Source organism: Bradyrhizobium diazoefficiens (assembly GCF_016612535.1).
In the GTDB taxonomy this organism is placed as follows: Bacteria; Pseudomonadota; Alphaproteobacteria; order Rhizobiales; family Xanthobacteraceae; genus Bradyrhizobium; species Bradyrhizobium diazoefficiens_C.
The window spans coordinates 2200969-2258639 of record NZ_JAENXS010000002.1 but is presented as its reverse complement, the minus strand read 5'-3'; the positions used below and the strand labels follow the sequence as shown (position 1 = coordinate 2258639).

The following is a 57671-nucleotide window of genomic DNA, read 5'->3' as shown; positions in this document are numbered from 1 at the left end:
CGCAATCCCTTGAACTGATCCTTGCCGGAGTCGTCATTCTGCCAGAACACGGCGATTTTGGCGTTCGGAAAGTGCTCCAGGATATACCTTGCGTAGATGCGCCCTTCACTCTGATAGTTGGGCATCCAACCCATGGTCCAAGGAAATTTCGTCGGATCGCCAAATTTGGTGGCGCCGCTGCCCACGAAGAGTTGCGGTACTTTTTTTGCGTTCATGTATTTCTGTATCGCCGAATTTGATTGCGTGCCTATCGGCTGGAAGATCAGGAGGACTTCGTCGCTCTCGACGAGCTTACGCGCCTGCTCGATCGCTTTCGGCGGACTATAGCTGTCGTCATAGGAGATGAAATTGATCTTGCGTCTGTTGATGCCGCCCTCGGCGTTGATCTTTTTAAAGTACGCGGCCTCCGTTTTGGCGATCACGGAATAGGAAGAAACAGGCCCGCTGTAAGGGGCGAAATTGCCGATCTTGATCTCGGTATCGCTCGCTCCGGGATCATATTTCTTCTGGGCAACAGACTCCTTCATCCAAAATGCTGTAGCAAGTATCAGTAGCGCGCGAACTAAGATCCCCGACCTTGACGACATAATTCCTCCTCTCTTGCAGGTCGCCCGTTTTGGGCAATGGCCGACATTGCGCGCGAGAAAACAGGACAGCAAGGGATTGGCGTCGACGAGCGGCATACATCACATATGTGATATCTCGAATTCCGAAAGCGAAACGCACTGGCCAATAGTTCGAGAGGATTTTATCCCGCGCTGACAGCCAGGAGCGTCTTCGCATGAATGTAACCATCCTCGATGACTACCACGACACGGTACGTACGCTCGGCAGCTTCGCCAAGCTTGCGGATCACAAGGTGACGATCTGGAACGACCATGTTCAAGATGAAGATGTGCTCGCTAAGCGTCTCGCCGAGACCGAAATCCTGGTGTTGATCCGGGAGCGAACGAAGATACGCGCTCCCTTGCTCGATCGACTACCGAAACTGAAGCTCATCAGCCAGCGCAGCGTATGGCCGCATATCGACGTAGAAGCCTGCACTCGGCTTGGTGTTGTCGTCTCGTCCGACCGGCATTCGAGCACGCCGTCCTATGCCACGGCCGAGCTGACGTGGGCACTGGTGCTCGCTGCCATGCGCCAAATACCCCAGCAGGTCGCTGCGCTCAAAGCCGGGCAATGGCAGATCGGCATTGGCGCCTCGCTGCGAGGCAAGACTCTTGGCTTGTATGGTTGGGGTCGTATCGCGCACGAGGTCGCGGGTTACGGTCGAGCCTTCGGCATGAACGTGATGGTGTGGGCCCGCGAAGGCTCTCTCGAGCGTGCACGCGACGAGGGCTTCGGCGTAGCCGATAGCAAGGAAGCGTTTTTCGAGCAGAGCGACGTTCTCTCGCTCCATTTGCGGCTGGTCGACGCCACCCGCCACATCGTTACCGCAAGGGACCTCGCGCGCATGAAGCCAACGTCGCTCTTGGTCAATACCAGTCGTTCGCCGCTGGTTGCCCCCGGTGCGCTGGCTGAGGCGCTCCGGGCGGGACGGCCGGGACAGGCCGCGGTCGATGTATTCGATCAAGAACCGCTGATCGATCCGTCAGATCCATTCCTCTTGCTTCCCAATTTGCTGGCAACTCCGCATATCGGCTATGTGACGCGCGAGGAATATGAGGTTCAGTTCGCCGATATCTTCGATCAGATCACGGCTTACTCAATGGGAACGCCCACCAATGTCGCAAATCCAGATGTGCTTGGGCAGATGAGAACTTAGGAATAGAGTATGCCGATCGGATTCGATGGCTTCGGTCGAGTCCGTCAAGGCGCGTGGACCTGATCGACCGTCGAGGTCCGCGTGGCTATCGGACGCGATCGCGCAGAATACGAAAGTTACTGTCTATCGGTTTCCAACTCGGGCCTCATCCAAGGCGGCGCCGCAGGGCATCGATGACCTGTTGCCGCTTGGAATCCATCCGATCGAACGGGCCGCCGATGCCGATCGCGAGCAAGCTCTGTTTACCTGACGATCGGACCAGCATGCCAATCGTGTTGGCCCCCGGAGTTGTGCGCCCCTTGGTCTCGGAATAGCCACGCTGACGGATCGCCTCCATTTCCAGGATCAGAGCCGTCTCTCGAAAATGCGCAGGCACGTTTAACTCCTCAGCATTGTTGCGGCGCACGATCGCTCGGACCTGGTTGTTGGTCTTGCAGCTCAGTAGGATCTGTCCGAGTCCCGTGCGGGACATCGGGCGGATTTCACCAGCATAGACCATGAATTGAATGCGATAGTTCGCGGGCACGACGTGAAGGTATTGCAATCCTGCACCGGACTGCTGTCCGAGCATGACTGTCTCGCCGGTGTCGGCCTGGAGCTGCTCCATGATATCTGTAATTCGCTCGTCGCCGAAGCGGGCGCGTTGGATCCAGTCGCCGAGGAGCGCAACTCGATAGCTCGGCAGGAAGCTTCGGGTCTTTGAGTCGTACTCGACATAGTTGAGCGCGACGAGGCTCTTCAGAAGAACCGAGGTGCTCGACTGCGGAATCCCAAGTGCCGCGGATATCTCCGTCACGGAGGCGGCGGCTTTCGTGCGCCGGAAATATTCCAGCAATGCGAGCGTCCGCATCGCGGACTTGATTGGTTGAGTTTCAGCTTTGCGCGGCATCGGCACTCTTGTCCCTGATTTCGTCTCCTTAAATCACAGATGTGATGTTCGTCTTTCCCGGATGTCAACGGGTATGAAATTGATCCGTCGACGCTAAGGTCGAGTCGGAAGCTATGGTTGAACGTGCCAGCGCAACCGGCTTGGGGGTGGGGCATCGTCGCTCGCCATGGTGAAGTTGTTTCACGCGATGTCTGGAAAAAGTCCCGTTCTTCGTGGTGGCATCACAGATGACCGAAATCGCAAAGTGCACATGACAAAGAATAGTGCCCCGACTCCCGAATTGGACAATAGTAAGCCGCTTGAAGGTAGCGTCTTGCTTGAAGTCGGCAACGCGCAAGCGCCCATCTGCATTCGTTTGGCGACGTCGTTTGCCGGGAAGATCGCTTCGGAGCTTGGCGCAAAGGTTGTCAAGCTTGAACCGTTCAGTGGCGATCCGGTCCGACAACTTCCGCCCATCTTGCCGAGCGGTCCTAAGGCCGATCGCAGCGCTTTGTTCAAGTTTCTAAACGCTGGCAAGACGATGCTTTCAATGCCGAGCGATGCAGCGGAGGCGAGGAGGGCGTTGGAAACGCTTCTGGACGCGCGAGTCGATGGAGTCCTCTTCGAGGAAGACGATCAGTTGAGGACATTCCTTGCGGAATGTCCTCTTGCGCAGGTTGAAGTTGTCGGTTGGCCGGCAGGAATGGCGACGGGCGCAAGATTGTCGGAGTTTACTGCGCTGGCGCTCGGCGGTTTGCTGGACATGATCGGCGATCCTGATCGCAAGCCATTGCGCCTTGGAGGGCATCAGGCGTCATATTCGGCTGGGCTATCCGTGTTTACGGCGCTGATGGCACTGCTCGCAGAGCGCGACGCCGGTCGCCATCCGCCGCCGGCGCGCGTCTCCTTGATCGAAACGGTCATGTGGGTGAATTGGAAAGCGATCGCCGGGATCGACGACGTGGGGAAGCCGCCGAGCCGTCAAGGCGACCAGTCGGAATTTCAGGTCGTGCGCTGTCTTGACGGTTGGATTGCGGTCGTCTTCTCCGTCACTGAGTTCGAGAAATTGCGTAATCTTGTGAACAGCCCGGATTTGCACCAACAAAAGTTTGCCACACGCGAAGGGCGGCTGAAGCATATCCGCGAGCTATACCAGCGGCTAGAGCCGTGGTTTGCCACGCGGACGCGCGCTGAAGTCTATGATGAGGCGCAAAGACGTGGCGTACCCCTCGGGCCCGTCTGTAGTCCGGCCGATCTCGCAAACGACCCTCAGAACTTGGCGCGTGGATTTATTGTGCCGCTGCGCGATGCGTCGATCAAAGGCGCGCGAGTGCCTCGATTGCCAGTGCTTTGGAACAGTCACATTTGAACAAGAACCCCGAACCGTTGAGAAATGGTTGCACTGTGAGGCCTCTCGCAAACATTCGTGTCGTCGATTTTGGTCAACTGACTGCTGGTGCGAATACCTCGGCCATGCTGGCGGACCTCGGAGCGGAGGTTATCAAGATCGAGTCTGCCAGCTTCATGGACCTATTCCGCTCGATGGGGAGTAATCGGGGTAGGGGCCCGGGGTGGTGGAACCGATCACCTCAATTCCGTTTTACCAATCGCAACAAGCTTGGCGTTTCCCTCGACGCGAAGATCCCGGAAGGCCGACGGATCCTACAAGATCTGGTTGCGACAGCCGACGTCGTCGTGGAAAATTTTCGTCGTGGAGTTCTGGAGCGTTTGGGGCTCGACTATGCCTCCATGGCAGCACGGAATCCTCGCATTATCTTCGCGTCGATATCCAGTCAGGGCGAGACGGGCCCGTATAGGCTTCACACGTCTTTTGGATCGACTTTGGAGGCAATGGGTGGGGTCGCCGCGCTCACCGGCTATGACGGAGACAAGCCGGTCATCAGTGGGCCGCACGTGAACTATCCCGACCAAGTAGCGTCTCTCTTTGCCACGGGCATGATCATAGCTGCAATTCGTGTGGCGCGGCGTTCCGGCAAAGGTGCCCTACTCGATATTTCGCAGCGGGAGCTGACGAGTTTTCTGATCGGGGAGGAGATCCTTGCAGCTTCGGTTGACGTCGAGCGAGCCGAGTTGCCCAGGAGGGCTAACGCCGACGAGGCGATGGTCCTACAGGACTGTTTTCTCGCGTCGGATGGACGATGGATCGCGCTCACGATTGAAAACAGCATCGACGTTGAACGCTGCCGCGCCATCGTCGGCGGAGATGGAGATCTGGGTGGTCGCGTCGCAGTATGGTGCGCAGTCCATCCAGCATCTGAAATCGTGGATGTGCTGAGGGATGCTGGCCTGGCTGTTGCACCCGTACGCGACGGCGCCTCCCTGATTCGAGAGAGACAGTTTGCGGGGCAAACGCTCGTTTGGCGTGAGAGCGGCGAGATCGTGAAGGGGCGTCCGTACGGATTTGATGGTGCACAGTTGAAGATCAATCGCGACGCACCCGACCTCGGTCAGCATACGCGGGAAGTGCTGTGCGAAGTCCTTGGATTGGACGAGCCAGCGATACAGCGCCTCGCAGAGCTGGGCGTAACTCGCTCTGAGCCCATCGAACAATAAGCCAATCAGCACTGGAGGCTCTCTTGAACGCGGACGAATTGGTCAATCAGCTCGAAATTCCTCTCATCGTGGCGCCGATGTTTCTTGTATCGACGCCTGCGATGACGCTCGCCGCCTGCTCGGAAGGGGTCATGGGCAGTTTTCCGGCGCATACCGCGCGCACTTCCGAAATCTTTGAGAAATGGTTGATCGAGGCAATTGAGGGGTTGAAGCGCCTTCGCGGCGAGGTGAACGAGAATAAGATCGCTCCGTTCGCCGTCAACCTCGTGGTCCATCCTTCCAATGCCCGGATGGCCGACGATCTGGAGAAGTGCATCAAATATCGCGTGCCGGTCGTGCTGACTTCGAAAGGCGCTCCAACCGACGTCATCTCGCGCATCCATGACTATGGTGGTCTCGTGCTCCACGATGTCGCAAGTAAACGCCACGCTGAAAAGGCTCTTGAAGCGGGGGTTGATGGCGTTATCGCGGTTGCAGGCGGGGCTGGTGGACACACCGGAACGATCAACCCCTTTGCGCTGATGAATGAGTTGCGCCAGATCCATAGCGGGCCCATCGCCTTGGCGGGCGGAATGACCACCGGACGGGACGTCCTTGCGGCACAGGTTATGGGAGCGGATTTTGCCTATGTAGGAACCCGCTTCATCGCCACGATCGAATCGGCCGCACCGGAGGAGCACAAACGTATGATCGTTGCGTCGAATGCAACGGACGTCTTCTACAGTGCCTCCGTCGACGGGGCTCCTGCCAATTGGCTGACAAAGAGTCTGCTTGCGGCCGGTGTCGATCTGGACGTTTTGCGGACGACGCTGCCTGGCAAGATCGTGACGGCCGCCGAGACGCGGAAGCGTTGGAAAGATATCTGGACCGCTGGTCATGGCGTTGGGAACATCGAAGATGTTCCGCCGGTCGCAAAACTCTGCCGTCAACTGAAAGCAGAATATCGAGCGGCTTGTTCGCGTCCCGTTGCTGGCGACCTATCTCAAGCCGATAAGACCTCGGTTGCGCGTGCGAATGGGTGATTTGGCGGTCACTGCTTGGTCGGGCGCGGCCGTTCGCGAGCCGAGGAAGATGCTACGGCGTGGTAAAGTTGGAAGCAAAACAGTTCAGGTTGGATGTTCAAACGGCTCGGTCGAGCCACGCACCGCCTCCGTGGCATCGGGTTCCGACCGCGTTGTCGGAGGAGCTGAACAGGATTGCCGGATGATCAACGTGGAATCGAATTTGATAATGCGCGGAGAAGGGTCAATGCGATTGTCGAGTCGATCAAGCATAAGCTGGGCCGCCTCGGCGCCGATCGCGTGGTAGTCCACCTGTATCACCGTCACGGCTGGTTCGACCAATTCGGCCAATTCCGGATCGGTCCCGCCTATCAGGGAAATATCTTCCGGTATTCGAAGATTGCAGGTTTTTATGGCGCGAAGCGCACCTTGTAGCATCGCTACACCACCGACGATGATTGCGGTCGGCCGATCTTTGCTCGCGAGAAGGGCACTTGTTTCCGTAAAGGCATATTCCTTGGAGAAGTTGCGGGTGCGGATGAGAGCTTTGTCGATCTCGATCCCGTGTTCGACGTGGGCTTCGCGATAGCCAAGAATACGCTCACGGGCGGGCCGCACATTCGAGTCACCGGTGATCAGCGCGACGCGCCGGTGACCGAGTTCGAAAAGATAGGTCAAGGCGCGATGTACGCCCTCGCGGTGGGCGATCTGGATCGCGTCCTGGTGCTCGCTCGGCTCTCGATCGAGCATGATCATTGGAAGAGATAGATTCGTCCCGGCGTTTTCCAAGAGGCTATTGCTCGCCGAACCGGTGCTCAGAATGAGCCCATCAACGCGACCAATGAAGGCGTTCAAAATCTCTCGCTCTCGCTCGGGGCGGTCTTCCGAACCCGCCAACATCAGCACATAGCCGGCGTCTGACAGAATACTCTGTGCCATTTTTACGAAGCTGGCGAAGCCCGGTACGGAAAAATCGCGGATCAGGATGCCTATGGTGCGGGTCGATCTCAGCCGCATGCTCTGTGCGAGGGCGTTTGGTGTGTACCCCAACTTAGCAATGGCGTCGTCTACGCGCGCCTTAAGCACCGGTTTGACGGGTAGCTGATTGATGACCCGAGACGCCGTGCCCTGAGATACTCCGGCCACTTTGGCGACGTCCCGGATTGTCGGCTTGCCCGCGCCCACCTTCGTCCTGCTCAAACTGGCCTCCACCCGTCCGCCGATTCTAAGGACCTTATCACAATGTAACGATACAAAATTTTCCCGAAGTATGTTTCTGGCGGGGGATGATGGGGCTCAGGTTGGTTCGCAATCTTGCTAAGGGACAAGGTCGTGACTCCTTCGGAAGCGCGGTGATCGATAGATCAGATATATAATTGATAAATATCACAAAAGTTCATTCTTGTGCGGTCACTTAAAGCGAGAATCAGGCGGTCTTGCGGATCTTGCAAAAGCACATTGACAAGTTGATCGATCAAACTCATAACGTTACAAAACTGAGAAGGGCGATATTCGCTCAGGAAGAGAAATGGCTCTCCTCATCCGGCATCAAAGCGTCACTGGCCTAGAGCGGCCGCCGAACGCCAAGGCAATGCGACGCGCTGTGCGCGCGAAAATCGCGGCGGGCAGTTGCGTTGGCGATGTCTACGCCGGCTCTGGCAAGGCTCTAGAAGGAGCGGCTCAATGAACAGACAAGTTCGTCGCCAGGACGTCGACCAGAGTGTGACGCAAGCACTGGCGCATAGCGTTGCTGCTCTAAGATACGACGATCTGCCTGCAACCGTTATTACGATTGCCAAGCACTGCATCCTGGACTGGGTAGCCGTAGCGGTGCAGGGCGCCCGCGAGCCCTTGGTCGATATACTCGCCGATCATGTCGCTGCCGAGGGCGGTAGCGACTGCGCCACTTTGATCGGTCGCGCTCGCGGCGCCTCGCCACGTCAGGCGGCTCTCGTCAACGGTGCTGCGTCTCACGCACTCGACTACGACGATGTGAATGTCAGAATGATGGGCCATCCCACGGTCGCCGTTCTGCCCGCCGCTTTGGCGCTCGCGGAGAATAGGGGCGCCAGCGGGCGCGACCTGATTGCCGCATTCGTGGCCGGGTACGAAGCCGAATGTGAAATCGGCGAGATGGTTTCACCCAGCCACTATGCGCGTGGTTTTCATGCGACCGGTACCATCGGTACTTTCGGCGCCGCGGCCGCAGCTGCGCATCTCTGCCGTCTTGACGGTCGCGCTGTTGCGACAGCGCTGGGCATCGCCGGCACGCAAGCGGCTGGGCTAAAATCGATGTTCGGCACGATGTGCAAGCCCCTGCATGCGGCAAGGGCTGGTGAGAGCGGCTTGCTCGCCGCGGAGTTGGCGGCCCGCGGCTTTACCAGCCGCACTGACGTGCTGGAGTGTCCTAACGGTTTCGTTGCCACGCATTCTGACGGTATGCGATCGGTCCAACGGTTTTCGTCTGGACACGGCAATTATCGTATCGTCGACAATCTGTTTAAGTATCATGCGTGTTGCCACCAGACCCATGCAGCGATCGAGGCGTTGCGCGCTCTACAGACCGAGCATGCCTTTTCGCATTCCGACGTGGTCAAGGTCACTGTGCGTCAGGACGTTGGAGCGGATGCGATCTGCAATATTGCTCGACCCAGCACCGGTCTCGAAATCAAATTTTCCCTTCGCATGATTGCTGCTTTCACGTTGGCGGGTGTGGATACGGCGCTCAACGCGAATTTCAGTGATGCCAGCGCAGCGGATCCCGGATTGCAGGCGCTGCGCGACAAGGTCGAGGTGACGTTCGCGCAAGATTGGCCTTTGACGCGAAGCGAAGTGACTGTGCAGTTGGCTGACGGGCGGGTTCTTCACGGCAGTCACGATTCCGGTGTGCCCGAAACAGATCTCGCGCGGCAGCAGTCGAAGCTTCTCGCCAAATTCCGCTTGCTGGTCGGACCGATCTTCGGCCCTCGCCGGGCCGACGCTATTGCGGATCGGATTCTGTCGCTCGAGCAGCAGGCCGACCTGAAGCACTTCACTTCGCTACTGGTTCACGAGCAAATGTAAGGAACAAGAAGGATGGAAGGCGACTTTCGGAAGCGAGCTGTGGAACGTCAGCGGAGTCATTGGTGTGAGGACTTCGAGATCGGCCGCGAATTCACCCATCATTGGGGTCGCACGATAAACGAAGGCGACAATTCACTGTTCTCAACGCTAACCCTCCACTTCAATCCGCTCTACTACAATCGCGAGTTTGCATTCGCGCACGGCCATCCCCGCGAGCAAGTCAATCCGATGCTCGTCTTCAACACGGTGTTTGGCCTGTCGGTCGAGGACCTCAGCGAGAATGGCGCCGCATTTCTCGGCGTCGACGATCTGACCTACCACTTGCCGGTCTACCCCGGCGATACGTTGACCGCCACCTCGACGGTGCTCGCCAATCGACCATCGTCGAAAAATCGTCAACAGGCGATCTGCACTTGGCACACCAAAGGCGTCAATCAGCATAGCCGGCTGGTGATCGACTTCAAGCGCACCAATCTCATCTATAAGCGGCCGACTGCTTAGGATTGAAAAATGTCCTACATGACCGAAGAGCGGCGTCTGATCCAGGAAACCGCGCGCGAATTCGCGATGCGCGAGGTTCTTCCGATCGCCAATAAGCTCGATCCGCTTCAGGAAGACATACCGATGTCGCTGCGCGACAAGATGGCGGAGATGGGGTATTTCGGAATCGTCATGCCGGAGGAGCATGGCGGCCTGGGACTCGGTTGTTTCGAATACTGCCTGATCACCGAAGAGCTCGCGCGTGGCTGGATGAGCGTGGCCAGCATCATCGCTCGCGGAAACGGCATGATCGGCTGGACCGCCATGACCGACGAGCAGAAGAAGACGTATCTGCCGAAAATCGCACGCGGCGAGATGCTTGGCTCCTTCGCGATGTCGGAGCCTGATACCGGGTCGGATATCGCAAGCTTGAAGTGTCGTGCGCGAAAGGATGGCGATAGCTATCTGCTGACCGGAAACAAGTACTGGTGCACGTTCGCCGATGGTGCCGACTATCTGATGGTCATGGCGCGAACGTCCGAGATGGATCCTGCTCGTCGACATCTCGGCATCAGCATGTTCATCATTCCCAAGAAGCGAGGCGAATTGCCGCCCGGCGTGGGTGGGGCGCCCATTCCCAAGATCGGGTATTTCGGCTTCAAGACGTGGGAATTGGCCTTCGATAATTTTCGTGTGCCGAAAGAGAACCTTATCGGCGAGGAAGGCAAGGCATTCTACTACGCGACGAGTGGGCTTGAGCAGCCGCGCGCGCATACCGCGGCTCGTGCGATTGGCTTGGCCCGCGGAGGGCTCGAAGATGCCATCGCCTACGCCAAGGAGCGCGTGCAGTTCGGCAATCCGATATCGGAGTTCCAGGCGATTCGCTTCAAGATCGGAGAGATGGCCAGCCAGATCGAGGCTGCTCGTCAGCTCATGTACTACGTCTGTGTCGAGATCGACAGCGGGCGGCGTTGCGACAAAGAGGCGTCGATGGCCAAACTATTCGCAAGCGAGATGTCGGAACGTGTCACGAGCGAGGCGCTGCAAATCCACGGCGGCGCCGGCTACACCAAGCTGCATGCAGCGGAACGCTATTGGCGCGATGCCCGTTTGACGAAGATTTTTGAGGGAACCTCGGAGATCCAGTTGCGGATCATTTCGGACCATCTTCTTGGACGGAGCAAACGATGAAGACCGCCGAGCTCACAAGCAACAACAACTACTTCGAGGATTTCAAGGTTGGCGAAGTGCTGCGCCACCGCCGCGGCAAGACGATTGAGCCGACCGAGAACGTCGTGATTACGAACATGGTGATGAATACGGCGTCGGGGCATTTCGATGAACTCGTCATGCGCGACACCATGTTCAAGAAGCGCCTGCAGTTCGGCGGCGTAACCGCTTCGCTGATCATCGGCATGTCCAGCCAGGATACGTCGGAAAATGCACTTGCCGAGTTGGCCATGACCAACATCCGCTTCAAGGAACCGGTTTTTCACGGTGACACGCTCTATGCGTATACCGAAGTGCTCGAGAAGCTGGACAGCGAACGTGCGGACGCCGGCATCGTCGTCTTCCACCATTGGGGTGTCAATCAGGACGACAAGATCGTGTTCGAAGGTGACCGGCGGGTGCTGGTCAAGAAGCGGTCGCATTGGAGGCAGTAATGGTTTCCACTGCGTCCGAGGGAGCGCTTGCTGGTCTCAGGGTAATCGACATGACCCTGATGCTCGCCGGGCCATACGCGTCGATGTTGCTCGCAGATCAGGGCGCCGAGGTGATCAAGATAGAGCCGCTGGACGGCGACTACGTCCGTTCGGTCGGGCCCTATCGTCCCGACGACAAGCTTCATGCCTTCGGAGGCTATTTTCAAAGCGTCAATCGCAACAAGCTTTCGGTCGGTCTAGATCTGAAAAAGCCGGAGGCGCGTGACATCTTGATTGATCTGGTCAAGAGCTCGGACGTTCTCATAGAGAACTACCGTGCCGGCGTAATGGACCGGCTTGGGCTCTCCTACGAGGTGTTGCGGGAAGTCAACCCCAGGCTCGTCTATGGCGCGGTGCGCGGCTTCGGTGACCCGCGCACCGGACGCAGTCCCTATGTCAACTGGCCCGCGTACGACGTGATCTCGCAGGCGATGGGCGGCATCATGGGCATCACGGGTGCGAGCACAAGCCAACCGATTAAGGTAGGCCCGGGCGTTGGCGACATCGTACCGGCAATGATGTGCGCCGTCGGCGTGCTCGCGGCCGTCTATCGGGCGAAACAGACCGGCCGGGGACAATTTGTCGATGTTTCCATGGTGGACAGCGTTCTGGCCCTCTGTGAGCGGATTGTCTACCAACATTCTTATGAGAACGAAGTGCCGCAGCCCGAGGGGCAACGGCATCCCTTTCTGACGCCTTTCGGCATCATCCCTTGCAAGGATGGTCACCTGACGCTGGCTTGCCACACCGACGCTTTCTGGAGCCGCTTGTGCGAACTGATGGACAAGCCGGAGAAGGCATCTGATCCTCGCTTGGCCACCGAGGAGGCGCGGCGGCGGCATCAGGATCTCGTCTACGACACAATTTCAGAATTTACGTTGTCGCGCAGCAAGCACGAATTATCCGCGCTGTTCGGCGGGCACGTGCCGTTCGCGCCGGTTTATACGGTAGCCGACATCGTGCGGGATCCGCACTTTGCCGCGCGCGACATGATCGTCGCGCTTGAACATCCGGGTTGCGAGGGCGAGTTCGCGGTTGCTGGCGTGCCGATCAAGATGACCGAGACGCCGGGCGCAATCAGACGACGTGCTCCGATGTTGTCGGAGCACGCTGCCGAGGTTTTGGCCGGTATCGGCATTGGCGATGAGCGGCTGCGCGACCTGAGGTCGCGTGGCGTGGTGAGATAATTGTTACAGGAGAGGGTGATGCAGGAACGAAAGAAGAGGTTGCGCCGGGTGGAGTTGGCGGTGCCGGCGTCGAACGAGCGCATGATGGCGAAGGCGGCCGGAAGCAAGGCCGACATGGTCTTTCTCGATTTGGAGGATGCCGTTGCGCCGAAAGCCAAAGTGGAGGCGCGAGGGAAGGCTGTCGAAGCGCTCAAGAGCCTCGACTGGGGCGGGAAGACACGCTGCGTGCGCATCAACGATCTCGGCACCGAGTGGGCGTTCGAAGACATCATCACGGTGGTCGAGGGTGCGCACCAGCACCTCGACGTGATCATGATACCCAAGGTCATGCGTGGAAGCGACGTTCTGTTCGTGGATACGTTGCTAAATCAGCTCGAGAAGAAGCTCAGGATCAACAAGCGTATCGGTTTGGAGGTCCTGATCGAGGAAGTCGAGGCGATGATCAACGTGGAGGAGATCGCCCGATCCTCGCCGCGGCTTGAAGCGTTGATCTACGGGGTTGGCGATTTTTCGGCATCGCAAGGCATCGACCTCGGCGCCGTGTATGGGCCGAACGGCTATCCCGGGGACATCTGGCACTACGGCCGGCAAAAGATCACGATCGCCGCCCGCGCAGCAGGCATCGACGCAATCGACGGTCCCTTCGGCAACTTCAAGGATGACGCGACCTATAGCGAGGAGTGCCGACGTGCGAAGCTGATCGGCATGGTCGGCAAATGGGCGATCCATCCGGCGCAGATCGAGCATGCGCAACGGGTATTCTCGCCCTCGCAAGCCGACGTCGATGCGGCGCGTGCGATGACGAAAGCGTATCGTGAAGCCGAGGCGCAAGGGCTCGGCGCCGTGGTCTACGACGGCGAGATGATCGACGCGGCGACCATCCGCCTGGTGAAGAACGTCATCGACAAGGCTGACCTGATCGGCATGTGACGAACGGCCACGCGCGAATGCGCTTGTTCAGCCGGTCGAGAACGGCGGCGGCAACGCCTCCACGATCGGCAGTGCTGAAAGGCGCCCGTGCGTCACGCGCGCAGCCATATCCCCGTTATATTGGACGTATGATCATAATTGACATATCGTGCAAAGTGGGTCAATACTCGGGGCCGTTACCCTGGGTCGCGACGCGATTGATCTCGGTTTCGAGGGGGCTGCCAAACGTCGCCAGAGGCGAGCGACGAGATTGTAAAGCCGGCAAGCGGCTCATTGGCAGGAAGGGAAAATGCAGGTTTCTCTGATCGGTGCGACCGGCAATGCCGGATCGCGAATCCTGGCTGAGCTTGTCAGGCGCGGCCATCAGGTCACGGCCATCGTGCGGCATCCGGAGAAGGTGCCGCAGTTCGATGGGGTGACCGCCCGAAAAGGCGACACCAATCACGTCGATGATCTCTCGGCGGCGCTGCGCGACCACGACGTTGTTGTCAGTAGTGTCCACTTCCTGGATGGCAAGGCCGACAGCCTGATCGGCGCCGTGCGTCAGGCGGGCGGTCCGCGCTACGTCGTGGTCGGCGGCGCCGGCAGTCTCGACAACGGCGATGGCGTCAAGCTGATCGATGCAGGCGGTGTTCCCGAGCCATACAGGGCCGAGTCACGCGCGGGCTGCAACTTCCTCGAGACGTTGCAGCAGACGAGCGATCTCGACTGGACGTTCCTGTCGCCGTCGGCGCAGTTCGTGCCCGGCGAACGCACCGGCGTGTTCAGGCTTGGCGCAGATACTGCGCTACGCGATGCCGGTGGGCGAAGCTGGATTTCCTACGAGGATTATGCCGTCGCTTTGGTCGACGAGATCGAGCAGCGGCGCCATTCTGGGCGCCGCTTCACGGTTGGTTACTGACGAAGCTCAGCGCTCGCGTGAGCGATGTTAGATTCGGTTCAGAATGAATGAATTCGACGACAGGGGAGGGAAAGTCATGTGGGAAGCAAGAAGCGCGCTGTTGGCCGCAGTCGCCGTAGCGATCTCGACCTGCGCAGGCCACGCCGAGAAATTGTACGATCCAGGTGCAAGCGACACGTCGATCAAGATCGGCAACACGATGCCGTATAGCGGACCGAACTCAGCGTTTGCGGTGGTCGGCCGGACGCAAGCGGCCTACTTCAAGATGATCAACGATCAGGGCGGGGTCAACGGCCGCAAGATCGATTACATCTCCTACGATGACAGCTACAGTCCGCCCAAGACGGTGGAGCAGGTCCGCAAGCTGATCGAGAGCGACGAAGTGCTTTTGCTCTACAGTGTCCTGGGGACGCCCACCAATCTGGCGGCGATCAAGTACATCACCGCCAAGAAGATACCGCACCTTCTGACTGCGTCCGGGGGAACGGTGTTCGGGGATTACAAGCAGTTTCCGTGGTCGATGGGATTTCAGCCCCACTCGCAAGGCGAGACATCCGTCTATGGAAAATACCTCGCAGAGAATTATCCGACTGCCAGGATTGGCGTTCTCTACTCCGCCGATGGTCTCGGCCGTGACAACATCACGGGATTCAAGAAGGGCCTTGGCGACAAGGTGGGCAATATCGTCGTCGAGCAGACCTACGAAGTGACGGACCCGACCATCGACTCGCAGCTGGTGAAGATCCGCACCACGGGTGTCGACGTCTTCGTAAATCTTACGACCCCAAAATTCGCGGCGATTGCGATCCGAAAAGCCGCAGAAATGGGGTGGAAGCCGGTGCACGTCCTGGTCGGCATTTCGCTTTCGATCGAGAACGTTCTCAAGCCGGCGGGCCTCGAGAACGCAAAGGACATCATCACCTCGAACTACGTCAAGGAGTTTGGCGATCCGTCCTGGGATGACGATCCCGGCATGAAGAAGTTCGTCGCCTTCGTCGACAAATACCTTCCTGGCGAGAACAAGCACAATTGGAACATCGGATATGGCTACATGTCCGCACAAACCATGGTGCATATCCTTCAGCAATGCGGTGACGATCTGACGCGCGCCAACGTCCTGAAGCAGGCTGAGAGCCTGAAGGATTTCGAGCTCGACCTTCTGTTGCCCGGCATCAAGGTCAACACCTCACCGACGGATCATTACCCAATCCAGCAGGTGCGGATGCACAGATTCGACGGCACGCGCTGGCAGGGTTTCGGACCCATCCTGGCGCTCGACTAGGTGGGAATATCACGATGGAGGCAACACTATCCGGCAAGACGATCTTCATTAGCGGTGGCTCGCGCGGAATCGGGCTTGCCATCGCCGTGCGCGCCGCGCGTGATGGCGCCAACGTCGCGATCGCGGCCAAGACGGCCGAACCGCATCCGTCGCTGCCCGGGACGATCTACAGCGCGGCGCGTGAGATCGAGGACGCCGGCGGACACGCGTTGCCGCTGGTCTGCGATATCCGCGAGGAGGAGCAGGTCGAGGCAGCCGTGGTCGCCACGGTGAACCATTTCGGCGGCATCGATATCTGCATTAACAACGCCAGCGCGGTGCGGCTGACTGGCATTCTCGACACGCCGCTGAAACGCTACGACCTGATCAATGGCGTCAACACCCGCGGCACTTTCCTGGTGACGCAAAAGTGCCTGCCGCATCTCCTTGCGGCCGCCAACCCGCACGTCCTTGCAATCTCGCCGCCGCTCTACATGGAAGAGCGATGGTTCGCGCCGCACGTCGCTTACTCCATTGCGAAATTCGGGATGTCTCTGGTGATGCTCGGCGTCGCTGGCGAGTTTCGCGGGCGCGTCGCCGCCAACACCCTCTGGCCGCGGACCGCCATCGACACGGCCGCGATGACGGAGTTCAAGGCGCATCTCGACACCGGCCGGTTGCGCTCACCGGAGATCATGGCCGACGCTGCCCATCTGATCCTGACATCCGACGCCAAGACCGTGACCGGCAATTTCTTCGTGGACGACGAGGTGCTCGCCGCGCACGGTGTCACCGACCTCAGTCGTTACAACCCGCCTGGTGTTGCCGACATTGACGTCACGCCTGATCTGTTCGTTCCAAGCATTCGCGAGATTGCCGGGAGAGGCTGATGAATGGCTATTCTCCGCGACTACGAGGTCGCGGTGCTTTTGGTTCGTTTGGAGCTACGCGCTTTCAGCTCGGGGATGCCGCCTTCGGCAACCAGCTCCCGAGAGCGCGTGAGCAATCCCGGAGCGAGGCCATCGTCAATGCCGAGCAGGCGCAAGCTGACTCGCGCAAAGCGTTCCTCATGCTCGGCAATATTTCCAGTGTCCGCGAGCACGGTGAGTTCCGCGATGAGAAGCCAGGGGTAAACCTTCAGCCAATAGTCGTGGCCGCCGGCCGGCCGCAATACGCCGGCCTCAACGGCCGCGCGTTCAAACGAGACCATGAACGGCGTAGCCACCTTGTAAAACTCGTCGACGAAGACGTAGGGGCGGCCGAGCAGCCAGCGGATGGCTGGATCCTGCCACAGCGTGCGCATGATCACCCGCGCGCCGACGCAAGGGAGCAGTTCGACACGCTCGGCTTTTTCCAGAATGCTGCCGGTCCGGTCAGCGACCCGTTGCAGCGACGCCGCGACGAGCGCGCCGACGATCTCGTCGATCGACTTGAAGTGATTATAGAACGAGCCATACGCGACATCAGCCTGCTCGGTGATGTCATTGACGGTCGTGCCATCGATTCCCTTGCGGCGAAAGACCAGCTCGGCCGCGGCAAGGATCGTCTCGCGCGTCCGTTGGCGTCGACGCTGATTGCGGTTCGCAGCTGCGGGCGTGTCGTCCTTGATGATCTTGGTCGCCATCTACACTCTGAACAGTCGCAACATGCCAGCAGACTTGATGTGTTTGCGTCTGGGACGCAGGGTGAATCCGATTCTCATTTCGGGACCCTAACATCACTGTCCCCGCGGGTCGATTCCCATTCAATTATGGATGACGTGTCATTGTTGATACGCAAATCTCGCTTCGGCGCGCCAGGCGTCGCGGCCGCGCCCGGGGCGCGTGCCCCATGCCTATCAGCGGAGGACATCTGATGAGCCCGCCAGGCATCACGAACGGCGAGGACAATTTGGTCACGCGATGGGCGAGGGCCTGGAGCACGCAAGACACGCCGTCGTTTCTGAGCCTCTTTGTCGAGGATGCGCATTATTGCGACGTTGCTTTGGACAAGGTGTTCCACGGCCGAGAGGCCATCAAGGCCTTCTTCGAAGGGACGTTCACGACATTCCCGGACTTCAAGATGGAAGTAAGCCGTAGCGCCGTAACCACGGAGGCTGCCGCCGGCGAATGGATCATGTCCGGTACTTTTCTGGGAGAATCGTTTGGCGAGCCCCCGACTGGAAAGTCGTTTCGGGTCGAGGGCTGCTGCTTCATGAAGCTCCTCGACGGGCGGATCGTCGAGCACAGGGATCATTGGAATTCGGCAACGTTTGACCGGCAGGTCCGGATCGAGTCCCGCATCGATGCCTTCACCGACGCAACCGTTCTAAAATGTACGACATGTCAATATTGACGTGTCGTACAAATTATGGTTTAGTCGGAGGGGTCAAGAGCGCGCAGGCCAAGACGGCAAGCACCGGCAGCCGCGTGGCAGCGCAGTCGGGGAGAAGAGCAATGAAGCACGTCGGCCATTTCATCGCAGGTGAACGTTTCCCGGCCGACAGCGGTTCGCAGGTCTTCAATCCGTCGAACGGAAAGCCCACCGCCATTGCGGCCATCGGGACGTCGGCTGAGGTCGATCGAGCCGTCGCCGCCGCCCGTGCTGCCTTTCCGGCCTGGTCGTCGCAGGGACTGCAAAATCGCGCGACCGTCATGCTCGACATGCGTGCGGCGCTCAAGAGTACCCGTGATGAGGTCGTCGACATTGTTGTTGCCGAACTCGGCAAGACGCCCGCGGATGCTGGCGCCGAGGTCGACCGTGCCATCGAGGTGCTGGGCCAGTTGGCGTCGATCGGAAGCTGGTACGGTGGCGCGTTCAGCCCAAGCGTATCGCGTGGCGTCGACGCGACGGAGGTTCGCTTTCCGATCGGCGTGGTCGCGGCGATCAGTCCCTTTAACTTCCCGGTGCTGATCCCAGTCGTGCAAAGCGCGATGGCGCTCGCCTGCGGCAACACCGTCGTCCTCAAGCCGAGCGACCGCGATCCCTCGGCAACGCTTCGCCTAGCCGAGATATTCGCAGGCGCGGGCCTGCCACCAGGCGTTCTCAACGTGGTGCTCGGCGGCAAAGCAATCGTGGACCATTTGGTCGAGCACCCCGACGTCGCCGGCATCAGCTTTGTCGGTTCGACGCCGGTCGCGAAAGCCATTCGAATCGCCGGCGTCAGCCGCAACAAGCGGGTGCAGGCGTTTGGCGGCGGCAAGAACCACATGGTTGTCCTGCCGGATGCCGATTTGGATCTTGCCGCGGATGCGGCGGTCTCCGCTGCCTATGGCGCGGCAGGGCAGCGTTGCATGGCGGTTTCCGTGGTAGTCGCCGTCGGGACAATCGGTGATGCGCTTGTCCAAAAGATCAAGGATCGGGTCGCGAAGTTGCGTACCGGCGATCCGTCTGAAGCAGGAACCGAGGTCGGCCCGCTGATTACGGCCGAAAGCCGCGACCGTATCGTGTCATATCTCGCCAACGCCGCTTCGGAGGGCGCGACAGTCGTGGCCGACGGTCGCGACGTCGTGACGAAGGGGGAGGGCTGGTATCTCGGTCCGAGTTTGGTGGATCACGTGCGCCCCGGGATGGCCGTGCATTCCGATGAATTGTTTGGCCCGGTGCTATCGGTCGTCCGTGCCGCCAGTTACCAGGACGCCGTCGCGATCATTGCGGGGCACCCGCTCGGCAATGGAGCGGCGATCTTCACCAGCGACGGCGGCCTTGCTCGTCGTTTCGTGGACGAAGTCGAGGCCGGTCAGGTCGGCGTCAATGTGCCGATTCCGTTCCCGGTGTTTTTTCACAACTTCGCCGGCTGGAAGGACAGTGCCTTCACCGAGACGAAACTGTTCGGTCCCGGTGCGATTGCCTTTCACACGCGAACCAAGACCGTCTCAGCTCGCTGGCCGGACGCCAACGCCAGCAAAGTCGATCTCGCCTTTCCGAGACCGAACTAGCGATCGGAGGACGACATCATGCGCTTTGTTGGTTACGTCAAAACCGGTGGGCGCGATCCGCAGGACCGTATGATGGGCGTCGTGATCGACAACAAGGTCGCGCCGCTCGCGTCAACTGATGCGTTCTACGAGGATCTGTCCGGCTGGAGGCAGCGGGCCTCGGGGCTCCGCGAGGGCGAAATCCGGCTCACCGAGCTGACGCTCGCACCGCCGGTGCCGCGCGACGCCAAGATTGTTTGCGCAGCCATCAACTACGTCAAGCACGGCGCCGAAGCGAACCTGCCGACGCCAACCTTCCCAAATCTGTTCGCGCGATGGGCATCCGAGCTCGTCGTCAATGGAACGGAGATACCCGTCCCGGTCGCCGAACCGGACGGACTGGACTGGGAAGTCGAGCTGGCCGCCATCGTGGGTGCCACGACCATCGATGCCGATGAAAAGACGGCGGCAGAGAACGTGTTCGGATATACGGTCGCAAACGATGTCAGCGGCCGCGCGGCCCAGCTTCAGTCGGTCACGCTGAGTACTGGGCAGTGGGCTCTTGGCAAGAATGTGGACAAGAGTTGCCCCATCGGTTCGTTCGTTGTCACGGCGGATGCCATTTCGGTCGCAAACTTGAAGCTCGAGACGATCGTAGACGGCGATGTCATGCAGCGCGGCACCACGGCAGACATGGTGTTCAGCGTTCCACAGCTCATCGCCTTCACGTCGCGCCACGTCACGCTGCGGCCAGGCGACGTCATCCTGACGGGAACGCCGGATGGTGTGGGCATCGGCCGCAAACCGCGGATCTACATGAAGCCAGGCGCCTTGCTCACGTCGTGGGTCGAAGGAATCGGCAGCATCACGAACAAGATCGTCGACAGCACGTATCGTAAGTGAACAAGAACGGGAGGAGCAAATGGCGGGTGTTGAGCGTACCATAGAAGGACCGATATCGGTCGACACGACGATTCCGGACAGCGCACTGACGCGTGAGCAGATCGTCGCGCGCAATCTGAAAGTGGTCGAAGCGCATTTCCATAACGAGACGCCTGAAACCGTCGAGAAGGCGATCGCGCTTTATGGCGATACGATCAGCTGGGAAGCGCCCACGCGCGGTATCGTGATGAACGACAAGAAAGAGATCCTCGAAGCCTATCGCGCGATCTTCCGCACTGTCGCCTATCGACGCGTGGTGCCGCTGCGCCGCTTCGCAACCGAGCAATTCGTGTTTGACGACCAGATTGGCTACATCACCGTGGTAGGCAACGAAATGCCCAACATTCCCTATCCTGTCGGGTCCGAGCTTGCCGTGCGCCTGACCCACCTCTTCGAGATGAAGGACGGCAAGATCGTGCGCGAAATCGCCTACGAGATGTGGCGTGAAGAGGGAGCGCCAAATGCCGTCGACTTCATACCGCGGGCTGCCAAGGAGATTGTCTTCGCGCCTCCCGTTGCCTCGGCGTGACGAGATAGAGATGTCGCTCCGCCGGCGCGCTCGCCTCGGCTGGATTTCGTCGCTGTGTGAACGCTCCTTTGATCGCGTGGATGCAGGATAGCCGGTGCTGAAGGAAGAAGGCTTCATGGAACAAGCGATTGCAGACATGGAGCGGCGCCGGTACGAGGCGATGAAGCAGGCTGACATCGCCGTGTTGCGCGAAGTCCTGGACGATCTGCTGGTCTACGCGCATTCAAACGCAGCAACGGATGGCAAGGAATCCTACCTGGCGAAGGTGCGGAGCGGATACTTTCGCTATGAATCGATCTCGATCGAGGAACAAGGCACGCTGGTGCTCTCGGAGGTGGCGCTTCTTCGCGGCCGCATGAAGGCGCGTGGACTGCTCAACGGCGCGCCGTTGATCCTGGACAACCGTTTCCTGGCCGTCGTTCGCAACTCTGGTGGGCAATGGCGTCTCCTGAGCTATCAACCGACGCCGGTCAAGTGAAGCGCGCCGCTGTGTGATGACACCTACCCCGCCTGCGTTGGAGCCGTGCGCCACCATCCGTTCTCAGGAGACGACATGACCGAGACATCGATTTCAACGCCGCACCATCGGCTCAAGAGCTACGTCGCCACGCCGCAAGGCGAGGGACCGTGGCCCGGCGTCATCGTGCTCCATGACATCTTCGGCCTGACCGACGTCACACGTGGCCATGCCGATTGGTTGGCGAGGGAAGGGTATGTTGCGGTGGCGCCGGACCTGTTTTCCTGGGGCGGGCGGCTCCGTTGTATCCGCGCCCTGATGGTGGACCTTACGGCGCGAAGGGGAGCGGCATTCGACGATGTCGATGCCGTCAGGCAGTGGCTCGTAGGCCGCGAGGATTGCACGGGCAAAACCGGAGTTGTCGGCTTCTGCGCCAGTGGTGCTTTTGCAATCCTCCTGGCGGCCGGCCATGGCTTTTCGGCAGTTGCGCCCAATTATGGCTCCGTCCCGAACGATATCGATGCGATCCTGAATGGTGCCTGTCCGATGGTCGCGAGCTTTGGCAAGCGCGACTGGACGCTGAAAGGCGCGGCACCGCGGCTGCAAGGTGCGCTCGAGCGTCAGCAGGTCGACCACGACGTCAAGGAATATCCTGACGCCGGGCACTCCTTTATGGACGATCACAAGGGCCTGATCGGAGTCCTCGGTGTCGTTCTGGGGTCGAGCTACAAAGACCAGGACGCCGCTGACGCACGAGGCCGCATCACCACGTTCTTCGCTCGCCATCTCGCCTAGGCAGCTCGCGCAGATCGGCGCCCCCAACCAACCACATGTGACGGCAACGGACGCACACCGTCATGGCAAATATGACTTAGTACAACCTCAAAAGAAGGATCAGTTATGGGACAAGACGTTAAACTGACGGCATCAGATGGTTTTCAGTTCGGCTGCTATCGCGCCGATCCGGCCGGTGCCCCCAAGGGCGCGATCGTCGTGATCCAGGAAATCTTCGGCGTCAACCACCACATCCGCTTGATCTGCGACCGGCTCGCGAAGGAGGGCTATGTCGCGTTCGCGCCGTCCATCTTCGACCGCACCGAGCCAGATTTTCAGAGCGGCTATTCGCCCGATGAAATCGAGAATGCTTTGAAGTTCGTCGGCAATCCGGATTGGGCGGCGTATCTGCGCGACACGCAGGCAACGATCGACGCGGCGAGGCCTGCCGGACCGGTTGGCATCATCGGCTTTTGCCTAGGGGGCGTGATCGCCTATCTGGCGGCAGCCCGGTTGACGAGTGTTTCGGCCGCGGTCGGCTACTACGGCGGCGGCATCGTACACTTTGCCGACGAGCAGCCAAAGGTGCCAACGCAGCTCCATTTTGGCGAGAAGGATGCCCACATTCCGCTAACCGACGTCGGGACGATCAAGGCCAAGCAGCCGGATGTCGAAGTCTTCACCTATCCGGGCGCGGACCATGGTTTTCATTGCGACGCGCGGGCCAGCTACGACAAGGCGAGCTCCGATATCGCCTGGCCGCGCAGCTTGGGCTTCTTCGCGAAGCATTTGCAGGTCTAGACGGATGATCCCTGATTGAGGCGGTCGCGCTCCTGCCAGTTCGAAAGTTCGACACGGCCTATCGACCCAGGGCCGGGGCTCGAGCGCGCCGCCACGGTCTTCGTCCACTAACCAAGGAGCGCTGAATGTCCTCCCTCGTGACTGTCGAACAACGTCCCGGCTATGCCATCGTCGGTCTCAATCGACCGGAAAAGAAGAACGCGCTGAACCGCGCCGGGCGTCGCGAACTTCTCGACGCCCTGACGTCCCTTCGTGCTGAATGCCGAGCCATCGTGGTGACCGGCTCCGGCGACACGTTCTGCTCGGGTGTCGATCTGAAGGAAGCGCGCGCCGACGCGGAGGCGGGAACGGCGCCCGATCCCCGGTCCGACTGGATTGAAGTATTGATTGCGATCCGGGAGCATCCCGCGGTCTTCATCGCCGCCGTCAATGGGATCGCTCTCGGCGGCGGTGCGACGCTCGTCAGCGTCTGCGACCTGGCCGTTGCCGCCCACGAGGTCGAAATTGGAATGCCGGAAATTGGTTTCGGGGCGTACCCGCAATTCTCGGGGCCCGGAGCGCAGATCCAGCTCACCGCCAAACGTGCGGCCTGGCTGGTGTTGACGGCCCAACGGATTGACGGCCGCACCGCGGAAGCGTGGGGAATGGTCAATCGCTCCGTGCCGCTTGCGGGACTGATGGACGAGGCCGATCGCCTGGCGAAGATCGTCAGCGCGTTCGATGCCGTCGCGCTCTCGGAGAGCAAGCGCGCTCTGGACACGATTCCGGCGTCGATCTCCGGCTGGCGTCAGGCCTTCGAATATGGTTTGTCCACGAACGCCCGGATCCGTTCATTGAGCGCGGCCCAGGACGAGGGCTTTTCGCGGTTTTCGGCGGGCGAGCGAAATCCTGGTCAGGGTCGAACGACATAGCTCGTGGCTCGCCACGAATGGCACCCCTGGGGTGCGATCTATTTGTAGTCTCGCTCCTGCCACCAGGGAAAGTATGGCGGCATGTCTTCGGAAACCCTGTCGGTGAACACGGCCGGCCGCTTCTCCAGGAAGGCCGTCACGCCCTCGCGCACATCGGCAGCGGCGCCACGGAAATACATGGCGCGGCTGTCGATCTTATGTGCTTCCATCGGATCGTCGGCACCAAGCATGCGCCACATCATTTGCCGGGTCAGTGCAATCGACACCGGTGCGGCGTTGACTGCGATCTCGCGGGCAAGTTCTCGCGCCGTCGCCAGCAGTTCATCCGGTGGCACGACGCGGCTGATCAGGCGGCCGGCGAGCGCCTCACTCGCCTGAAACACACGACCCGAATAGGTCCACTCCAGCGCCTGCGCGATGCCGACAATGCGAGGCAGAAACCAGCTTGAACACGCCTCGGGCACAATGCCGCGGCGTGAGAACACGAAGCCGAAGCGGGCGTTGTCGGCCGCGATGCGGATGTCCATGGCAAGCTGCATGGTGAGGCCGATGCCCACAGCGGGGCCGTTGACGGCGGCGATCACCGGTTTGAGGCTCTTGAAGATGCGCAGCGTTAGCCGGCCGCCGCCGTCGCGCACCGCTTCGTGGCTCCACTCCACGTCGCCGTTCGGGAGCTGGGGCGCGGTCTTGCGATCCGCCCGAGCGGCTTGATCGAAGGTTTTGCTGCCTTCGGACAGATCAGAGCCGGCGCAGAAGGCGCGCCCGGCGCCAGTGACAATGATGGCGCGGATGGTGTCGTCCTCGTCGGCGCGATCGAATGCGCTGATGAGCTCGGACTGCATGGCGTAGGTGTAAGTGTTGAGCTTGTCGGGCCGGTTCAGCGTGATCGTGAGAATCTGGTCCTCGACCTCGTACTTGATCTGCTCGTAGGCCATCCGTTTGCTCTCTTTGCACCACAAATTCTGATCGCATCGTGGCACGCCGCGTCGGTGAGGTAAACGCGATGGAGTGCGAGGTCTGCGAGGCCCGCATCCAATCTGCGGATTTGGCCGCATAATCACATACGTGATGTTTGGCCTCGGCTCATGCCAAAGGATGTGAAACTTGGTCAGAAGCATTAGTGTCTGGCCCGGAAGAAGCGGTCGCCGGTTGGCGAGACAATAGGCAAGCAGGAAGAGGGTAGGATCAGGATGGCTGGCAGAGCCATGTTCCAGAAGATATGGGACGATCACGTCGTCGCCGATCTTGGCGACAACTTCTTCCTGTTGCACATCGACCGTCACATGATGCACGATCTCGGAGGACCTGCGGCGATGCGCGACGTGCACCAGCGAGGACTGCGCATCCGCAATCCCGAGCTAACCTTCGCAACGGCCGACCATGCCATTTCGAGTGCACAGGGGCGCGCCGGTACGACGGAAACCGGCGTTCGCCTCCTCGACGGCCTGCGTGCAGGGGCTCGTGCGGCCGGTGTGCGCATGTTCGATGTCGGTGAGCCTGGGCAGGGTATCGTCCACGTCATCGGACCCGAGCTTGGACTGACATTGCCGGGTGTCCTTCTCGTTTGCGGTGATAGCCACACCTGTACGCAGGGCGCGATGGGAGCCCTGGCGTTCGGAATTGGGTCGACGGAGCTCATTCACGTGCTTGCGACGCAAACATTGGTGCAGCCGCGACCGAAGACGATGCGCGTCTGCTTCGAGGGGGCCATGGGTCCCGGGGTGACGTCGAAGGACCTCATCCTGCATCTGATCGGAACGATCGGGGCCGCCGGAGGCAACGGCTATGCCGTAGAGTATGCAGGCAGTGCGATCCGCAACATGGGCATCGAGGGTCGGCTGACGATCTGCAATCTATCGATCGAACTGGGTGCGAAGATGGGAATGGTCGCGCCGGACGACACAACCTTCGCGTATCTGAAGGAGCGCAGATTCGCGCCGAGCGGGGAGCTTTGGGATCGCGCACTCGGCTATTGGCGCACTCTCACGTCAGATGTTGATGCGGAGTTTGATCGAGAGGTCGAGATCGACGTTGGCCGCATCGCGCCGCATGTGACCTGGGGTACAAGTCCCGAACAGGTGCTGCCGATCGACGGCGTAATTCCTGATCCCGGCGCCATGGCCCAAACCAGCAAGCGAACTGCTGCGATCGCAGCGCTGGCCTATATGGGGCTTGAGCCCGGTAAGCCGATTGCGGGTACGCCCGTGGATTGGGTTTTCATCGGCTCTTGTACCAACAGTCGCATATCCGACCTACGCTCGGCAGCCGAGATCGCCCGCGGACGCCGGGTCGCGCCGACCGTGCGTGCCTGGGTCGTGCCGGGTTCAGAGGCTATCAAGCGGCAAGCCGAGGCCGAAGGGCTTCACCGTGTGTTCACCGAAGCCGGCTTCGAATGGCGGGAGCCTGGCTGCTCAATGTGCCTTGCGGCGAATGGCGAGACGATTCCGGCCGGTCAGCGATCGGTCTCGACCTCAAACCGAAACTTCGTCGGCCGTCAGGGACCGGGGGCTCGCACCCATCTCGCGAGTCCGGCGATGGCGGTGGCTGCCGCCATCGCCGGGCATATCGCAGACGTGCGCAGCCTCGGAGTCTAGCATGAAGCCGTTTCGGGTTCTGTCGGCGACGGCAGCTCCGCTTCTGAGTGACAACATTGACACCGATGTCATCATTCGGATCGAGAAGCTTGTCGGCATGACCGATCATAGCGAACTGGGCCGCTGGTGCTTTGGCGCATTGCGCTATTTGCCCGACGGATCGGAGAATCCCGAGTTTGTTCTCAACCAGTCACCTTATCGCGGATCCGAGATTCTGCTGGCGGGCGCGAACTTCGGCTGCGGGTCCTCTCGCGAGGGAGCGGTTTGGGCCATGATGCAAATCGGTCTGAAGGCTGTGCTGGCGCCGAGCTTCGGCGAAATCTTCTACAACAATTGCTTTCAAAACGGCGTGCTGCCGGTTGCGCTCGCGCGCAGCGCCATTGAGGAGATTGCGTCCGAGCTGGAACCGGATGCGGGACGGGCGGTCGTGACGGTCGATCTTGAGCGTCAACGGGTCGTATCGCCTCGGGGGAAGGAACATGCCTTCGAAATTCCAGGATTGCGACGAGAGGCTCTGCTCGAAGGATTGGATGACATCGGAATCACGCTCAAACGTGAAGCCGTGATCGCTGCGCATCAGGAACGCGATCGCATGCGTCGGCCGTGGGTCTATGAGATCGCCGAGGTGCGGTCGTGACACGCCCCGACATTCGCAGCGTCGCAGTGATCGGCGGAGACGGAATCGGGCTCGAGGTTACCGCCCAGGGTCGTCGAATTCTCGAACTGGTCGCCGAAAAGCGGTCGCTTCCAGTGAAATTGGTGGACGTCGACTATGGCGTAGACGCGTACAAGGCGCACGGCGAGGTGCTGCCGGACTTGACGCGTCGCGCGATGCGCGACGCCGATGCTATTCTGTTCGGTGCGACCGGCGGACCCGCTTTCGATGCGATTCCTGCGCAGGCCCGCAAGGCCGGCAGCCTCCTGGTCGTGCGACGCGACTTCAATCTGTTCGCGAACCTGCGACCGGTCAAGGTCATGCCGGCGCTCTATGAGGCCTCCTCGCTCAAGCAACGTGTGCTCGAGGGCCTCGATATGGTGATCGTCCGAGAGCTCGTCGGCGGCGTGTATTTTGGCGAGCCTCGCGGTATCGAAACGCTTCCCGACGGTGAACGCCGCGGCGTCAACACACATGCCTATACATCAACCCAAATTCGGCGCGTTGCTCACGTCGCATTTGAGCTTGCGCGTACGAGAAAGGGGCGGGTCTGCTCGGTTGCCAAAGAGAACGTGATGGAGGCAGGCAGGCTCTGGCGCGAGGAGGTCCAGGCGGTTCACGATGCCGACTATGCCGACTTGGAACTGACCCACATGCTTGCAGATAATTGTGCCATGCAGTTGGTGCGTGCACCGGCTCAATTCGACGTCATCGTGACCGACAATTTATTCGGCGATATTCTGTCCGATTGCGCCGCGATGGCCACCGGCTCTCTGGGCATGTTGCCATCGGCCTCGCTGGGGCCGGTCGAGGACGACGGACGGCGCGCGGCCCTCTACGAGCCGGTGCACGGGAGCGCGCCCGACATCGCCGGCAAGGAGCTGGCAAATCCGATCGGCTCCATCCTGAGTGTCGCCATGATGCTTCGCTTCTCGTTCGGCATGGGAAAAGAAGCTGATCTGATCGAACGGGCGATTTCGGACGCGGTAGCATCCGGAGCCCGGACGGCGGACATCGCCAACGGCAGCAGGCATCTCTCGACTGCGGAAATGGGAGATGCCGTGGCGTCGAAACTGACGGCTCTCTTGAATTGATCGAGATGCCTGTCGTTTCTCGCATTCGAAGCTGGCTCTTTCCACGGCAGCGTTGCCGCTGGGCGGTCGAAGTGGTGCGGAGCTGGCCCTATGGATATCGAGACGTAGCGGATAGTTGACAATGAATACCCCTGTTTTCCGAGCCGACGTCACGCTCGACGATAAGTTCAATGTTCAGGACGGCTGGATTTACCTCACCGGCACGCAGGCCTTGACGCGGCTGCCGATCCAGCAGGCGATCCGCGACAAGGCGGCTGGATTGAACACGGGGGGATTCATCTCGGGCTATCGCGGTTCTCCGCTTGGTCGCTACGACATGGAGCTGTGGGCGCAGAAAAACCTGCTGGAGCGGCACAACATCCACTTCATGCCAGGCATCAACGAAGACCTTGCCGCGACGGCCGTTTGGGGCGCGCAGTATGTCGGTCAGATCCCGGGCGCCAAGGTCGATGGCGTGTTCTCGATCTGGTACGGCAAAGGGCCGGGCACGGACCGCAGCACGGACGCCTTACGTCATCTGGGCGTGGCCGGCGCGAGCAAGAACGGCGGCGTTCTCGCGATCGCGGGCGACGATCATGGCGTCAAGTCGTCTACCGTCTATAATTTTTCGGACCCGATCTTCATCGCCACGGGCATGCCTTTGCTCTATCCCTCCAATACCCAGGAACTGTTGGAGCTTGGGTTGCATGGGATCGCGCTGAGCCGCTTCTCGGGCTGCGCCGTGGGCTTCAAAGTGCATAACGACGTCGTGGAGGGCGGCGGGTCTGTCTATGTCGGGGCCGATGCGCCCACGATCACAATGCCCGACATTCCGCAAGCGCCGGAACTTGGGCCCGAAGGCCGCAACCTGCGCGTCTTCGATCCGCCGCTGGTCGGGGAGGAGAGGCTCGTCAATCACCGGCTGCCGGCGGCGATCGCCTATGCGCGCGCGAACCATTTGAACTATGTGGTTCGAGAGGTGCGCGATGCCCGGTTGGGCATCCTGTCTGCGGGCAAGTCGTTCCAGGACGTGATGCAGTCGTTGGCCGGCCTTGATCTCAGCGAAGACCGTCAGATGCAACTGGGCATTCGTGTTGGCAAGGTCGGCATGACCTGGCCGCTCGATCCCGAATTCATTCGCGAGTTTGCCGCAGGGCTCGATGCAATTCTCGTGGTCGAGGAAAAGCGCGGCATTCTCGAAGATCAGTTGAAGGCCATTTTGTATGACCTGGCCCTTCCGAATCGCCCTCGGATTGTCGGCAAGTATGACAACGCGCAGGCCTTCGCACCGGAGCGCGGAGAGGTGATCCTGCAAGGCTGGGGCGAGCTTTCGTCGGCATCGATCAGTCGCGCGATCTTTGTGCAATTGTGCAAGCTGAATCGCGATCTCTCGAACATCCTGCCGAAGCCGCCCGCGGCAGAACGTGGGGCGCCGACCGATCCCGGCACCCCCAATCGCAGCCCCGGCTTCTGTTCCGGTTGCCCGCACAATCGCTCGACCCAGGTGCCGGACGGCTCGCGGGCGATCGCCGGCATCGGTTGTCATGGCATGGCCGCGTACAGCGATCCGGCCAAGACATTGCCGATTTTCGCGCAGATGGGGGCGGAGGGCGTCCACTGGCTGGGCCAGCACAAGTTCACGGACGAAAAGCACGTATTCGCCAACATTGGTGACGGCACATACTTCCATTCGGGCTTTCTCGCGATCAGGCAGTCAATCGCCGCAAAGGCGAACATCACGTACAAGATTCTCGCCAACGGCTTCGTTTCGATGACAGGCGGCCAGCCGATCGATGGCGAGCTCTCGGTTCATCAAATCGTCACAGAACTGACGGCCGAGGGAGCCAAAGCGATTTTCGTTCTGACCGACGACCTCGATAGATACGGCAATATGGGCTTGCCTGTTGGTGTATCACTCTTGCCGCGAACCGATCTTGACGCGGTGATGCGGCACTGCCGCGAGACGGAAGGCGTCTCAATTATCGTTTACGACCAGCCCTGCGCTACGGAAAGACGCCGCCTGCGCAAGCGTGGCAAGTGGGCCGATCCCGCCAAGCGCAGTTTCATCAATGCGGCGGTATGCGAAGGCTGCGGCGATTGTTCGAAAGTATCGAACTGCATGTCGATTGAACCGCTCGAGACCGAATTCGGCCGAAGGCGCAAGATCAATCAGAGTTCCTGCAACAAGGACTTCAGTTGCATCGAGGGCTTTTGTCCAAGCTTCGTGACCGTGTACGGAGGATCTCTGCGAAAGGCCAGGAAGGACGGCTTCAGCGACGTCAATTTTCCGGACCCGCCGATGCCGAGAATCCCTCAACTCACACGCGGTCATTCGATACTTCTCACCGGCGTGGGCGGTACTGGCGTCGTCACCGTCGGCCAGGTTCTCGGCATGGCAGCTCATGTTGAAGGCCTCGCTGTTTCGGTTCTTGACGTGACGGGGCTTGCGCAAAAATACGGAGCGGTGATGTCGCATGTCCGTGTCGCGCCGGCGGCCGAGCAGTTGCACGCGACCCGCATAGCGGATGCAGAGGCCGACGTGGTGATCGGCTGCGATCTCGTGGTCACGGCAGGCGCTGAGGCTCTCGCCCGCTTGAAGCCGGGGCAAAGTCGGGTCGTAGTCGCGAGCGATCTCGTGCCGACAACCGACTTCTCCCGAAACCCGGACTGGCACATGGATCAGGGAGCACTGATTCAGCGGATACGGGATCGCTGCGGCGGCGGCAATCTGCTGGCGATCGAAGGGCTGCGCATCGGGGCCGGTCTGATGGGTGACACGCTTGCCGCCAATATGTTCATGCTCGGCGTGGCCTGGCAGATGGGATATGTACCGCTGTCGCTGAGGTCGATCACGAAGGCAATCGAGCTCAACAACGTGCAAGTCGACTTCAACAAGAGAAGTTTCCTGTGGGGTCGGCGCGCCGCCGTCAATCCCCACGCTGTCGAGAAGGCCGCCGTGAATGCGAGCTGGCAGCCGCCGAAGCGCATCGATATGTCGAGCAACGCCATCGTTGAACGTTCGATGGCCTATCTCGCCGACTATCAGGACACCACCTATGCGCAGCGTTACAAGGCGCTGGTGGATCGCGCCATTGCTGCGGAAAAAGGCCGCGGGCTTGACGATCGTTTTAGCACCGCGGTTGCGCGCTACTACTTCAAGCTGCTCGCGATCAAGGACGAGTTCGAGGTCGCGCGACTCTTCTCGTCGGGCACCTTCAGGAAGGAGCTGCAGGCGACCTTCGAGGGCAACTACAAAATTCGCTTCAACGTCGGTGCATGGCCGTTCGGTGGCGTCGACCAGAACGGCCGTGCGTACAAGAAAGAGGTTGGGCCTTGGCTGATGACCGCTTTCCGTCTGCTGAAGAGGTTTAGGCGGCTGCGTGGCACGGTGCTCGATCCGTTCCGGAATAACACTGAGCGGAAACTCGCACTGCGCCTGCTTGCGGACTACGAGGCGGAGATCGAGACGCTGATCGTGACGCTCGGCAAGGAAACCGTCGATAGGGCGGTCGCGCTGGCATCGTTGCCGGAGAAAATCCGCGGCTACGGCCATGTGCGCGAACGGCACGTCGCGCAGGTCGAGAAGGAACGCGCGGCTATCAAGTCCGCGAAGCCGTTAGTCGCGTGATCGGCTGCGCCAGGGCGCAAATGGAGCTACTGCCGATCGCCACTTGGGCGTGAAGAGGACAATGTGGGGAGGGCAAGCGTTGCATTGCAAGAAGAACGTTTTTGTTGGGCGGACGCGAGGTGGGCGATCGTCTTGGTCGGCTTTGTCGGCAGGAGCGAAGGCGCGTTTCATGAGCAGTCCGCATTTGGCTCTTGGAGAGCCTCTGCTCGCGGTTCGCGACGTCAGCGTCGTGTTCGGCGGCATCGTCGCGCTCAACGGCGTGTCCTTCGACATGCACAAGGGCCAGATCCTCGGATTGATCGGCCCCAACGGCGCCGGCAAGACCACGCTCTTCAACTGCCTCTCCCGCCTGTACCAGCCGTCGTCCGGCGACATCCTGATGGACGGCGCGAGCATTTTGACGCGGCCGCCGCACCGGATCGCCGAGATCGGCATCGGCCGCACCTTCCAGAACGTGGCGCTGTTTCCGAACCTCTCGGTGATGGACAATGTCCGCGTCGGCACGCACGCCCGCACCTCTTCTGACATCATCAGCGACTCGCTGCGGCTCGCCTGGATTCGCCGCAGCGAAACCAGCGTGAACAAGAAGGTGCACGAGATCCTCGCCTATCTCGATCTCGAGGACGTCGCCCACACCACCGTCTCCGGCCTGCCCTTCGGCACCCAGAAGCGCGTCGAGCTGGCGCGCGCGCTCGCGGCGGACCCGAAGATCCTGCTGCTCGACGAACCCGCCGGCGGCCTCAACCACGAAGAGGTCTACGTCCTCGGCGATCTCATCCGCAAAATCCGGGATGAGCGCCACATGACCGTGCTGCTGGTCGAGCATCACATGGGCCTCGTGATGTCGATCGCCGACCACGTCGTCGCGCTGAATTTCGGCAAGAAGCTCGCGGAAGGCACCCCCGCCCAGGTGCAGGCGGATCCCGACGTCATCAAGGCCTATCTCGGGAGCAAGGACCAATGACGACGCTGCTCAACGTCAAGGACCTGCGCGCCTATTACGGCCAGGTCCAGGCGCTCCACGGCCTCTCCTTCTCGCTCAGCGAGGGCTCGTTGACGACGCTGCTTGGCGCCAACGGCGCCGGCAAGACCACGACGCTGCGCGCGATCTGCAACATGGTACGCTCCACCGGCGGCATCGAGTTCGACGGCAAGCCGCTGAACAACCGCTCGACCGAAAGCATCGTGCGGTTCGGCATCGCCCATGTGCCGCAGGGCCGCGGCACCTTCACCACCATGACGGTGGAGGAAAACCTGCAGCTCGGCGCCATCGCCCGCAAGGACAATGCCGGCATCGTCTCGGACATCGAGCGCATGTATGCGTATTTCCCGGTGCTGAAGCAGCGGCATACCCAGCAGGCCGGCACGCTCTCCGGCGGCGAGCAGCAGATGCTCGCGGTCGCCCGCGCCCTGATGCTGCGGCCGCGACTGATGCTGCTGGACGAGCCGTCCTTCGGACTTGCGCCGCTGGTGGTGCGCGACCTGTTCGGCATTCTCGGCAAGATCAACCGCGAGGACAAGGTGTCGATCCTGGTAGTCGAACAGAACGCCCAGCTCGCGCTCGAGCTCGCCGACCAGGCCTATGTGATCGAGACCGGCCGTATCGTGATGTCGGGCAATGCCAAGGACATCGCGAACAACGAAGAAATCCGCAAATCCTATCTGGGCTACTGAGGAGCGATGATGGAATCGATCTGTCTGCGCACTCGGTCCACTTTTTCTCAGCGGGAAGAGGCGGATCTGCGCCTGGCGATGCGAAGCATCGTCCGGTGCAAATCGGGTGAGGGGCCGCAGCTCTACTGGGAGACCTCATCCCCTAATTTGGGCCTGCGGCGCGACCTCTCCTCATGGGAGAGGTCGACCTTAGAATCCGTCACGCTTTAGGAGCCAGGACGATGCAACTATTAGTCAACCAGGTCCTGGCTGGGATCGCCACCGGCGCGATCTACGCCTGTATGGCGCTCGCCGTGGTCATGATTTACCAGGCGATCGGCCATCTAAACTTTTCGCAAGGCGAGATGGCGATGTTCTCAACCTTCGTCTCCTGGCAGCTGATGCAGTGGGGCGTACCCTATTGGGGCGCGTTCGTGATCACGCTGGTCTTCGCCTTCGTCGGCGGCGTCGCGATCGAGCGCATCCTGTTCAAGCCGCTGGCGAAAGCGCCGGTGCTGACCAATGTCGCCGGCTTCATCGCGCTGTTTGCGATCATCAATTCCTCGGCCGGCCTGATCTGGGACTTCACCATCAAGCAGTACCCGACCCCGTTCGGCTCCTCGCCGTTCCTCGGCAGCCAGCTGATCTCGACCCACCAGGCTGGCATGATCGGCGTCACCGTGCTGCTGCTGCTCGGTCTCTACTTCTTCTTCCAGTACACCAGGATCGGCCTCGCCATGCGGGCCGCGGCCTCGCTGCCTGAGTCGGCCCGGCTGGTCGGCATCAACACCTCCTGGATGATCGCGCTTGGCTGGGGCATGGCGACCGCGATCGGCGCGATCGCCGGCATGCTGATCGCACCGGTCGTGTTCCTGGAGCCCAACATGATGGGCGGCGTGCTGATCTACGGCTTCGCTTCTGCCGTGGTTGGCGGCCTGACCAGCCCGTTCGGCGCCGTGCTCGGCGGCTTCCTGGTTGGCATCTTCGAGAACCTCGCGGGTACCTACATCCCCGGTGTCGGCAATGAGCTGAAACTCCCGATCGCGCTGGCGCTGATCATCTCCGTCCTGGTCGTCAAACCGGCCGGCCTCTTCGGCCGGCCCATCGTCAAGCGAGTTTGATCATGAGCGCAGCCGAAGAAGTCGTCGCCGAAGGCCACGCGGCGGTCGAAGCCGTTCCGAAGCGGGCCATGACGCTGGGCACTAGCACCTCGATCGTGGTGCTGCTGCTTCTCATCGCCGTTCCACTGTTTGCGAAGAACTTCGTGATCTTCCAGCTGACCCAGCTCCTGTATCTGGGCCTGGCCGTGCTGGCGCTGAACATCCTGACCGGCGGCTCGGGCCAGTTCTCGCTCGGCCAGAGCGCGTTCTACGGCATCGGCGCCTACGTCACCGCGGTGATGATGGAGCAGTTCAACATCCCCTACTTCCTCTGCCTGCCGGTCGCGGGCGTGGTTTGCTTCGGCGCGGGCTTCCTGTTCGGCCAGCCGGCGCTGCGGCTTTCCGGCGTCTACCTGGCGCTCGCGACCTTCGCGCTCGCCACCGCGATGCCGCAGCTGCTCAAGCTGAACTTCCTCGAGCCCTGGACCGGCGGCGTGCAGGGCTTGGTCGTGACCAAGCCCGACGCGCCGTTCGGCCTGCCGATGTCGCAGGACATGTGGCTGTACTACTTCTCGCTCGTCGTCGTGCTCGCGATCTACATCTTCTCGGTCAACCTGCTGCGGTCTCGCTCGGGCCGCGCCTTCATGGCGATCCGCGACAACGAGATCGCGGCCTCGGCCATGGGCGTCAACGTCGCGCTCTACAAGACGCTTGCCTTCGGCGTCTCCGCGGCCATCACCGGCGTCGCCGGCGGCCTGAGCGCGATCGCGGTGCAGTTCGTCGCGCCCGACAGCTTCACCATCACGCTTGCGATCCAGCTGTTCCTCGGCATGGTCGTCGGCGGCGTCGGCTGGCTGCCCGGCTCGATTGTCGGTGCCGCCTTCATCATCTTCGTGCCGAATATCGCAGAGGGCATTTCAAAGGGCCTCTCCGGTGCCGTGTTCGGCGTGCTCCTGTTCCTCGTCATCTACCTCGTGCCGCATGGCGCAAGGCAGATTACGATCGTCGGCCAGTGGCTAACCAACAATCGTACAAAAACTGGAGCCTGGAGACCTTAATGGAAAGGCTCTCCATCTCGAAGCTGATGCGTAGCGGATCGCCGATCACTGCAAGGACGGTTGACGCAGTTCCGGCTCCTCCCGCCGGACCCTGAGAGCCCGAACGATCGAGCATCTCAGAACTAGAGGCCCGGCGTTGGCGGCGCCGGGCCTCCTTTCGGGACCTAACAAGAGATCCGCAATTGGTAGACCCGAACGTAAGCTTGGTCTTTGAGATGGGCTAAGCGGCTCGGATTTGATTCATAAAGGTGTGGATTCGGTTTCGAAGCGCGTTTGTTTCGGAATCCAGAGCCTGTGCCGCCACCATCACATTGCGTGCGGCGACTCCTGCTGCCTCCGCGCCTGCGGTGACCCCCGAAATGCCTTCCGACACTCTTACAGTACTCGCTGCCGCGACCTGAGTGCTTGCGCTGATTTCACGAGTTGCCGCTCCTTGCTGGTCCACTGCCGCGGCGATCGAAGCCGCAACCTGACTGACCTGTCCAATTGTCCCGCCGATCGCTTTGATCGCCGCGACTGCTTCTTGAGCAACCATCTGTACGGTCGAGATTTGGGCGGAGATTTCTTCCGTCGCTCTTGCCGTCTGGGTCGCGAGCGACTTGACCTCTGAGGCGACGACTGCGAATCCTCTGCCGGATTCACCTGCGCGGGCGGCCTCGATCGTGGCATTCAAGGCGAGAAGGTTGGTCTGAGCAGCGATGCCAGTAATGAGCTCGACTACGGTGCCGATCTTGCCGGCGCTCTCGGCCAATCCTTGTACGGTCGTATCGGTATTGGCAGCCTGTTCGACGGCGTGAGCCGCAAAGCTGGCAGCTTGAGTCGACTGCCGCGCAATATCGGCGATCGTCGCGCTTAGTTCCTCCGAAGCGGAGGCAACGTTCTGTACACTCAAGGAGGCGTCGCCTGAGGCTCGTTCTGCCGACGTCACTTGGGAGCTCGTTTCGACAGATACGCGCGACATATCATCGGACATCGTCCGCATCTGATCGGACGCTGACGATAGGGATGAAAGTGCGCCTGACATTTGCTCTTCGAACGCTGCAATGTGCCTGTCTATCGTCCGTTGACGTTCGATGGTTGTTGCGGTGTGAGCCTGCTGCTCCTCCTCGATTCGTGCCTTCTCCAGTGCATTCACCTTGAACGTAGACATTGCGCGCGCAAGCGCGCCTATTTCGTCTTTCCTTTCGGAAAAATCCGCCGCAATCGACAGATTTCCGTCGGCGAGAGCAATCATGGCATCTCGGATACGTCGTAGCGGGGCGGTAACATGCCGACGAAGGCCAATTATGCTGGCCAAGGCGACTGAAACCGCGCAGATAAACAACGCAATCTGCCCGATCAATTCATGGGTCGCGATCGCCTTCTGTTCTGCGGCGTATCGTCGTGCGGTTTCAAGGGAGGTCTGGGCAAGAGTCTGCGCCGTCGCCAGACGTGGAGCATGGTAATCCACCCATTGCGCGACGTTCATCTCCGGCTTCTGGCCTTTCGACGTGGCTTCGAACAGGCGGTCACGAAGCGCAAGATAGTCGGGGGCAAAATACCCGGACTTGACGGCTCCGACAGCTTCAGCGACCTCAGTCGGAAGCAACGTCTGGGATCTGAGGCCTTCAATGGAATACCAGGCCATCTCGATCTTACCCTGTAGCCGCGCATAATTTTGCCGATCTTCGGCCAGTGGACCGCCTTCGATCTTATGCCCGATCAAGGTCGAGACCTCGCCGCCGGCATTCCTGAGCCGCCAAGCAAGTTGTTTGAAGACGACCAACCGGTCCACGAATGGATCGCTTCGGCTCGCTCGCGCGTCTAGTTCACCGGACATAGTTTCTAAACTGCCGAGGAGTGCAGAGCTCACGTCCGCATACCGTTGGGCAATATCCGCGGGACGTTCGGATTTCGACTTGCTGATTACCTCGAATGCAGTGTCGTCCAACCTTGAAAATGCATTCATCTGCAATTCGAGCGACTCGGTCATAATTTGCAGAGGTGGTCTGATGGCTTGCAAGATCGCGAAAAGCGTCGGGATTTCCTCTCGCGCTGCCACGCGAAACTTGGTGAGGTATGCCTGTAACTTTGGATCAATCGGTGCCGATCCATTAAAGCCATAAACTGTGACGGCTCGAACTTTAAGAAGATTGCTCATCACTCTAAAGGTGGTCTCCGAAGCTTGAGCCACCGACGCGAGCTGATCGGCTCTTCTAGCTCGATCGACCGAGTTCCATGCGTTCCAGGAGACGAGAGCCACCACTGAAAGGGCCATAAAGGCAATAACAGCCGTCAAGAAGCTCGTTACGGTCACACGGGTCATCATTTTGGAATACCTTTCGCCCACGATTATATTTTACGAAGGTAAAGTTAAAGAGCCGTGCATTGATAGTAGGCAATGTGCCGACAGGCGGCAGAGCAACAGCAGCAAAAACGAACGATTGATAAGGGGAACCGGTCGAGAGGCCTCGCTGGCAATGGCGCTCGATGGCACTTTAGGCGTCGGTTCCGTGGGCCGAGCAGTACGTAGCCGACACGACGCTCGCCGTTATGTTGCCGGAGTAGAGGGTTCCTGAGCCCGCCTGCGATTAGCCGAGCACCGCTCTCGTCTGCTTCAGTTGTTTGGCCGATTCGCAGATGCCGTGAGGCGTCGAGGTGCCTGAAGGCGCGCTGACTGAACTCTCCTGGTGGAAAAAGCCGAGATGGTATCCGGCCGCAAACGATGATCGCGTGATCCCGCCGCCAGCACGTGATGGCCAAGCGACCTTTTGAATCTCAAAGAGTTACACGGTCACGACTATGCGGTGCGGATACCGGTCAGGAAGCGACCGACTTCTTGTTTCAGGCGGGTACTGTCGCTGGAAAGCCGCTGCGCCGCTTCGAGCACCTCCGACGAGGCCGTCCCGGTCTCGCTGGCGCCACGCTGTACATCCGTGATGTTAGCCGAGACGTCTTGTGTCCCGTTCGCAGCCTGCTGCACGTTGCGCGATATCTCCTGCGTCGCTGCGCCCTGTTCTTCCACCGCGGCCGCGATCGCTGAAGACACTTCCGACAACCGTCCGATTGTGGCCGAGATCGTCTCGATTGCACCGACGGACTCCTGGGTCGCAGTCTGAATGCCCGCGACCTGCTGGCCTATCTCGTCAGTTGCTCTCGCGGTTTGTTCGGCGAGTGCCTTTACTTCGGAAGCCACCACTGCGAAGCCGCGGCCGGCCTCTCCGGCCCGGGCTGCCTCGATCGTGGCATTCAACGCCAACAGATTGGTCTGCCCGGCAATGGAGTTGATCAATTCGACGACGTCACCGATACGACTTGCCGCCTTGGACAACTCGCTGACCCGATCGTTGGTCCTTCTCGCCTGCTCCACCGCTTCGCCCGCCATGAGAGCCGATTCCTGTACTTGCCGACTGATCTCGGTAACGGAAGAGGCCATCTCCTCCGTCGCCGAGGCAACCGATTGCACGTTGGTCGAGGCCTTCTCGGACGCTGCGGCAACCGTGGTCGCGAGATCTTCAGCGCGTTCGGCCGTATCGCTTAGCCTGTGTGCGGACAGCTCAAGTTTTGATGACGCGGTCGAGACGGTTTCGACGATTTCACCAATGGCGGCCTCGAAATCGTTTGCCATCTTGTACATGTCTGCCTTGCGCTGAGCTGTTGCGCGTGCCTCGCTTTCCTTCTGCTCCGCCTCCAGGACTTGGCGCGCCACTGCGTTGCTCTTGAACACCTCGACGGCGCCGGCCATCTCGCCGATCTCGTCGCCGCGTCCGCTGCCGGGCACGTCGAGGTCAAGCCGCCCTCCTGCGAGCGCCTTCATCGCCGCCGTCATCCGATGCAAGGGATTGGTGATACCGCGAGCCACGGCCATCGAGACTGCCACCGTGATCAGCATGACCAGGCCAGCCGCCATCAGCGAATGCAGGGTAGAGGCCCAAACCTGCGCCGAGAGATCGTCGACATAAACCCCGGTGCCGACTATCCAATTCCACGGTGCGAAGATAGCGACATGGCTTAGCTTGGGTTGCGCTTTGTCGGAGCCTGGCTTTGGCGCATCATAGTCGACGAAGCCATGACCGAGGCGGCGGGCGACATCGACCATTTCGACGAATTCATGCTTGCCGTTGGCGTCAGTGGCGCCCGACACATCCTGGCCGACCAACTGCTTCGCAAAGGGGTGCATCAGGACACGCGGCGTCATATCGGTGACAAAGAAGAACTCGCGGCCGCCGTAGCGCAGGATCGAGATGCGCTCAAGGGACCGCTTCTGCGCCTCCGCCACCGGGATGGCACCCTTCTGCGTGGCGTCGTACTCCTCGGCAAGGATACTGAGCGCAAGCTCCGTCAAGTGCTGTAGTTCGACCTGCTTCTGCTGCTTCAGGCTCGCGCCGCGCTCCCAAGAATCGAGGGTAGCAACTCCCGCCAGGCCAATGAAGCTCAAACCGATCAGCGCATAGATCTTGACGCCGATCGTGAACTTGAATTGACGCCGCATGCCAAACGACATCTTCCGTCTCCTCAGGCGCGAATCTTGTTGATGGGCACTTGCAGACCGAGTCGCCTTGATGGGGTAGCGAATCGTCCTTCTCGCGATGCCCCCGGGGCAGACTCGCCCATAGGGTATAGCCATTAGGGTTTAGATCAATTTAACGAGACATCCCGTACAAATACCGCGCCGTAAACGAGCCGGCCATCATCGGATCTATCTGATGGCATATACCAACCAAGACGCTCTCGCGGCTCGTTCGGTACATGACACATAGACCGTACCTCCGAACGCATCAGCATTAGCGTGCCCGCACCACGTGGCAAGCCGCAACAGACGTCAGCCAATCGACGCTCTCCTAGCTAGAGCTTCCCAACGGTCGAGGCCGGGTCTCTGCGCTCTATCCACACCAGTTGGCGTCCGACACTGCGACCCGCCAGCAGATCGATAAACGCAGTCGGCAGAATTTCGAATCCGTACAGGTTGTCCTCAAGGATCGCGAGCGAACCCTCCTCGATCCACGAGGCGAGATTTGCGACCGCTTCCTTGCGCTGCTCGTCCGAGTACTCGAAGATACTAAACCCTTCGAGTCGAGCTCGTTTCCAGATCACGTGCATGAGGTTGTAGTTGCCGCGTCCGGCAGCGGCGTTGAGAACCCCCACTCCGCCGCACATGGCGACGCGCCCGCGCTTCACAAGGAGCGGCAGGCAGGCGTCCAAGACCTCTCCTTGCGTGTTGTCGAAGTAAGCGCTTATGCCGGCCGGGCAGGCGCGGCGCAGTTCATCTTCGAAATCGGGTGATTTTCGGTCGACACCAACATCGAACCGGAGCCGTTCGGTCAGCAGGCTGGTTTTCTCCTTACCGCTCGCTATCCCGACGATGCGAGCGCCGTGCAACTTCGCGATCTGCCCGGCCAAGGAGCCGGTGGCGCCAGCGGCCGCCGACACCACGATGGTCTCCCCACTCTTTGGTTTGATGACGTCGACCATCCCCAAGTAGGCGGCCAGTCCATTTCCGCCGAGAACGCCGAGAACGCGGGCCGGATCCGAGTTTGTTTGCAACTGCCAGAATTTCTGCGAGCCGGCCCAGGAACGTCCCTCCGGTCCCCACCGGTCGTCCGGATTGACGATCGCATATTCCTGCCAGCCCAAAAGTCCCGTGATCTGGTCGCCCGGGCGAAATTTGGGATGTTCGGACGCCGTCACAACGCCGACCCCGCGTCCCTGAACTGGTTCGCATAACGGCATCGTCGGGGCTGTGCCTTCCCAGGCGTCGTCCATCCACTCGCGCATCGCGGGTGCGTTTGCGAAGGCTTGTACGCGGACCAAAACCTGTCCGCTCTGCAACGTCGTCAGGGGTTTGGAGATCAGTTCAAAGTCGTCGACTCGTACCTCACCCCTGGGTCGTCGTGCCAAAATCCACTGCCTGTTCTGAACTGTCATGGGCCGCCTTAGAGAATGAAGCTGACTTTGCCCACGGACTGCAGCGATTCCAAATCCAGCACCGAGCGCCTTTTTTGAATTTTGAAGCTACTTTCGTGGCGGGCCAAAATATGTTGATGACGTCCGAAGAAGACACTGATCTTGTCGAGCCTAGTTCTATAGACGACGAAATTCGTCCAGACGTCGACCTCCCCAGTCTGAAGCTCCTCCGCTATCACATTGCTCAAGATGCGTCGCGTACGCGAGCGCGGGCGTTCCGCCCATGCCTTATCGCCAAGAAGCTGCACGACACGGTCTTTCAGCCTGGCAAAGTCGTCTGCAACAACGAAGAGCGAACTATCCGAATTTCCGTTCAGATCGTCGGGCGCCGGTATTTCGTACGTGCCGCGTTCCGAAAAGAGGGACAGCCACTCGTCAAGGCGCCATGAATCGAGAAGGGCTGCCTCACGATACAGGAAATCCTCGACCTCGAGGCGTAGTGGTCTGAAGGTCATACTTGTCCTCCACTAGTCACGTCCACACCGCCGTCATCCATCAGTTGGGCCCACCGCCGCCAGAACGCGCGCATCTGCTCCTCACCCAAAGCATCTTGGGCCGGATTTCCCATGCCCCGAGAGATGTCGGACCATTCGGCTTCTCGATTGGCGAAACCACGCTGGCAGCTTTCGAGGAGCTCGACATCATCGGGCGTGGCGAAGCCGCCCGGCCCGAGGAACGTGAGATAGTTGTCGAGTCTCAATTTTCTCAGTTCGGCTGGCTCGTTCTTCGGCCCGAGCGCCCAGGAGTTGACGCTCATCCGGTCGTGGCGCACCGGATAGAATGTGCGGACGGTTACTGCCTGGACGTCGTTTATGATAAGATTCGGAAAGATGAAGAGGTTGCGGGTGTGCTTGGCGATCAAGTTGGCTCGTTCGGAACCGAACCTTTCAACCAGCCGGGCATAGACCGCTTCGACCTGACTCTTCGCCGGCTCTCCCATCATGGGGGACCATTGTGCGACGGGCCGCGCGAAGCGGGCCTGTCCCGTCATCAAAGCATGGCCGTCGCCAAGGTCCAGACCGCGCGAAATGCGCGAACCGTCGAAATCGATCGCGCCGTCGTTGCGCCTCAGATATGAGAAATATCGGTCGTGTGTAGATGCCGCGTGGTACCCGTCGATGCTGTTCTCGACCAGGAGCTTCCAGTTGGCATCGATGGAATATTCGTGCGAGCCTTGGACAATTTCGGTCCCGACCTCGCCCTGATCCAGGATCATGTCGAGGTACTGCTTTGCATTACCGAAGTAGGTCGGGAGGTCGGGCACGCCACTATCGAAGCTGATGAATACCAAACCTCGATAGGCTTCCATGCGGGCCGGCGATTTGAGCCCCATAGTTGATCTGTCGAAGCCAGGGGATGCACCTTCGGGAATTGATGCTCCGCGCAGAACACCATCGTTCTGGAAAGTCCAGGCATGATAGGGACAGATGAACAGCCGGGCGTTTCCTTTGGCCTCGCGGCACACCTCGGCGCCGCGGTGTGAGCAGGTGTTCAACAGAACCTTTATCTCCCCGCTTGCAGCGCGGGTCATTATTACGGGCCTATTTACCACCCTACGGGCAATGAAGTCGTTCTTGTTGGGGATCTCGGACTCGTGGCCGACGTACAGCCAGGAACGCTCGAAGACCTTGCGCATCTCGACCTCGACGAGTTGCGCTGTAAAGGCGGTGCGGCGGACGTCGAATTTTCCCTTTGCTGGGTCCTCGTTAACCCATCGGGAGGCACCGATCGCGGCTTCCGTCGATTGATACTCTTGCATGTTGAGACCCTCTCAGCCCTCAGTCGGCGGGAAGAACAGCCATGAATTCGACCATCGCGGCCACGTCCTTCGGAAAGCCGTAGATCATGGTGTGCCGGGCCGGCCGACTGGCAGGATCGGGAAACATTTTTAGCCATTGAGCGTGGATGTGCGTGCGCACGGACTCGTCACGTACGTGAAACGTGCATTTCAATATGCCTTGGATGGAACCGCCGGCAGTTTCCACGCCCAGCCGCATATTCTCGAACATCTGCTCTATCTGACCGGCGTCTCCATCGACGAGTTCGTGTGTCGCCGGATCGGTGCCCGAGATACCGCTCGAGACGAAGAACCTGCCGGCCTTGCTGCCGAACGGAATGGGCACGCCCTTGAAATTGAGCCCGTCGACGTAAACCGAGCGTCGCCCGGAGCCGCTTTGATGCTCGTGCATATCTGACCTTTCCTCCTGGTTGATTTTATGACTTCGGGTTCGCGTCGACTGGACGCCGCCCGACCGCCTTTGAGTATCAGTTTTGGCTCTGGCCTAGGACCAGGTCGCGAATCCAATGCCCGTTCCGGTGCCCGCGGGCGTCCGGTATGCCGGATAGTACTCGCTCCAATCGTTGGCGAGCTTCTCCGACATGCCCGCGACCATGATCCAATTCAGAATTTCCGACGATCCCGAGTTCAGTTGGTTGCGGGACAGAGCCTTTAGAGTCTGGACGTCTTTTTGCTTGATCGCCTGAAGGATATTGCGATCGAGCGCCTCGTCCACCACGAAATGACTGAGCCCTCCGCTCGCCGCCACCGCGACGCGCAAATTGCTCTTGCTGGCCGCGATGGTTTCCGTCAAAGCTCGGCCCACATCATAGCATCGTCGCGCCGTGGGAGCGTTGGGCGGATAGTAAGTGTTGAGCAGGATTGGGACGACGGGAATAGCGCGGCCTTTGAACAATCGTTCAATGATGAACCCGTAAGCATGGCCGAACCCGGCCTTGAGGGGATCATCTACCTTGGCGGCCGCGCCGATATCGACATCCTTGTCGATTAGACCGCGTATCAATTCGAGGGCGAGTTCCGGATGCCCCGGGAAGGCATGGACGGCGTCCATTGCATACCCTTTCACTACCGCGCTTACCCAGCTTGGTGTTTGCGTCGTCAGATGCCTTTCGTGGGTAAGGATCTCTTCGCCGTAGAAGATCGACATGGCGGGTATGTTGGCGAGACTGAACAGCTCGGCCTGATCGTCGCCCACGATAATAACTACATCGGGATTGGCCTGCTCGAGTCGATCGGCGATCTTATCGAGGGCCTTCTGCGAAGCCCTTTCGATCTCGAGGAAATTCTCCTCCGTAGCGACGTCGACGTAGGGCGCGCCGTTCTCCCTGGCCAACTCGTCGTAACTTATGAAGCGGCCATCGGAAAGATTGAGCCTCTGGTTCTTGAGGTCGTCTCTGGCCCGTTCCGTCCAGCGCTTGCCTTCGAGCGTGAGCATCGGCGTATGCGACGCCGCGAAGCTAAATACGACCTCGGCCATTTCGATCTCCTCGTAATCGATCGCTTCTTATAAATTGACCACGTGGACAATATAGTGAGGTGCCGCGTTTGGCAATCCTCGGCATGGCTGGGACGCCCGAAAAGCTCGCTTGTCTATCGACGCGAACAATTATATAGACCACGTGGTATATATAAAAATTCGAGGGAGCGCCTCTGCATGACCGGTCAAAAACCCGCGGAAAGCGGGAGAAGCGGTGTGATCGACCCGCAGCTCCTAAGGAAGGCTCTTTGGCTCTCGTCCGCTACTCTTCACGAAAGCGTCGGCAGGCTGGGCGCGCTTCCGAGCGCGATAAAGCCGATCGAGCCGGAAATGCGCGTCTGCGGCCCCGCATTCCCGGTACGTACGCCTGCTGGCGATAATCTGTGGATCCACCGCGCGCTTGCTGTCGCGGAGCCGGGCGACGTTCTTGTCGTATCGGCCGGTGACGGCATCGAATTTGGCTACTGGGGAGAGATCATGGCGACTTCCGCGGCCACGCGCGGGTTGGCGGGCATCGTCATCAACGGCGGCGTACGAGACACGCTGGCATTGCGTACGTTGGGGCTGCCGACGTTCTCCGCCTGCGTCAATATTCGCGGCACCGTGAAGGATCGCAATGGCGATGGGGCGATTGGTGAACCCGTAACAATCGGCGATGTCGAGATCGCCAGAGGGGATCTCGTCTTCGGGGATGCCGACGGAGTCGTCGTGCTTACGCCGGATCAGGCGAGATTCGCGATTCCGGCATCTCTCGTACGTGAGGAAAAGGAGGCGGCCATAATTTCCCGCATAAGAGACGGCGCTCTCACTGTCGATGTCTACGATCTCTAGGAAACGCGTTCGAGCAAACGGAGAAGCATTCAGATGATCATCGACGCCCACGCACATCTCGTCGCACCGCCGACACTTTACGCCCACAGGAGCAATCTCGTCGTTGCTCGCGGCCAATACGGAAAGTATCCCGCTTCGATTTCGGATGCCGATCTTGAGAAATCGGCGGCGCAGAACGTTTCGATCATGGATGGAGTCGGCACCGATCTACAGATCATATCGCCCCGTCCTTTTATGATGGTGCACGGCGAAAACCGCTGGGAAGACGTCGTCACCTGGGCCGAGGACAACAACAACGTGATCGCCCGTACGGTAAGGATGCACCCGAAGCGATTTCGTGGCGTCGGGGGGCTCCCGCAGGCGGTTGGAGCTCCCGTCGAGGCGATGTTCGACGAAATCAAGCGGTGCATCGACGATCTCGGATTCGTCGGCGTTCTGCTGAATCCGGACCCATCCGAAGGCACCGGAAGATCCCCGACTCTCGCGGATCCATACTGGTTCCCGCTCTACGAGTTTCTCTGCCGACACGATATCCCGGCACACATTCACAGTTGCGCTTGCTGCGGTCGTGAGACCTACGACGAGCACTTCATCACCGAAGAGAGCCTCGCTATTACTTCGATCACGCGGTCGGACGTGTTTCAACGGTTTCCATCGCTGAAACTGCTTGTAAGCCATGGCGGCGGTTCAGTGCCGTATCAGGTCGGTCGTTGGCGGTCGAATAGGCAGATGGCGATCGCCGCAGGTCGTCTGCCGAAGGACACCGAGAGCTTTGATGCTTCTCTGAAGCGGTTCTGGTTCGACACGGTCGTCCATAACAGAAAGTCTCTCGAACTTCTGTTCGACGTCGTTGGGGCGGATCGATGCATGTTCGGAACGGAACGGCCAGGCAGTGGCGGGGGGATCGATCCGCAGTCCAAGAGGGCCTACGACGACCTCAAGCCTGTCATCGAGTCGATCGAAACCATCGGTGCGGAGGAGAAAAAGGGAGTGTTCGAACACAACGCAAGGAAGTTCTTTTCGCGCCTCGACGTCTAAACAACCCTACCGGCAGGAGACACCATGAGCGTACGGAAAAGCATTCAGGTCGAAGGGTTCAGTCACGGGGCGCAGCCAATCCCCGCTGCCTCCCGCGTCGGCAATATCGTGATGACCGGGGGAATCTACGGACTCGATCCTGCGACCGGCAAGATCCCGGACGATGTTGAGAAACAGGCGGAACTCATGTTTCACAACCTCACACGGATCATAGCGGCCGCCGGCGCGACCATGGAGCAGGTCGTCAAGATGACGGTATACGTTAAAGCGCCCGAAGCGCGCGCCGCAGTCAACAAGCATTGGCTGCTTGCTTTCCCGGATCCGACTTCCCGCCCGGCGCGTCATACGTTCCAAAACGATCACCTGCCGTCGAACATGCTCGTGCAGTGCGACGCGACCGCGGTCGCTTAGTGATTGCAAGCAAGGAGGTGCAATGAGCGACCATATCGTAAGACTAGGTACGCTGGACGCGTGTTCGGTCTCCGACGCGCTAGATAGGCTCGGTTTACCTGGCGCTGTGATCGGTATCGGCCCGTTGACCGGGCCCGCGAAGGTGGCGGGTCGAGTGGTCACGGTCAAGCTTGGCGCCCCGCTCGGGGGAGCTTCGACAAGGCATCTAGGTGCGGGCGCCATTATGGCGGCCGAAGCCGGGGACATCATCGTCGTCGAACATTGCGGGCGCACGGACGTCTCTGGCTGGGGCGGATTGCTCAGTCGTGGCGCCGTGCGAAAGGGTGTCGCTGCCGTGCTGGTTGATGGGGCCTGTCGCGATATCGACGAGAGCCGGGAATTGGGGCTGCCAATATTCGCGAAGGCGGCGGTTCCGGTGACCGCCCGAGGCAGAGTCGCAGAGCATTCCTTCCAGGAGGCGATCAGTTTCGGCTCCGTGGACGTGATGCCCGGTGATCTCGTGCTGGCCGACGGCAGTGGGGTCGTCTTCGTCAGCCGGCGACGGGCCGAAGAGGTCATTCGAACGGCCGAAGTTATCTATCAGCGCGAACAGGCGATGGCTACGGCGATCAATCGCGGCGATCCGATCGATGAGGTTATGAGCGCTGCATACGAGAACATGCTGAAGAAGGAGCGCTAATATGTCGACTGAAACCTCTGCGACCCTCAAGGCTATTGGCGTTACGACACTTTCCGATGCATTGGACCGTCTCGGTATCGAAGGGCAATGCCTCGGTATCATGCCGTTCGACCGTTCGATGAGCCTTGCTGGTCGCGCATTCACAATTCAGATGCTGCCAGTCGGCACAACGGGTGCTTCCGTCGGTGATTATATCGATGACGTCGAACCTGGACAGGTCGTCGTCATCGATAACAATGGCCGTCTGGACGCCACAGTCTGGGGGGACATCCTCACGATGGTTGCCGATCGGCGCAAAATCGGTGGAACTGTCATCGACGGTGTTTGCCGGGATATCGGCCGTAGCATCGAAGTCAGCTACCCGATCTTCGCGCGGGCGAACACGATGCGGACGGGAAAGGATCGTGTCGCTGCGGTCTCGTACAACACTCCCGTCCAGCTTTCGGGGACACGCGTCGCGCCGGGGGACTGGATTGTAGGGGACGCAGACGGCGTCCTGGTGCTCCCTGCCGAGAGGTTGGAGGAGATCGTCCGGGTCGCCAGGCAAATCGCCGACTCGGAGGCCAAGATTCGGGAGGCTGTGCTCGGCGGAATGCGCTTGGACAAGGCGCGAGAGCAGCTGCGCTACCATTCTCTGCAAAGTCGGTCGTCGCGATAGTTCGTCAGGGCAGATCGAGGACGACGGAATGCGCGCTGACGCCCCTGTAGTCATCATCGGCGCGGGCCACGCAGGAGTGCAGGCCGCTGCATCGCTGCGGGAAGAAGGCTTCAACGACCGGATACTTCTGCTTAGCGGGGAGGAACACCTGCCATATCAGCGGCCTCCCTTGTCGAAGGCGTTCATGACCAAGGAGAAAATGGGGGACGCGTTGCTGCTCCGTGGCCCCGCCTTCTACACGGACCAGCGAATCGAGCTCGCTCTGGGGGAGGCCGTCGAAGCAATCGATCGGGCGCAAAGAGAGGTCGTCCTTCGGTCGGGTGGGCGATTGAGCTACCGGCATCTGATCATCGCTACAGGCTCAAGGGTGCGCGATATTCCGTTGCCGGGCGCAGAACTCGATGGCGTGTTGAGGCTGAGAAACCTCGATGATGCGTGCCTGATCCGAGAGCACTTGTCCTCGGCGGCTCAAGTCGTCGTCATCGGAGCAGGGTTCATTGGTCTCGAATTCGCTGCCACGGCGGTCAAGGCCGGCGCGCAGGTTCATGTGGTCGAGTCGGCTTCCCGCGTTATGGCTAGGGCGGTCTCAGAGAATATCTCGAACTTCTTCAGGCAGGCCCATGGCGACTTTGGCTGCACGATTCATTTTGGGTGCCAAGTCGAGAGGATCGAAGGTGATCGAGGAAGAGTCACCGGCGTGGTCCTGTCGGAAGGTCGCAGGCTGCCTGCTGACCTTGTACTTGTGGGAATCGGAACGCTTGCTCTCGACGAGATCGCGCGGGAAGCGGGTCTCGATTGTCGCAATGGCATCAGCGTCGACGTCGGCCTAACCAGCAGCGACGAGACGATATCGGCCATCGGGGACTGCGCGTTGCGTTTCAATTCGTTCGCTGCGGATACGACGAGACTCGAATCAGTTCAGAACGCCGTAGACCAAGCACGTGTCGTGGCGCGGAAGCTGGTAGGGAGAACAGCCAGCTATGCGAGTCTTCCGTGGTTCTGGAGCGATCAGGGCGACCTGAAACTGCAGATGGCCGGGCTTGTCGGAGATTGCGATTCATCCGTCCTCCGAGGAGCGCCGGCATCGCGAAGTTTTTCCGTTTTCTCGTTCAAATCCGGCATTCTACGCTGTGTTGAGACGGTAAATCGCCCCGGCGATCATTTGGCCGCTAGGCGCCTGATCGGTGAGGGCGTCTCGATCACGCCCAAGCAGGCGGCCGATAGCGCTTTCGACATTAAGTCGCTTTTTGCCCGGCTGCACAGCCGCTAAGCGGTGTCTCGAAGCGCGATATAGAGACCAATCGCCGATCCCGCGCGACTTCGGCGTCTCGGAAGCCGTGTCGATAAGGGGCCTTTCGCTTTCAATTTTTTGAGCATCATCGTAAACAGCGTACACGAGGAGACGACCAACCGCAGATTGAGCTTTATGGGAACAGATTCGACCGACACCAAGATGTTCGAGGAAAAGACCTCGGAGTACGTCAAGAAGCGGCGACGACAACAGAGGTCGGCCGATACTCGCGAGCGCATCCTGAAAGTCGCGTATTCCGAGTTCGCGGAGCTTGGATTTGAGGGGACTTCTACGCGTACCATTGCAGCCAAAGCCAACGTCCAACATCCATTGGTGATCTATCATTTCAAGAGCAAGGAAGGACTGTGGAAGGCCGTCATGACGGCCGCAGGATCGAACTTCACGGCCCAGTGGCAGGCGCGAATGTCCGCTATGGACGGGTTGGATGACGTTGCCAAGCTTCGACTGATCCAGGAAGACTTCGTCAGGTTTGCCGCCGTCAATGCCGACTTCCATTGGCTGATGGCTAACGAAGGCGATCGGTCTACCGACAGGTTGCGCTGGATCGTGGAGAACCGTACCGGCACATTCTTCCGGTCCGTTGCCAAGCTGATCCGGTCGGCACAGCGCGCGGGACGATACGTTGAGGGCGATCCCGATCATCTCCTCTATCTGTTCATCGGCGCCGTTACCCGTATTTTCATGCAGGCGGCGGAAGCGGAGATCGTCATGGGGCAATCGCCGTTCTCGCCGAGTTTCGTCGAACGGCACGTGACTATTTGCTGTTCGCTGTTCTTCCGGGATGCTCCTGCCGGTCCGCAAGGCGGAGCCGGAGCTTTGAGCAAACGCTCGGTTCGGCCTTCGGCAAGCGGTCTTCGTAAAACTCCCGCGTCGCGAAAGGCGCGCAAACGGTAGCCTTTCCCTACAATATCCGGCCCAGCTTCAAGGAGCCGTGGGCTCCTTTCCTTAAGCCGGCCGCTCGACCGTCTCTGCTCCAATAAGAACCACCGTGACCAAGCGGTAGGGAGAGCCGTGCTGCTCGCGCGTGGCGATATTTCGCCGCATGGGTGTTGTCTCCGAACTCGGAGTAAGTTATTTTGTCCAAAAGGACAAAATAATAAACCGGTTGCTTCGTCCGCCGCGCCGCAATGGGACGAGAAACGAGGGAAGGGAAACGAATTCATGTCCGACGAACATCGGTTTGGCGATGCCATAGCCCGAAAATTTCTACGACACGTCCTATGGATTCTACTTGGCCTCTACTTCATGGCCATCATCGACCGCAACAATATCGCGTTCGCTGCGCTGCAGATGAACCACGACCTGGGCCTAACGTCGGCCATGTTTGGTGCAGGCATCGGCATCTTCTACGCAGCGTATGGGCTCATTGAGATACCGAGCAATCTCGCGCTCGACCGATGGGGTGCGCGACTGACCCTCAGCCGCATCGCTTTCATGTGGGGACTGGCGACCATCGGAATGGCGGCCGTGGTGGGGCCAATCAGCTTCTTCTCCTTCCGGGCTCTGCTTGGCGCAGGCGAAGCCGGGCTCTTCCCCGGAATAATGCTCTATCTCACCTTCTGGCTTCCCGCGGCGCATCGCGCGCAAAGTAACGCGATGATCAGTTATGCCGTGCCGATTTCGTATCTGGTGTCTTCGCTGATCTCGGTCCCTCTTCTGGCGCTGGATGGGACATTCAATTTGCGAGGTTGGCAGTGGCTTTTCATTGTCGAAGGGTTGCCGACCATTCTGCTCGGTCTTTGCGCGTACTGGACCCTTCCGAACAAACCGAACGACGCAAAATGGTTGAGCAGCGAGGAGAAGAGGTGGCTCAGCGATAACCTTGAGCAGGAGCAAAGAAAGACCGCGAAGATCAGCTTCGGTCTGCTGAAGGCGGCTATGTCTCCATCCGTACTCTCTCTCTGCGTCGCTTATTTCGCGTTGTTCGCCGCCAACGCGAATCTATTCTCTTGGATGCCCCAGATACTGAAGGCGTACGGGACACCCAACACTCAGATCGGCTTGCTGTCGGCGGTCCCGGCTGCGGTGAGCCTGATGGCAATCATCGCGGTGGCGCGGTTCTCGGACAAGAGGAAGGAGCGGTTCAATACCTTGATCGCAGCGCTGCTCGCCGCGATGATCGGGTTCGTCATCGTCGCGCAAGCTACTGCTCCAACGTACATCATAATCGGGTTTACGATCGCGAGCGTTGGTGTTCTGTCGGGAATGCCGGTCTTCTGGTCGATCCCGCAGACTTATTTGTCCCGGTCGACAGCGCCCGGAACGATCGCGTTCATCAGCATGATCGGAAGCCTGGGAGGCGCCGCAACGCCTACATTGATTGGCCATCTCAAGGACACGTATCACAGTTTCGAGTGGGGCTTTCTCCTCTTGAGCGGTCTCCTCGCGACCGCGATCCTGATGCTGCTGATCGCAAAACGGTTAGTCGCCAATTTGCAGCCTTCGGAAGGACCCGCAGATGTGTCGATCGCCAACCTCGATCAACCTCGATCAGCGGGGGGCTCGCTTCGGCTCTCGTGATCGTCCCGAGGGGCTCGCGTCGACCGCAGAATCATCTCCCGCGGCCGCGGCGGTCGTGCGCGACGTCACGCCGGTTGACTTCCGCAAAGACCTGCATCGATGCGATGCGTCCAATCCGCGACGATTTCAGCGACTTCGATGGGCTGTTCGAACGGCAATCCGTGTGCGGCGTCAGGAACGGTCCGGAATAAGCGAGCACCGACCGCGTCGGCCAGCTTCTGCTGTCTCGCGCCGGGAAACAGCTGATCGCCGGCTCCCGTGACGATCGCCACAGGTACTGGCGTTTCCCGAAGCAGATCGAGCCGGTTGGGACGCGAGATGCACGCCCTCAGATGGGCGATCAGGGACGCTGAACCGTAACTGCGGGCTTCATTGAACCAGATTCGGGAGATTTCGGGCCGTTCAGCGTTGTTCGGATGAAGCATCCATCTTGCCTGATTGTCGATGATCGCGTCGTGCTCGCCTGCCTGAAGTTTTCCGATCAGAGAGTGTCGAAGCTGCTTCTGCTGATCCGTGTCGCCTTCCGGCGTACTGCTCAGCAAGAGCAGGCTCCGAAACCGTTGCGGACAAAGCGCGAGCAGGGCGAGTGCGACGTAGCCGCCGAACGAATATCCGCAAAGGTGGAATTGCGGCGGCATCTCCTCGAGCAGCACGCCCGCGATGGCGTCGACGTCGTCGAGTGCCGGCAGATTTGGGGTTCGGACGTCGAGTTCCCTCGGAAGACTCCGGACAACACCATCCCAAACTGCTGGCGTCGTGTTCAGGCCGGAAAGCAGGACGATTGGGTGGGAAGTTACTTGCGACGAGACCATTTCATGTTCCTGTCCAGGATGCATCTGGAGCTTATTGCATTAGAAGTTCAGTTATGCAATCAATTGGTCGAGGTCAACGCGTGGCAAATGGATAGGTGCATGCTCAGGATACCGGACGCCAGATTTGCCCTTCAGCGTCTCCGTCTCCCGGTGTTCGCAGCCCCGATGTTTTTGGTTTCCGGGCCGGAACTCCTGTTGGGCTGCTGCGAAGCGGGCATCGTCGGCTCATTGCCGGCACCGAACGCCAGAAATGCCGCTGAATTGCGCGAAATTCTCGAGGTGATCAAATCCGGCCTGAGTCATCGGCCGGAGCTGCCCTGGGCCTTGAATCTGGTGACGCATTCGACCAACAAGCGGCTGCCGGAAGACCTCAAGCTGACGGAAGCGTTTCAGCCGCCGATCGTGATTACGGCGTTGGGCGGACCTCGCCCGGCGGTGGAAGTCGTGCATTCCTATGGCGGTCTAGTTTTCGCAGACGTCAACTCCGTCGCCTACGCGCGAAAAGCTGCCGCGGCCGGTGTCGACGGGCTCGTTCTGGTTTGCGCGGGGGCGGGCGGGCATACCGGCGACCTCTGCAACAACGCATTCGTCGAAGAAGTGCGCAGTTTCTTTCCGGGATACATCGCGCTGGCCGGAGGAATCTCGAGCGGCCGGGCTGTACTGGCGGCGCGGGCCCTGGGGGCCGACTTCGCCTATATCGGCACATCCTTCATGGCGGCATCGGAGAGCAGAACCGACCAAGGCCACCAACAGATGCTGGTCAGGAGTTCGGCTGAGGATTTGATTGTCACGCGCGCCTTCACGGGAGCGCGCGCCAACATGCTGATCCCGAGCATTGTGGCTCAGGGACTCGACCTTGAAACGGTGGCGAGCAGCAAGGCAAAGATGAACTTCACCGGCCTGGAGGGGGCCGAGGTCAAGCCCTGGAAGGGGATTTGGTCCGCGGGCCAAGGCGTTGGCACGATCCGTGAGATTGAGCCAGTCGCGCAGATCGTAGATCGGCTCGATCGGGAATATCGCGCCGCGCTTGCCGAGATCGCGGCTGGGAGCGTAGCCGTATGACCGGTCATTTCCCGCCAGCACTGGTCGCAGAATTTCGCGAACGTGGTCTGTGGCGATCGCAGACCATCTACGACCGGTTCGCGTCGAATGTGGAGGCTGCTCCGGGTAGGACCGCAATCGTTGATCCTCCTAACCGGTCGACGTTTGCGTTCGGCGCGGCCTCGCGCCTGACCTATGGCGAATTCTTGGGATTGGTCGATCGTGTCTCGATCGCGCTTCTCTCGGCAGGTTTGCGCTGTGGAGATATTCTCCTCGTACAGATGCCGAACGTCCACGAACTGGTCGCGCTCTATCTGGCGGCGGCGAAGACCGGAATCGTGATCAGTCCAGTTCCGATCCAATATCGCCACGGCGAGCTTCGGAAGATTGTCGAGGTTCTGAAACCCAAGGGGTTTTGCTCGGTCGTCAGGGCTGCCGGGCTCGAGTTGCTGCGTGAGTTCAGGGAGAACGTGCCTTTCGGCGGCAAGCTGTTCGGCTTTGGGAGCAATCTGCCGGATCGCATCGTTGATCTGTCTCGCTACTCCGACGGGGAAGCTGGTCTCATCGTCGCGGAGCGGCCGAGCGCCGACTCGCTGTTTTCCATTTGCTGGACTTCGGGCACCGAGGGCGTGCCCAAAGGCGTACCCAAGACTCATAAGAACTGGCTCTCCAGCGCCACGTCCGTCACGTCATTGGCTGCCGTCGCCCCAGGCGACGCGATCCTGGCGCCGTTCCCGTTCGTCAATGCCGCTGCGATCGGCGGACTGATGATGATCTGGCTCGGCTCCGCGGGGAGCTTGGTGCTTCATCATCCTTTCAATCTCGACGTATTTCTGCAGCAGATCGCTTGCGAACGGGTAGCGTACACGGTCGTTGCGCCCGCGCTGATGTCGTCCCTGCTCGATAGCGATCGGCCCGACGCGTTGCGCGGGCTTCGTGCGGTTGGCACCGGATCCGCACCGCCAGACCCGTCCGTGGTGCGAAAGTTCGAAGAACGATTCGGGGTGCCTGTGATCAATATCTTCGGGTCGAACGAGGGCGTAAATCTGTGCTCGCATCCCGCCGCGGTACAGGATCCCTGTCTCCGCGCGCGCGTATTTCCGCGTGACGGCGACGAGACATGGACCGCCGAGGGGCTGACCGCAAACGCCGGACGCTTTCGCCTGGTCTCCGAGGCCGGCAACATCATCAGCACGGCCGGAGAGGTCGGCGAAATGCGTATAAGAGGCCCGGCCGTTTTCCCCGGATATTGGCAGAGCGGCGAGCTTGATCGGCGCGGCTTTGATGCGGACGGCTATTTCGCCACGGGAGATCTGTTCGAGATCGTCGAGGAGAACGGCAAGGCCGGATATCTCCGTTTCGTCGGCCGCTCGAAGGAATTGATCGTGCGCGGCGGCATGAAGATCGCGCCGGCCGAGCTGGACGCGGTGATTTCGACGCATCCGGACGTCAGGGAGGCCGCCGTCGTCGCGATGCCGGACGAGCGGCTTGGCGAGCGTGTGTGTGCTTTCGTCGTTCCGAGGGCCGGAAGGCTTGTCCCGCTCGCCGAGATCGCAGGAGTATGTGAGCAGGCAGGCCTTGCACGGTTCAAATGGCCGGAGCGCGTCGAATACCTCGAAGCGTTGCCGCGCAACGCGTTGGCAAAGGTTTTGAGGCGCGAGCTCGCCCGGATGATCGCGGACCGCTCAATCACCAACGTCGAACCCAAGAAATCGGCATGAACGGAGAATTGCCATGAATATGCAGGCTCACGCGGCCCAAGGCGTTCAGGACCTTCTCATTACCCAAGCCAACGTGCGCATGCTGTCTGCGGACGGCAAGCCGCCGCCGGACGCCCCCGACTGGATCTGGGGCGCCGATCATCCCTATCTGCACGGCGCCTTCGCGCCGACGCTGCGGGAATACGATGCGGATTCGCTTGAAGTCGAGGGCGAGTTGCCCAAGGACCTTTACGGCGCGTACGTGCTCAATGGTCCTTCCCAGCGGTTCGCTCCCGTCAATAAGTATCACTACTACGACGGCGACGCGATGCTGCGCGCGATCTACTTCCGTGACGGAAAAGCCTCCTTCCGGCAACGCTGGATTCGCAACGAGGCATTCGTGGTGGAGGATATCGCCCAGCGCAGCATCTGGCCCGGGATAGCGGGTCCCTACAATTTCAAGCTTCCGGGCTCGCCGATCAAGGACGTATCGAACACGGACGTGATTTTCTATGCGGGCAAGCTGTTGTCACTTTGGCACATGGCCGGCGATCCCTACGAGATCAATCCAACGACGTTGGAGACGGTTGGCAAGGAGACATTCGGCGGCTCACTGGCGCATACGCTGTCTGCGCATTCGAAGGTCGATCCTAGCGACGGTCATTTGTACTTCTTCACCTACTCCGACACGGCTCCCTACATGAGGTACGGCGTGGGTAGCCCGACCGGACAATTGGTGCACGACGTTCCAATCGACATTCCCGGACCGCGGTCACCTCACGATCTCGGGCTGACGGAGCGTCATGCGATCCTGCATGACCTGCCGTTCTTCCACGATATCGAGGTCCTGAAGAAACACGGGAAGCGGATGGTGCGCTTCCACGCCGACATACCGGCACGTTTCGGCGTCATCCCGCGCCGTGGGCAGTCGCACGAGATCCGCTGGTTCGAAGCCGAGCCGTGTTACATCCTCCATTTGGTGAATTGCTGGGAAGAGGGGGACTGGGTTCACCAGATCGGATGCCGGCAATCGAACCCTGGCTATGCCCGTGATCCCAAGGATCGGGAGTTGGCCTCGATGCTCGCGCAGCGCCGACGGCTGCATGAGATGTACAAATGGTCGTTCAACATGAAGACAGGGGAGGTTCGCGAGGGGCCTATCGATGACTTGAATACTGAATTCCCGACTGTGAACTTCAACTATCTGGGACGGCGGTCCAGATACTCGTTCAATCAGGTCATTCCGCTTCCTGTCGAAGGCCACACCTCGGGGCAGTCCCAGACCTTCGACGCGTTGGTTCGCTACGATCTCGAGACGGGCTCCATGCAGCGCTACGACTACGGTGATGGCGTCTACGGAAACGAAGCTCCTGTCGCGCCACGTCGTGGCGCAACCGCGGCGACGGCGGAGACCGAAGCTTACCCGGTAACGTTCGTAACGGACACCAACGACTGGTCTTCGGCATGTCTGGTATTCGACGCCGCCGACATCAGCCGTGGGCCGGTCGCGAAGGTGAAGATCCCGCACCGCATCTCGATCGGCTTCCATACGACCTGGATCGACGGCAAGGACATTTTCGAGTGATCTCGACGGAATCTGCTGAGGGGAGCGACCCACCCCTCCGGGGAGTTCGGGTTCTGGATTTC

General features: G+C 60.2%; 54 protein-coding genes (2 of these 54 only partly in view). 41 read left to right on the top strand and 13 right to left on the bottom strand.

Annotation, left to right across the window (positions count from 1 at the left end; all coding sequences use genetic code 11):
• A protein-coding gene (locus tag JJE66_RS27480) for an ABC transporter substrate-binding protein (RefSeq protein ID WP_246756549.1) crosses the window boundary here: on the bottom strand, positions 1-527 show its 5' end (the start). 649 nt of this gene lie to the left of the window's left edge; the window shows 527 of its 1176 coding nt (coding positions 1-527); it begins with the start codon at positions 525-527; its stop codon lies off the left edge, out of view.
• Between the two features lie 254 nt (positions 528-781).
• Here JJE66_RS27480 and JJE66_RS27475 point away from each other — a divergent pair, with 254 nt between their 5' ends.
• Complete coding sequence (locus JJE66_RS27475) at positions 782-1765, top strand: D-2-hydroxyacid dehydrogenase family protein (protein ID WP_200517579.1); 984 nt, start codon at positions 782-784, stop codon at positions 1763-1765.
• Positions 1766-1910: 145 nt separating this feature from the next.
• Here the strand turns inward: JJE66_RS27475 and JJE66_RS27470 are convergent, their stop codons facing one another.
• The gene (locus JJE66_RS27470) at positions 1911-2654 is read right to left on the bottom strand and encodes an IclR family transcriptional regulator (RefSeq protein ID WP_200517578.1); all 744 of its coding nucleotides are present in this window, start codon (positions 2652-2654) and stop codon (positions 1911-1913) included.
• A gap of 313 nt (positions 2655-2967) precedes the next feature.
• Between JJE66_RS27470 and JJE66_RS27465 the strand changes: the two genes are divergently transcribed.
• The 3 genes from JJE66_RS27465 to JJE66_RS27455 are packed head-to-tail and all read left to right on the top strand — an operon-like array spanning position 2968 to position 6229.
• Positions 2968-4002, top strand: coding sequence for a CoA transferase (locus JJE66_RS27465; RefSeq protein ID WP_200517577.1), 1035 nt, complete (start codon positions 2968-2970; stop codon positions 4000-4002).
• On the top strand, positions 3999-5207 hold the full coding sequence (locus JJE66_RS27460; protein WP_200517576.1) for a CaiB/BaiF CoA-transferase family protein: 1209 nt from the start codon (positions 3999-4001) through the stop codon (positions 5205-5207). Before JJE66_RS27465 ends, JJE66_RS27460 begins: the two co-directional genes overlap by 4 nt.
• Positions 5208-5230: 23 nt before the next feature.
• Positions 5231-6229, top strand: coding sequence for a nitronate monooxygenase family protein (locus JJE66_RS27455; RefSeq protein ID WP_246756548.1), 999 nt, complete (start codon positions 5231-5233; stop codon positions 6227-6229).
• Between the two features lie 84 nt (positions 6230-6313).
• Here JJE66_RS27455 and JJE66_RS27450 read toward each other — a convergent pair whose 3' ends face one another.
• Positions 6314-7408, bottom strand: a complete 1095-nt coding sequence (locus tag JJE66_RS27450) for a LacI family DNA-binding transcriptional regulator (RefSeq protein WP_200517575.1) — start codon at positions 7406-7408, stop codon at positions 6314-6316.
• 483 nt (positions 7409-7891) lie between these two features.
• Here JJE66_RS27450 and JJE66_RS27445 point away from each other — a divergent pair, with 483 nt between their 5' ends.
• The 9 genes from JJE66_RS27445 (at position 7892) to JJE66_RS27405 (ending at position 16623) form a co-directional block, all read left to right on the top strand.
• Entirely contained in the window at positions 7892-9271 is a 1380-nt protein-coding gene (locus JJE66_RS27445; RefSeq protein ID WP_200517574.1) for an MmgE/PrpD family protein, read from the top strand.
• A 39-nt stretch (positions 9272-9310) separates the two neighbouring features.
• Complete coding sequence (locus JJE66_RS27440; RefSeq protein ID WP_200517573.1) at positions 9311-9772, top strand: MaoC family dehydratase; 462 nt, start codon at positions 9311-9313, stop codon at positions 9770-9772.
• Between the two features lie 9 nt (positions 9773-9781).
• Positions 9782-10942: an acyl-CoA dehydrogenase family protein gene (locus JJE66_RS27435; protein ID WP_200517572.1), complete on the top strand. Its 1161-nt coding sequence runs from the start codon at positions 9782-9784 to the stop codon at positions 10940-10942.
• Positions 10939-11415, top strand: a complete 477-nt coding sequence (locus JJE66_RS27430; protein WP_200517571.1) for a MaoC family dehydratase — start codon at positions 10939-10941, stop codon at positions 11413-11415. The genes JJE66_RS27435 and JJE66_RS27430 overlap by 4 nt, the downstream gene beginning before the upstream one ends.
• Positions 11415-12641, top strand: a complete 1227-nt coding sequence (locus tag JJE66_RS27425) for a CaiB/BaiF CoA-transferase family protein (RefSeq protein WP_283818520.1) — start codon at positions 11415-11417, stop codon at positions 12639-12641. The genes JJE66_RS27430 and JJE66_RS27425 overlap by 1 nt, the downstream gene beginning before the upstream one ends.
• 18 nt (positions 12642-12659) lie before the next feature.
• Positions 12660-13571 (top strand): CoA ester lyase, encoded by a 912-nt coding sequence (locus tag JJE66_RS27420; RefSeq protein ID WP_200517569.1) that lies wholly within the window; start codon positions 12660-12662, stop codon positions 13569-13571.
• A gap of 289 nt (positions 13572-13860) precedes the next feature.
• A complete protein-coding gene (locus JJE66_RS27415) occupies positions 13861-14472 on the top strand; it encodes an NAD(P)-dependent oxidoreductase (RefSeq protein ID WP_200517568.1) in 612 nt (203 codons plus the stop codon).
• Between the two features lie 76 nt (positions 14473-14548).
• A complete protein-coding gene (locus tag JJE66_RS27410; RefSeq protein ID WP_200517567.1) occupies positions 14549-15754 on the top strand; it encodes an ABC transporter substrate-binding protein in 1206 nt (401 codons plus the stop codon).
• Between the two features lie 14 nt (positions 15755-15768).
• Positions 15769-16623, top strand: coding sequence for an NAD(P)-dependent oxidoreductase (locus JJE66_RS27405; protein WP_200517566.1), 855 nt, complete (start codon positions 15769-15771; stop codon positions 16621-16623).
• 20 nt (positions 16624-16643) lie between these two features.
• On the opposite strand, the gene JJE66_RS27400 is transcribed toward JJE66_RS27405, so the two are convergent.
• On the bottom strand, positions 16644-17357 hold the full coding sequence (locus JJE66_RS27400) for a TetR/AcrR family transcriptional regulator (RefSeq protein ID WP_200517565.1): 714 nt from the start codon (positions 17355-17357) through the stop codon (positions 16644-16646).
• Between the two features lie 230 nt (positions 17358-17587).
• On the opposite strand from JJE66_RS27400, the gene JJE66_RS27395 reads away from it, so the two are divergent.
• The 8 genes from JJE66_RS27395 (at position 17588) to JJE66_RS27360 (ending at position 24043) form a co-directional block, all read left to right on the top strand.
• Entirely contained in the window at positions 17588-18067 is a 480-nt protein-coding gene (locus JJE66_RS27395; protein WP_200517564.1) for an ester cyclase, read from the top strand.
• Between the two features lie 101 nt (positions 18068-18168).
• The gene (mmsA, locus tag JJE66_RS27390; protein ID WP_200517563.1) at positions 18169-19650 is read left to right on the top strand and encodes a CoA-acylating methylmalonate-semialdehyde dehydrogenase; all 1482 of its coding nucleotides are present in this window, start codon (positions 18169-18171) and stop codon (positions 19648-19650) included.
• An 18-nt stretch (positions 19651-19668) separates the two neighbouring features.
• Positions 19669-20532, top strand: coding sequence for a fumarylacetoacetate hydrolase family protein (locus tag JJE66_RS27385; protein WP_200517562.1), 864 nt, complete (start codon positions 19669-19671; stop codon positions 20530-20532).
• A gap of 19 nt (positions 20533-20551) precedes the next feature.
• Entirely contained in the window at positions 20552-21100 is a 549-nt protein-coding gene (locus JJE66_RS27380; protein WP_200517561.1) for a nuclear transport factor 2 family protein, read from the top strand.
• Between the two features lie 94 nt (positions 21101-21194).
• A complete protein-coding gene (locus JJE66_RS27375; RefSeq protein WP_200517560.1) occupies positions 21195-21578 on the top strand; it encodes a nuclear transport factor 2 family protein in 384 nt (127 codons plus the stop codon).
• Positions 21579-21653: 75 nt separating this feature from the next.
• Complete coding sequence (locus tag JJE66_RS27370; protein ID WP_200517559.1) at positions 21654-22352, top strand: dienelactone hydrolase family protein; 699 nt, start codon at positions 21654-21656, stop codon at positions 22350-22352.
• A gap of 105 nt (positions 22353-22457) precedes the next feature.
• A complete protein-coding gene (locus JJE66_RS27365; protein WP_200517558.1) occupies positions 22458-23132 on the top strand; it encodes a dienelactone hydrolase family protein in 675 nt (224 codons plus the stop codon).
• 125 nt (positions 23133-23257) lie between these two features.
• On the top strand, positions 23258-24043 hold the full coding sequence (locus tag JJE66_RS27360; RefSeq protein WP_200517557.1) for an enoyl-CoA hydratase/isomerase family protein: 786 nt from the start codon (positions 23258-23260) through the stop codon (positions 24041-24043).
• Positions 24044-24081: 38 nt separating this feature from the next.
• Here the strand turns inward: JJE66_RS27360 and JJE66_RS27355 are convergent, their stop codons facing one another.
• Positions 24082-24978: a crotonase/enoyl-CoA hydratase family protein gene (locus JJE66_RS27355; protein WP_200517556.1), complete on the bottom strand. Its 897-nt coding sequence runs from the start codon at positions 24976-24978 to the stop codon at positions 24082-24084.
• A 255-nt stretch (positions 24979-25233) separates the two neighbouring features.
• On the opposite strand from JJE66_RS27355, the gene leuC reads away from it, so the two are divergent.
• From leuC to JJE66_RS27315, 8 genes are all read left to right on the top strand, one after another.
• Entirely contained in the window at positions 25234-26637 is a 1404-nt protein-coding gene (leuC, locus tag JJE66_RS27350; RefSeq protein WP_200517555.1) for a 3-isopropylmalate dehydratase large subunit, read from the top strand.
• Between the two features lies 1 nt (position 26638).
• Entirely contained in the window at positions 26639-27274 is a 636-nt protein-coding gene (gene leuD, locus JJE66_RS27345; RefSeq protein WP_200517554.1) for a 3-isopropylmalate dehydratase small subunit, read from the top strand.
• Positions 27271-28386 carry a 3-isopropylmalate dehydrogenase gene (gene leuB / locus JJE66_RS27340; RefSeq protein WP_311979960.1) on the top strand — a complete coding sequence of 372 codons (1116 nt, stop codon included), beginning with the start codon at positions 27271-27273 and terminating at the stop codon, positions 28384-28386. The genes leuD and leuB overlap by 4 nt, the downstream gene beginning before the upstream one ends.
• Positions 28387-28507: 121 nt before the next feature.
• Positions 28508-31993, top strand: coding sequence for an indolepyruvate ferredoxin oxidoreductase family protein (locus JJE66_RS27335; RefSeq protein WP_200517553.1), 3486 nt, complete (start codon positions 28508-28510; stop codon positions 31991-31993).
• A gap of 169 nt (positions 31994-32162) precedes the next feature.
• Positions 32163-32957, top strand: coding sequence for an ABC transporter ATP-binding protein (locus tag JJE66_RS27330; RefSeq protein WP_200517552.1), 795 nt, complete (start codon positions 32163-32165; stop codon positions 32955-32957).
• The gene (locus JJE66_RS27325) at positions 32954-33667 is read left to right on the top strand and encodes an ABC transporter ATP-binding protein (RefSeq protein ID WP_200517551.1); all 714 of its coding nucleotides are present in this window, start codon (positions 32954-32956) and stop codon (positions 33665-33667) included. The genes JJE66_RS27330 and JJE66_RS27325 overlap by 4 nt, the downstream gene beginning before the upstream one ends.
• Before the next feature lie 221 nt (positions 33668-33888).
• Positions 33889-34767: a branched-chain amino acid ABC transporter permease gene (locus JJE66_RS27320; RefSeq protein ID WP_200517550.1), complete on the top strand. Its 879-nt coding sequence runs from the start codon at positions 33889-33891 to the stop codon at positions 34765-34767.
• A 2-nt stretch (positions 34768-34769) separates the two neighbouring features.
• Complete coding sequence (locus JJE66_RS27315) at positions 34770-35804, top strand: branched-chain amino acid ABC transporter permease (protein ID WP_200517549.1); 1035 nt, start codon at positions 34770-34772, stop codon at positions 35802-35804.
• A 220-nt stretch (positions 35805-36024) separates the two neighbouring features.
• Here JJE66_RS27315 and JJE66_RS27310 read toward each other — a convergent pair whose 3' ends face one another.
• From JJE66_RS27310 to JJE66_RS27280, 7 genes are all read right to left on the bottom strand, one after another.
• The gene (locus JJE66_RS27310) at positions 36025-38112 is read right to left on the bottom strand and encodes a methyl-accepting chemotaxis protein (RefSeq protein ID WP_200517548.1); all 2088 of its coding nucleotides are present in this window, start codon (positions 38110-38112) and stop codon (positions 36025-36027) included.
• A gap of 471 nt (positions 38113-38583) precedes the next feature.
• Positions 38584-40287 carry a methyl-accepting chemotaxis protein gene (locus tag JJE66_RS27305; protein WP_200517547.1) on the bottom strand — a complete coding sequence of 568 codons (1704 nt, stop codon included), beginning with the start codon at positions 40285-40287 and terminating at the stop codon, positions 38584-38586.
• A gap of 341 nt (positions 40288-40628) precedes the next feature.
• On the bottom strand, positions 40629-41708 hold the full coding sequence (locus tag JJE66_RS27300) for an NADP-dependent oxidoreductase (RefSeq protein WP_200517546.1): 1080 nt from the start codon (positions 41706-41708) through the stop codon (positions 40629-40631).
• An 8-nt stretch (positions 41709-41716) separates the two neighbouring features.
• On the bottom strand, positions 41717-42202 hold the full coding sequence (locus JJE66_RS27295) for an aromatic-ring-hydroxylating dioxygenase subunit beta (protein ID WP_200517545.1): 486 nt from the start codon (positions 42200-42202) through the stop codon (positions 41717-41719).
• Entirely contained in the window at positions 42199-43506 is a 1308-nt protein-coding gene (locus tag JJE66_RS27290; protein WP_200517544.1) for an SRPBCC family protein, read from the bottom strand. The genes JJE66_RS27295 and JJE66_RS27290 overlap by 4 nt, the downstream gene beginning before the upstream one ends.
• A gap of 19 nt (positions 43507-43525) precedes the next feature.
• On the bottom strand, positions 43526-43936 hold the full coding sequence (locus JJE66_RS27285) for a RidA family protein (RefSeq protein WP_200517543.1): 411 nt from the start codon (positions 43934-43936) through the stop codon (positions 43526-43528).
• 93 nt (positions 43937-44029) lie between these two features.
• Positions 44030-45022, bottom strand: a complete 993-nt coding sequence (locus JJE66_RS27280) for a hypothetical protein (RefSeq protein WP_200517542.1) — start codon at positions 45020-45022, stop codon at positions 44030-44032.
• Positions 45023-45199: 177 nt separating this feature from the next.
• On the opposite strand from JJE66_RS27280, the gene JJE66_RS27275 reads away from it, so the two are divergent.
• The 8 genes from JJE66_RS27275 to JJE66_RS27240 all read left to right on the top strand — a co-directional run bounded on the left by JJE66_RS27275 (position 45200) and on the right by JJE66_RS27240 (position 52471).
• The gene (locus tag JJE66_RS27275; RefSeq protein ID WP_200517541.1) at positions 45200-45853 is read left to right on the top strand and encodes an RraA family protein; all 654 of its coding nucleotides are present in this window, start codon (positions 45200-45202) and stop codon (positions 45851-45853) included.
• A 33-nt stretch (positions 45854-45886) separates the two neighbouring features.
• On the top strand, positions 45887-46891 hold the full coding sequence (locus JJE66_RS27270; protein ID WP_200517540.1) for an amidohydrolase family protein: 1005 nt from the start codon (positions 45887-45889) through the stop codon (positions 46889-46891).
• 24 nt (positions 46892-46915) lie between these two features.
• Positions 46916-47302: a RidA family protein gene (locus tag JJE66_RS27265; RefSeq protein ID WP_200517539.1), complete on the top strand. Its 387-nt coding sequence runs from the start codon at positions 46916-46918 to the stop codon at positions 47300-47302.
• 22 nt (positions 47303-47324) lie between these two features.
• Complete coding sequence (locus JJE66_RS27260; RefSeq protein WP_200517538.1) at positions 47325-47981, top strand: RraA family protein; 657 nt, start codon at positions 47325-47327, stop codon at positions 47979-47981.
• 1 nt (position 47982) lies between these two features.
• On the top strand, positions 47983-48639 hold the full coding sequence (locus JJE66_RS27255; protein WP_200517537.1) for an RraA family protein: 657 nt from the start codon (positions 47983-47985) through the stop codon (positions 48637-48639).
• A 28-nt stretch (positions 48640-48667) separates the two neighbouring features.
• Positions 48668-49909, top strand: a complete 1242-nt coding sequence (locus JJE66_RS27250) for an NAD(P)/FAD-dependent oxidoreductase (protein WP_200517536.1) — start codon at positions 48668-48670, stop codon at positions 49907-49909.
• A gap of 99 nt (positions 49910-50008) precedes the next feature.
• A complete protein-coding gene (locus tag JJE66_RS27245; protein ID WP_200517535.1) occupies positions 50009-50845 on the top strand; it encodes a TetR/AcrR family transcriptional regulator in 837 nt (278 codons plus the stop codon).
• A gap of 267 nt (positions 50846-51112) precedes the next feature.
• Entirely contained in the window at positions 51113-52471 is a 1359-nt protein-coding gene (locus tag JJE66_RS27240) for an MFS transporter (protein WP_200517534.1), read from the top strand.
• Between the two features lie 65 nt (positions 52472-52536).
• Here the strand turns inward: JJE66_RS27240 and JJE66_RS27235 are convergent, their stop codons facing one another.
• The gene (locus JJE66_RS27235; RefSeq protein ID WP_200517533.1) at positions 52537-53283 is read right to left on the bottom strand and encodes an alpha/beta fold hydrolase; all 747 of its coding nucleotides are present in this window, start codon (positions 53281-53283) and stop codon (positions 52537-52539) included.
• A 3-nt stretch (positions 53284-53286) separates the two neighbouring features.
• Between JJE66_RS27235 and JJE66_RS27230 the strand changes: the two genes are divergently transcribed.
• The 4 genes in view from JJE66_RS27230 to JJE66_RS27215 are tightly spaced (at most 13 nt apart) and all read left to right on the top strand, a layout consistent with a single transcriptional unit that may run on beyond the window.
• The gene (locus JJE66_RS27230) at positions 53287-54345 is read left to right on the top strand and encodes a nitronate monooxygenase family protein (protein WP_246756545.1); all 1059 of its coding nucleotides are present in this window, start codon (positions 53287-53289) and stop codon (positions 54343-54345) included.
• Positions 54342-56045: a class I adenylate-forming enzyme family protein gene (locus tag JJE66_RS27225; RefSeq protein WP_200517532.1), complete on the top strand. Its 1704-nt coding sequence runs from the start codon at positions 54342-54344 to the stop codon at positions 56043-56045. Before JJE66_RS27230 ends, JJE66_RS27225 begins: the two co-directional genes overlap by 4 nt.
• A 13-nt stretch (positions 56046-56058) precedes the next feature.
• Positions 56059-57609: a carotenoid oxygenase family protein gene (locus JJE66_RS27220; RefSeq protein WP_200517531.1), complete on the top strand. Its 1551-nt coding sequence runs from the start codon at positions 56059-56061 to the stop codon at positions 57607-57609.
• Positions 57606-57671 carry the beginning of a CaiB/BaiF CoA-transferase family protein gene (locus JJE66_RS27215; RefSeq protein WP_200517530.1) on the top strand. 1146 nt of this gene lie beyond the right edge of the window, so 66 of the gene's 1212 nt are visible here — the first part of the coding sequence; it begins with the start codon at positions 57606-57608; the stop codon falls past the right edge of the window. Before JJE66_RS27220 ends, JJE66_RS27215 begins: the two co-directional genes overlap by 4 nt.

Bases quoted from the DNA above. Each gene is read 5' to 3' on its own strand.
- JJE66_RS27355 (WP_200517556.1), bottom strand. From the start codon at position 24,978: ATGGCCTACGAGCAGATCAAGTACGAGGTCGAGGACCAGATTCTCACG.
- JJE66_RS27370 (WP_200517559.1), top strand. From the start codon at position 21,654: ATGACCGAGACATCGATTTCAACGCCGCACCATCGGCTCAAGAGCTAC.
- JJE66_RS27250 (WP_200517536.1), top strand. From the start codon at position 48,668: ATGCGCGCTGACGCCCCTGTAGTCATCATCGGCGCGGGCCACGCAGGA.
- JJE66_RS27365 (WP_200517558.1), top strand. From the start codon at position 22,458: ATGGGACAAGACGTTAAACTGACGGCATCAGATGGTTTTCAGTTCGGC.
- JJE66_RS27290 (WP_200517544.1), bottom strand. From the start codon at position 43,506: ATGCAAGAGTATCAATCGACGGAAGCCGCGATCGGTGCCTCCCGATGG.
- JJE66_RS27285 (WP_200517543.1), bottom strand. From the start codon at position 43,936: ATGCACGAGCATCAAAGCGGCTCCGGGCGACGCTCGGTTTACGTCGAC.
- JJE66_RS27295 (WP_200517545.1), bottom strand. From the start codon at position 42,202: ATGACCTTCAGACCACTACGCCTCGAGGTCGAGGATTTCCTGTATCGT.
- JJE66_RS27400 (WP_200517565.1), bottom strand. From the start codon at position 17,357: ATGGCGACCAAGATCATCAAGGACGACACGCCCGCAGCTGCGAACCGC.
- JJE66_RS27310 (WP_200517548.1), bottom strand. From the start codon at position 38,112: ATGATGACCCGTGTGACCGTAACGAGCTTCTTGACGGCTGTTATTGCC.
- JJE66_RS27330 (WP_200517552.1), top strand. From the start codon at position 32,163: ATGAGCAGTCCGCATTTGGCTCTTGGAGAGCCTCTGCTCGCGGTTCGC.
- JJE66_RS27235 (WP_200517533.1), bottom strand. From the start codon at position 53,283: ATGGTCTCGTCGCAAGTAACTTCCCACCCAATCGTCCTGCTTTCCGGC.
- JJE66_RS27280 (WP_200517542.1), bottom strand. From the start codon at position 45,022: ATGGCCGAGGTCGTATTTAGCTTCGCGGCGTCGCATACGCCGATGCTC.
- JJE66_RS27240 (WP_200517534.1), top strand. From the start codon at position 51,113: ATGTCCGACGAACATCGGTTTGGCGATGCCATAGCCCGAAAATTTCTA.
- JJE66_RS27320 (WP_200517550.1), top strand. From the start codon at position 33,889: ATGCAACTATTAGTCAACCAGGTCCTGGCTGGGATCGCCACCGGCGCG.
- JJE66_RS27425 (WP_283818520.1), top strand. From the start codon at position 11,415: ATGGTTTCCACTGCGTCCGAGGGAGCGCTTGCTGGTCTCAGGGTAATC.
- JJE66_RS27395 (WP_200517564.1), top strand. From the start codon at position 17,588: ATGAGCCCGCCAGGCATCACGAACGGCGAGGACAATTTGGTCACGCGA.
- JJE66_RS27385 (WP_200517562.1), top strand. From the start codon at position 19,669: ATGCGCTTTGTTGGTTACGTCAAAACCGGTGGGCGCGATCCGCAGGAC.
- mmsA (WP_200517563.1), top strand. From the start codon at position 18,169: ATGAAGCACGTCGGCCATTTCATCGCAGGTGAACGTTTCCCGGCCGAC.
- leuC (WP_200517555.1), top strand. From the start codon at position 25,234: ATGGCTGGCAGAGCCATGTTCCAGAAGATATGGGACGATCACGTCGTC.
- JJE66_RS27255 (WP_200517537.1), top strand. From the start codon at position 47,983: ATGTCGACTGAAACCTCTGCGACCCTCAAGGCTATTGGCGTTACGACA.
- leuD (WP_200517554.1), top strand. From the start codon at position 26,639: ATGAAGCCGTTTCGGGTTCTGTCGGCGACGGCAGCTCCGCTTCTGAGT.
- JJE66_RS27420 (WP_200517569.1), top strand. From the start codon at position 12,660: ATGCAGGAACGAAAGAAGAGGTTGCGCCGGGTGGAGTTGGCGGTGCCG.
- JJE66_RS27260 (WP_200517538.1), top strand. From the start codon at position 47,325: ATGAGCGACCATATCGTAAGACTAGGTACGCTGGACGCGTGTTCGGTC.
- JJE66_RS27415 (WP_200517568.1), top strand. From the start codon at position 13,861: ATGCAGGTTTCTCTGATCGGTGCGACCGGCAATGCCGGATCGCGAATC.
- JJE66_RS27230 (WP_246756545.1), top strand. From the start codon at position 53,287: ATGTTCCTGTCCAGGATGCATCTGGAGCTTATTGCATTAGAAGTTCAG.
- JJE66_RS27405 (WP_200517566.1), top strand. From the start codon at position 15,769: ATGGAGGCAACACTATCCGGCAAGACGATCTTCATTAGCGGTGGCTCG.
- JJE66_RS27315 (WP_200517549.1), top strand. From the start codon at position 34,770: ATGAGCGCAGCCGAAGAAGTCGTCGCCGAAGGCCACGCGGCGGTCGAA.
- JJE66_RS27360 (WP_200517557.1), top strand. From the start codon at position 23,258: ATGTCCTCCCTCGTGACTGTCGAACAACGTCCCGGCTATGCCATCGTC.
- JJE66_RS27275 (WP_200517541.1), top strand. From the start codon at position 45,200: ATGACCGGTCAAAAACCCGCGGAAAGCGGGAGAAGCGGTGTGATCGAC.
- JJE66_RS27435 (WP_200517572.1), top strand. From the start codon at position 9,782: ATGTCCTACATGACCGAAGAGCGGCGTCTGATCCAGGAAACCGCGCGC.
- JJE66_RS27335 (WP_200517553.1), top strand. From the start codon at position 28,508: ATGAATACCCCTGTTTTCCGAGCCGACGTCACGCTCGACGATAAGTTC.
- JJE66_RS27265 (WP_200517539.1), top strand. From the start codon at position 46,916: ATGAGCGTACGGAAAAGCATTCAGGTCGAAGGGTTCAGTCACGGGGCG.
- JJE66_RS27305 (WP_200517547.1), bottom strand. From the start codon at position 40,287: ATGTCGTTTGGCATGCGGCGTCAATTCAAGTTCACGATCGGCGTCAAG.
- JJE66_RS27225 (WP_200517532.1), top strand. From the start codon at position 54,342: ATGACCGGTCATTTCCCGCCAGCACTGGTCGCAGAATTTCGCGAACGT.
- JJE66_RS27270 (WP_200517540.1), top strand. From the start codon at position 45,887: ATGATCATCGACGCCCACGCACATCTCGTCGCACCGCCGACACTTTAC.
- JJE66_RS27470 (WP_200517578.1), bottom strand. From the start codon at position 2,654: ATGCCGCGCAAAGCTGAAACTCAACCAATCAAGTCCGCGATGCGGACG.
- JJE66_RS27380 (WP_200517561.1), top strand. From the start codon at position 20,552: ATGGCGGGTGTTGAGCGTACCATAGAAGGACCGATATCGGTCGACACG.
- JJE66_RS27475 (WP_200517579.1), top strand. From the start codon at position 782: ATGAATGTAACCATCCTCGATGACTACCACGACACGGTACGTACGCTC.
- JJE66_RS27445 (WP_200517574.1), top strand. From the start codon at position 7,892: ATGAACAGACAAGTTCGTCGCCAGGACGTCGACCAGAGTGTGACGCAA.
- JJE66_RS27325 (WP_200517551.1), top strand. From the start codon at position 32,954: ATGACGACGCTGCTCAACGTCAAGGACCTGCGCGCCTATTACGGCCAG.
- JJE66_RS27300 (WP_200517546.1), bottom strand. From the start codon at position 41,708: ATGACAGTTCAGAACAGGCAGTGGATTTTGGCACGACGACCCAGGGGT.
- JJE66_RS27220 (WP_200517531.1), top strand. From the start codon at position 56,059: ATGAATATGCAGGCTCACGCGGCCCAAGGCGTTCAGGACCTTCTCATT.
- JJE66_RS27410 (WP_200517567.1), top strand. From the start codon at position 14,549: ATGTGGGAAGCAAGAAGCGCGCTGTTGGCCGCAGTCGCCGTAGCGATC.
- JJE66_RS27430 (WP_200517571.1), top strand. From the start codon at position 10,939: ATGAAGACCGCCGAGCTCACAAGCAACAACAACTACTTCGAGGATTTC.